This window comes from Brucella sp. NBRC 113783 (genome assembly GCF_040372265.1).
Lineage (GTDB): Bacteria > Pseudomonadota > Alphaproteobacteria > Rhizobiales > Rhizobiaceae > Brucella > Brucella teleogrylli.
The window spans coordinates 57,672-115,342 of the sequence record NZ_BAABRX010000007.1 but is presented as its reverse complement, the minus strand read 5'-3'; the positions used below and the strand labels follow the sequence as shown (position 1 = coordinate 115,342).

Below are 57,671 nucleotides of genomic sequence, written 5' to 3'. Positions count from 1 at the left end.
GTGCAGGAGCAGGAATTCGGCGTGGCACAGGATATCGACGCCTGTGCGGACGATTTGCGAACCTGGTGGTCTTACCGGGAAAACGTGGCCGACATGCCGGGCTATGCGATAGCCTTCCTCGACAAGTTTCTGGGTGGCGAGCCGAACTGGGTCATGCCCGATCTCGCGTCGGCCCGCGTGGCGGTGCAGCGCGCGCTTGGCGCGCAAAATCCGTCAGGCGCGATAAAGGGTTAGCGCCTTTACCGGAAGTCGCCCGTCAGCTTGACGGGCGCGGCGGCAGACCGGCGCGTGCGCGCATTTTGTCGAGCAGGGCGGCTGCAATCGGCTCGTAGTTTTCGTCGAAGTGGTGGCCACCCGCCAGTTTCATGACGTCCATGCCCTTCAACTCGCTTGCCGTGCAGGCGGTGTCGTCTTCCTCCTCGCCATAGACGCAGACGACACGGTCGAGCGGAATGCTGGAAATCGCCGGAACGACATCCTTGTCGCCATCCATACCAAGCCAGCCTTCAATGGAGACCTGAAAGGTTGTCGTGGTTTCGACACCAAGCAGCCCGATCATTTTTGTGCGGTCCTGAATGGCTGGATCGAGATATTTCCACGCGAAGGGGAAAGTATCGGCCCCGAAGGAATAGCCAAGCACCGCAACAGGCAATTTCCCTGTCGGATCGGCCTTCCTGATCATTGCCGTGGTGTCTTTGGCGATTTCTTCCGGTGTGCGCTCCGACCAGAAATAGCGCAGAGAATCGACGCCGATGACATGTACGCCATGCGCTTGCAGCCATTCGCCGATGGATTTGTCGAGATCGCGCCAGCCGCCGTCACCGGAATAGAAGACCGCGACCATCTCCGCATTGCCGCCCTTGGCGGGAAGATTGACAATCGGCAGGGCTTCATTCTTGGCGTCCTGATCAGCCATGGCGACAATGTTATCAACCGCCATTTTCATGCGCGCCGGGAAATCCTTGGCGCTCTGGAGAATGGCGATATTTTGTTGCCGTGCTTCGACCGGGTTGTTGGTCTCCGTTCCGGGAGGGGCGACCACCAGAGCAGGTGCTGGTATCTGGGCGCCAAAAGCATAGGTAAATGCACCATCCGGTGTTTTCGTCGCAGCCGCCTTTTCTGTACAGGAGGGCAGGCGGGTTTTCGCCGGGGCAGGGTCGAGCGAGACAGCGCCCGCAATGGTCGCATCGGGCGAATCCGACGCCGCGGCATAGGCAATCGTCGCACCCTGGCCGATGCCGGTCAGCACCGGATGGAAATAGACATCGAGATCAAGCCCGCGCAGCGCTTCCTTGGCGATGGCCTCAAAATCGGAGTCGAGGTAGTTGCATTCGCCATCTTCCTTATCGAGCGAAGCCCGCCATGGGCCGAGTTCCACCGGCAGGACGATCATGTTTTTCGCAAGCAGCGCGTCCATATAGGCGCGCTCCTTCTCGCCGATGCCCGCCTCGTCGCTGAGAAGGATCGTAAGTCCGACCGGGTCACCGTTCGGCATATAGACCGGGATGCTCGACAGCCGTTCGGCGCTTGCATGAATGACCGGCTCTTCAGAGCCTGTAAGTTTGGTCCACATGCGGGCGATCTTGCCAGTATGCAGCGACGCGTAAACGCCCGCCGCTCCAAGCAGCACAAGCCCGACCACGGTAAAGAGGACGCGTTCTTTCTTCATTTACGGATGAACTCCAGTGGGCTGCCGTTGATCAGGGTTGTGGCGTCGAGAAGGGCGCGCGGTGTTTCCAGTCCGCCGGGGCAGACCATGTAATGCGGGGTCCAGACAGGATCGAATTTTTCCTTGAAGGCTTTCAATCCGTCGAAATGATAGAGGTCCGCACCGCGCTTGTAGATGAAGGAGCCGAGCCGGTTCCAGCGCGAGGCGAGCCTGCTGCCGCTCAGTCCGGCAAGCGGGGCCGCGCCGAGATTGAACCACTGGTAGCCTTCGTTTTTGCTATACATGAGCAGCTTGGCGAAAAGCGCATCCATCAGCAGCTTGTGCACATTGGGCATATAGCGCATCAGGTCCACGGTGATCTCGTATTTGTTTGCGCCGCGCCACAGATTGGCAAAGGCCACGATCTCGCCTTCGCTTTTCAGCACGGCGACATCGAAGCGCTGCATATAGTCGTCATCGAAATAGCCGAGCGAGAATCCCTTTTCGCTGCCGGATTTGAAATCGAGCCAGGCGTTGGAAATTTCACGCAGGCGCGGGAGGATCGGTGGAATGTCAGCCGCCCGAATAATTTCGAAGGTGAGGCCGTCCTTGTCGATCTTGCGGTCGGCATAGCGGAATGGCTGGCGACGCGGCCCTTCCAGTGAAAAGTCCGTCAGGTTCACGCGGGCCACTTCGCCTAGTTTCAGTGCGACAAGCCCCATGTCGAGAAACAGCGGCAGGCTTTGCGGGCCAACGCCGTAGAAAACCGTGCGCAGCGCTAATCTGTCCGCAAGCGCGTGAAACGACCATGCCGTTTCCTTGCCGGTTTCGGGGTTGCCGATCGGCTCGCCGAGCGCGATCAGGCTGCCACCGGATTGGGCATACATGATGAAGGCGCTGTTATCCGGTGCGAGCAGAAACTGCTTGTCCCCCAACATGGCCAGCGCCGCGTCCGTATGCGGACATTCCGCCACCAGAGTAGGCACTACTTCGGGGATCGAATAATCGACCTTTCGCCTGCGATGGCTGTTGCGGTTGATGATCGAATGCAGGCCGACAGCGGCGACCACTGCAAAAACCAGCACGGTCGCCCGCAGGAAGCGTGGCGCATTCCCGCTCCATGCGAAATCCCACCAAAGATCGCTCGAATATTCGACGTGCCGGTAAACGAAGAAGCCAAGCCATGTGGAAACAAGCACCGTGGTGCCGACTGTGGTGATCCAGTTCCAGCTCAGTTCGAAAGGTCCGGATATCGGGCGGCGATAGAAGGAATCGCGAAAATTCCAGAGCGTTGAAGCGAAGATGCAGAGAATGACGGCTTCTTCCCAGTCGAGGCCCTTGGCGAGTGAAAACACCGCTCCGCTGAGAAGCAGCGTCATCGCCGCAACCCAAGCCCGTTCCAGACGCTTGGAAAGGCCACGCGCAACGATGAGCAGCGCGACGCCCACGAGGCTTGCCGCCAGATGCGACATTTCCATCAGGAATTCAGGCACGATGTCGGACAAAAGCTCAACGCGATAGCGCAAATTGGGTGTCGCGCCCGAAATGAGCAGGATGATGCCGCCCAGAAAGATGATGCCAGCGGAAAGGCTTGGCACCAGAGGCTCGAAAAGGCGTTTGGCGAAGGCGGCCTGTTTGCCCAGCATCTGACGCCGCCGCATCGCTTCCCAGACGAGAATGCCAGCCGTTGCCACGACGAGCGGCATGACCGTGTAGATGATGCGATAGGCGAGAAGTGCTGCGATCGCGTCCGGTTTTCCGCCGAGGCCCAACCCGGCGATGATCGTTGCTTCGAAGGCGCCGAGGCCGCCGGGCGCGTGGCTGGCGATGCCGAGAACAATGGCGATCACATAGACGAGTGCGAAGACGGCGAAACTTGGCACTGCATCAGCGGGCATCAGGACGTAGAGTGTGGCCGCGGCAGCGCCGACATCGACCAATCCGGCGCAAATCTGGATCAGTGCGCCTTTGGAATTGGGAAGGCGCAGGCTGAACGAACCGATCCTGACGCTGCGCTCGCCATGCGACAGCCAGTAGATAAGCCAGCCGATGCCGCCGAGGATAACCACGCCCGCCACGATATCGATGCGCGAATCGATGGCGGATAGCCAAGGCACATCCTGGGGATCGATGAGGAGTGCAGCCCCGACCATGATGATCAGCGCAAACCAGATTGCGAACCACGATGTGCCGACGATCTTGCCGATATCGGCGAGGCTGACGCCTTCGGCGGCATAGATGCGATAGCGCAGCGCGCCGCCGGTCAAAAGCGAAAAGCCGAGCGCATTGGAAATCGCATAGCCCGCAGCGCCTGCAACCGCCGCGATACGGCGCGGAATCTGGTTTGGCGCGATGGTGTCTACGGCCACGACATCGTAAAGAGCGACAGCGGCATAGCTCAACACCGTAAAGAAGACGGCGAGCGCCAGCGTCGTCCAGGAAATGCTATGCAGTGCTGCAAGCGTTTCCGAACGCGACGTGTGCTGGAGCATTGTTTCCAGAACATAGATCGCCAGCAGCGCGATGGCGATGCCCGCAACCGGAAACAGAAAATGCTGATATCGCCTCAGCCAGCCTAAAGGCCCGGAAGACGCAGCGTTATGTTGAGAAGGCACTTCATCATCAATCAAGCTCATCGGAGCGTCGTCCAGTTGGAGCAATCAACAAATTATAGTAAAGGCGGGGAGTGATCCCGATTTTGGGCAAACTTGTGTTCTAATGTCCTATTGTATCAAAAATATTCAGAGTTGCACAAAACTTGGTCTATATAAGCCTGCGGTTCGCCCGGGCAGCAAGCAATTTCATGAACGAATGAGGTAATCGTGCTCGATGTTTCCTACATGACGGCGGCTGGTGCGGGAGCGCTGTCCTTTTTATCGCCCTGCGTTCTTCCGCTGGTGCCCCCTTATCTTTGCTATATGGCTGGCGTGAGCGTTGAAGATTTCCGCGCTGATAAAGCCGCCCGCGTTGCGGCTGAACCGTCCGCGCGTCGCTCGCTTGCCTTTGCCGCTATCTGCTTCGTCCTCGGCTTCACCACAGTTTTCGTGGCGCTGGGTGCTGGCGCATCGTCTATCGGTGCATTTTTGCGCGCATGGCAGCAGGAGATCGCCATTGTCGCCGGTGTGGTCATCATACTTATGGGCCTCAATTTTCTGGGCCTGCTGCGCTTGTCCTTCCTGTCGCGCGAGGCGCGCTTTCAGGCACGCAATGCACCTGCTTCGCCGCTCGGCGCTTATGTCATGGGGCTGGCCTTCGCATTCGGCTGGACGCCCTGCATCGGCCCTGTGTTGGGGCCGATCCTGACACTGGCCGGTGGCAGCAGCACCGTCGGCGAGGGGGCGCTTCTGCTCGCAATCTATTCGCTGGGGCTTGGTATTCCTTTTCTGGTCGCTGCGCTTTTCTCCGGCGCCTTCATGCGCTTCCTGTCCCGCTTCCGTGTGCATCTCGGCAAGGTGGAAAAGGCAATGGGCGCACTGCTCGTCGTGGCCGGGGTCCTGTTCCTGACCGGCGGCATGCAATCCTTCTCGTTCTGGCTACTGGAGACTTTTCCAGCGTTGGGGCGTCTGGGCTAGGCAACAACCGTAAGCTTCCATATACGCTTTGATGTTAAAGCGGATGAACATCACGATTTTCTGGATAATGTCATGACAGACCGTACTTGCCTTTCCATCGTGCTTGCTGCCGGCGAAGGCACACGCATGAAATCAAGCCTGCCGAAAGTGCTGCATGCAGTCGCGGGCCTGCCGCTGGTCTGCCATGTGGTCAAGGCCGTGCAGGGGACAGGCAAAAGCGATGTCGCGCTGGTCGTCGGACGCGGAGCGGAAGACGTGCGCGGCGCGGTTGAGAAAATCGCGGGTCCAGTGTCCTCTTTCGAACAGACGGAACGCCTCGGTACGGCCCATGCCGTGCTTGCCGCGCGTGAGGCGATTGCAAATGGCTATGATGATCTGCTGATCGTCTTCGGTGATACGCCACTGATCGAAGCGCAGTCTCTGCAGGCCGCGCGTTCGCGTCTGGCCGATGGCGCCGATATCGTTGTAATCGGTTTCCGTCCGACCAGCCCGCACGGCTATGGCCGCCTGATCGAAGACGGTGACCGACTGGTCGCCATTGTCGAAGAAAAGGAAGCGACGGACGCCCAGAAGAAGATCGGCTTCTGTAATGGCGGCTTGATGGCCGTGCGCGGCAGTCATGCTCTTGCACTGCTGGATGCAGTCGGCAACGACAATGCCAAGGGCGAATATTATCTTACCGACATTGTGGCCATCGCGCATGACAAGGGCCTCAACGTAACCGCCATCGAAGTGCCGGTTGATAATGTCATCGGCATCAACAACCGTGCAGAACTCGCGGAAGCCGAGGCCATCTGGCAGAACCGCAAGCGCCGCGAGATGATGCTGGCCGGTGTGACGCTGATCGCGCCGGAAACGGTGTTCTTCAGCCATGACACGCTGGTTGAAGCTGACGTCATCATCGAGCCGAACGTATTCTTCGGTCCGGGCGTACATGTTGCAACGGGTGCGCTCATTCATTCCTTCTCGCATATGGAAGGCGCGAATGTCGGTCCGAGCGCGGAAATCGGGCCTTTTGCACGACTGCGTCCCGGTGCAAAGCTCGGCGAGAAAACCAAGGTCGGCAATTTCTGCGAAGTGAAGAACGCCGATGTGCGCAAGGGTGCCAAGATCAATCACCTGACCTATATCGGCGATGCGACCGTCGGCGCATCCAGCAATATCGGGGCAGGGACGATCACCTGCAATTACGACGGTTACAACAAGTATAAGACGATTATCGGCGAAAATGCCTTTATCGGCTCCAATTCCTCTTTGGTGGCGCCGGTGGAAATCGGCGACAACGCCTATGTCGCATCCGGCAGCACGATCACCGACAATGTGCCTGCCGACGCGCTGGCTTTCGGTCGTGCCCGACAGGAAACCAAAGAAGGCCGGGGCAAGATCCTGCGGGAGAAGTATGCCGCCATCAAAGCGGCTAAAACCTCATCGAAATAAATCGACTATCAGACGACCCCAGGGCGGATGGCTTGGCTTGCCGTTCCGCTTTAGAGTCTTTAAACCGGCTGGCAAAAGCAAGCGACCCAGATCTGGAGCAGATGCATGTGTGGAATTATCGGTATTATCGGCAAGGATGAAGTCGCGCCGCTTCTGGTCGATGCTCTGAAACGACTGGAATATCGCGGTTATGACTCCGCCGGTATCGCCACCTTGCAGGGCGGCAAGCTTGACCGCCGTCGTGCGGAAGGCAAGCTCGTCAATCTGGAAAAGCGCCTTGCCGGTGAGCCGCTTCCGGGCGTGATAGGCATCGGTCATACGCGATGGGCTACCCATGGCAAGCCGGTGGAGCGTAATGCGCATCCGCACATCACCGAGCGCCTTGCGGTGGTTCATAACGGCATTATCGAGAACTTTGCCGAACTGCGCACCATGCTGGAAGCCGAAGGCCGCAAGTTCCAGACCGAAACCGACACCGAAGCCGTTGCGCATCTGGTGACGCGTGAGCTGGAAAAGGGCAAGTCGCCGGTTGAGGCCGTGCGCGATTGCCTGCCGCAGCTTCATGGCGCATTCGCGCTCGCATTCCTGTTTGAAGGCGACGAAGAACTGCTCATCGGCGCCCGTCAGGGACCGCCGCTGGCTGTCGGCTATGGCGACGGCGAAATGTTCCTGGGCTCCGACGCGATTGCGCTGTCGCCCTTCACCGACACCATTGCCTATCTGGAAGATGGTGACTGGGCTGTGCTGACCCGCAAGGGCGTCACCATTTATGACGAGAACAACAATCAGGTCGAGCGCACGATCCAGAAGACGCAGACGGCCAATATGCTCATTTCCAAGGGCAATCATCGTCACTTCATGCAGAAGGAGATGTTTGAGCAGCCGGAAGTGATTTCGCATACGCTTGCCAATTATCTCGATTTCACCACCGGCAAGGTGCGTCAGGAAGCGATCGGCGTCGATTTCAGCAAGATTGATCGTCTGACGATTTCAGCCTGCGGCACGGCTTACTATGCCGCATCGGTGGGTAAATACTGGTTCGAACAGATTGCCCGTCTGCCGGTCGATAGCGATATCGCATCGGAATTCCGCTATCGCGAAATGCCGTTGTCGAAAGATTCGCTGGCGATGTTCGTTTCCCAGTCCGGCGAAACGGCGGATACGCTGGCATCGCTGCGTTATTGCAAGTCGCAAGGCTTGAAGATTGCCGCCGTCGTTAACGTCACAGGCTCGACCATCGCGCGTGAATCCGATGCCGTGTTCCCGACGCTTGCCGGTCCGGAAATTGGCGTTGCCTCCACCAAGGCCTTCACCTGCCAGCTTTCGGCCATGGCGTCGCTCGCCATCGCCGCCGCCAAGGCGCGCGGCGCGATTGACGATGCGCGCGAACAGGAACTGGTGCGCCAGCTTTCCGAAGCCCCGCGTTTCCTCAATCAAGTGCTGAAGCTGGAAGATCAAATCGCGGCAGTTTGTACCGATCTCGCCAAGGTCAATCACGTTCTTTATCTCGGTCGTGGCACGTCCTTTCCGCTTGCCATGGAAGGCGCGCTGAAGCTCAAGGAAATCTCGTATATCCACGCCGAAGGCTATGCCGCCGGCGAGTTGAAGCACGGCCCAATCGCGCTGATCGATGAAACCATGCCGGTCATCGTCATTGCACCGTCTGACCGTCTTTATGAAAAGACCGTTTCCAACATGCAGGAAGTGGCGGCCCGTGGCGGTCGCATCATCCTGATCACCGACAGACGAGGTGCGGAAAGCGCCAGCGTCGATACGATGGCAACGATCGTCCTGCCGGACGTGCCGGAATTCATCACGCCGCTCGTCTATGCGCTGCCGATCCAGATGCTGGCCTATCACACCGCTGTCCTGATGGGCACGGACGTCGATCAGCCGCGCAATCTGGCAAAATCGGTTACGGTTGAATAAAATTAGCTCGTTATAGAGTTATCTTAATGAAGTGATAGAAGACGTCGATCTATGCCTCGACGTCTCATAACGCCTCATCCTGAGGAAGTGCGAAGCACTGTCTCGAAGGACAAGGCGTTACTGCCCACCCTTCGACAAGCTCAGGGTGAGGGGAGCGGTAGTGCGTCCTTTATTCGTTCTGTTATCCGGCCCTAAGCAGCCTTATCGCTTCATCGCGTCCGAAGAGATAGAGCAGCACACGCAGTGCCTGCCCGCGTTCGGATTCCAGATCGGGATCGCTGGTCAGGATATAACGTGCATCCTTGCGGGCGATTTCCAGAAGATCGCCATGCGCCTCGATGGAAGCCAGACGAAAACCCGGCGTGCCAGACTGGCGGGTGCCGAGCAGCTCGCCTTCGCCGCGCAGTTTCAGGTCTTCCTCGGCAATGCGGAAACCGTCTTCCGTCTCGCGCATCACCTTCAGCCGCGCCTGTCCGATTTCACCCAGTGGTCCCTTGTAGAGCAGAAGGCAGGTCGATGGCTTGTCGCCACGCCCCACACGCCCGCGCAACTGATGCAATTGCGACAGGCCGAACCGTTCGGCGTGCTCAATGACGATGATGGTTGCGTCGGGCACGTCCACGCCGACTTCAATAACGGTGGTGGCAACCAGAAGCCGCGTCTCGCCTTGCTTGAAGGCGCGCATCGCTTCGTCTTTTTCGGCCCCATTCATACGGCCATGGATAAGGCCGATCCGGTCACCAAACACGGATTTGAGGCTTTCGAAACGCTCTTCCGCTGAGGTCAGTTCAACGACTTCGGATTCCTCCACCAACGGGCAGATCCAGTAGATTTTTTGCCCTTCCTGAACCGCTTTGCGGATGCGCTCCACCAGTTCACCCATACGTTCCATCGGCAGGATCGCGGTTGTGATGGGCTGTCGTCCGGCGGGTTTTTCGGTGAGCTTAGAAACGTCCATATCGCCGAATGCGGTCAGGACCAGCGTGCGCGGGATCGGTGTTGCTGTCATCACCAGCATATCGGGGGCGGTGCCCTTTGCCGTCAGCATCAGGCGCTGATGCACGCCAAAGCGGTGCTGCTCGTCGATGATGACCAGAACGAGGTCGTGATACTCGACCTTTTCCTGAAACAGCGCATGGGTGCCGATGACGATATCGATTTCGCCACTTTTCAAGCCTTCCAGCACGGCGTTGCGGTCTCGGCCTTTTTCGCGGCCCGTCAGCAGGGCAGCTTTCAGCCCGGCTTTTTCGGCAAGCGGCGCGATGGTTGCGAAATGCTGGCGGGCGAGCACTTCGGTTGGAGCCATCAGCGCCGATTGACCGCCGGATTCGGCGGCATGCGCCATGGAAAGCAGGCCCACCACGGTTTTGCCGGAACCGACATCGCCTTGCAGAAGCCGCAACATGCGCTCCGGCGACTTGAGGTCTGTGATGATCTCACGCACGGCCTGATCCTGCCCCTTGGTCAGGCGATAGGGCAGGTGCCGCATGATTTCGGTCACAATGCGTCCGGTGCCTTCCAGCGGTCGACCGGAAAGCCTGCGTGTCTTGGCACGGACGAGGGCCAGCGCCAATTGCCCGGCTAAAAACTCGTCATAAGCCAGCCTGCGCCGCGTGATGCCTTCAAGCGCAATGTCGGACGGGTCTTCCGGCTGGTGCAGGGTATTAAGCGCGTCCTGAAAGCTTGGAAAACGCTCGCGCGCCAGCAAGGGGCCGTCGATCCATTCCGGCAGTGGCGGAACACGCGTCAGCGCTTCCTTGACGGCACGTCCGAGGGTTTTGGGCGACAGGCCTGCTGTCAGCGGATAGACCGGCTCTACCATTGGCAGATTGGCGGCGTCTTCGAGGCTCGCAATGTAATCCGGGTGTACCATGGAAGCACGCCCGTTGAACCATTCCACCTTGCCGGACACGATGACGGTTTCGCCTTCGGGCAGCATTTTTTGCAGCCATGGCAGTTGCGCATGGAAGAAAGTCAGCGCAATTTCGCCGGTTTCGTCATGGGCAAAGACGCGATGCGGAACATTGCCCCTTCCAGGCGGTGCAGGCTGGTGCTGATCAACGACCACTTCCAACGTGACGATGGCGCCTTCCTGCGCCAGCGCAATGCCGGGGCGGTTGCGCCGGTCGATCACGCTGTTCGGCGGCAGAAACAGAAGCTGGCCGACTTTCGGTTCCGCACCGGGCACATCGGTGCCGAGAAGTTTGCCAAGTAAAACCGCTACCTTCGGGCCAATGCCGGAAAGCGAGCGGACGGAAGCGAAAAACGGATCGAGCATGGATGGGCGCATGGCTCAGACCATTAACTGCTTCGCGGTCAGGTGCAAGTGTGCGCCATCATCTTTTCGTGCTCTTTTTGTTCTTGTCTGATAAACAGGTTCCCTGTTCGGTCGCAGATGCTATATACCGGCAGCGATTTTGATAAATGGAGCAGTTCCGACATGACTGGCAGCACACTTGCGGCGGAAAATCTGGATGTACGGCGTCGCAAGCTTTTGTTTCGCGCCTGGCATCGCGGCATGCGTGAGATGGATTTGATTCTTGGCCAATATGCTGATGCGTATATTGTCAGTTTCACCGATGCCCAGCTGGATGAATTCGAGCAGATTCTGGAAGTGCTGGATCGTGATCTTCTCAAATGGGTGACGGGCGAAAGCCCTATCCCCGCAGAACATGATACGCCGCTGTTCCGCGATATTGTCGCCTTCCGTGACCGCATAGAGTTTTAAGAAATCCATGCCCGTTTTCAGCAAATTTGGTCTCAAGCCCAATACGGATACGCAAGCCGGACGCCACATCGTCATTGACGGTGTTGCCGATGGCTTCGAGGCGTTCTGCCTCGCGCGTCTGGTGGACGAGATCGGCGAACGCGGGCCAATTATGTATATCGTGCGCGACGGGCAGCGCATTGCCGATCTGGAGCAGGTGTTGGGCTTCGTCGCGCCGGATCTACCGGTGCTGCATCTGCCCGCCTGGGACTGCCTGCCTTATGACCGCGTATCGCCCGGTGCCGATGCATCGGCGCGCAGGCTGACCGCACTGGGTGCTCTGGCAGCGCTCAAGAAGACGCCGCATCCGGCAATTATTCTCACCACGGCCAATGCGGTACTGCAAAAACTGCCGCCGCAGGCGGCCATTGCCGAACAGGTGATTTCGGCGCGTCCCGGCAATCAGCTCGACATGAACGATCTGGCTTCGCGGCTGGAACGCAACGGTTTCGAGCGTGTGTCGACCGTGCGCGATATTGGCGAATTTGCCGTGCGTGGCGGCATCCTTGATCTTTACGCGCCGGGCGCGGAAGAACCTTTGCGGCTGGATTTTTTCGGCGATACGCTGGAAACGATCCGCGCTTTCGATCCCGCATCGCAGCGCACGACGGGAACGCGCAAGGAATTCGTGCTGCAGCCGATGAGCGAAATCACGCTCTCGCCCGATATGATCAGCCGGTTCCGCAAGAATTACGTGGCGATGTTTGGCGCGCCGCAACGTGACGATGCGCTTTATCAGGCAGTCAGCGAGGGACGTCGCTTTGCCGGTATGGAACACTGGCTGCCGCTGTTCTACGATCATCTGGAAACGGTTTTCGACCATGCGGGCGGCATGCCTGTAGTGTTCGACCATCTGGTGCATGAAGCGCTGACCGAGCGTCACACCATGGTGGTGGACCATTATGAAGCGCGGCTGCGTCAGGCTGAAGGCAATGAAGCAGGCAGCGACGCCGTACCCTATAAACCGGTCAAGCCGGAAACCCTCTATCTCACGCCGCAAGCGGTCGAAGATGCGGTGCAGGCGAGCGGACTTCGCATCGACCTTACGCCCTTCGGCACACCGGACGTATCGAACCGCACCATTGTACACGCCGACGCCCATAAGGGCCGCAACTTCGCCGAGGAACGGGCCGCCACCGACGTGAACCTGTTCGAGGCCGCGGTGAAGTACATTGCCGAACTGCGCGCCTCCGGCAAGAAAGTTCTGGTTGCCGCCTGGACGGAAGGTTCGCTTGACCGTCTGTTGCAGGTTCTCGATGAGCACGGGCTGGAAAAGATCGAGACGGTTGATCGGCTTTCAACCGTCAAGGCGCTGTCTCGCGATAAGGTGACGGCGGCAGTTCTTGCCGTGGAAAGCGGCTTTGATGCCGGTGACCTAGTCGTCGTTGCCGAACAGGATATTCTCGGCGACCGTCTTATCCGCCGTTCCAAGCGCCGCAAGCGTGATCAGGATTTCATCTCGGAAGTGGCGTCGCTGACGGCAGGCGATATTGTCGTCCATGTCGATCACGGCATCGGACGTTTCATCGGCCTCAAGACGATTACCGCAGCGGGCGCACCGCATGATTGTCTTGAACTTCACTATGCAGGCGATGACCGGCTGTTCCTGCCGGTCGAAAATATCGAGCTTCTCTCGCGCTACGGCTCGGAAGGCTCCGACGCGGTTCTCGACAAGCTTGGCGGCGGCGCATGGCAGATGCGCAAGGCCAAGCTCAAGAAGCGACTGCTTGAGATTGCGGGCCATCTGATCCAGATCGCCGCCGAACGCCAGATGCGCGGTGCGCCGGTGATGACGCCGCCCGATGGGCTTTATGCGGAATTCTCCGCTCGCTTCCCTTATGATGAGACCGAAGACCAGATGACGGCCATCGAAGCGGTGGCGGATGATCTGGCCGCAGGCAAGCCGATGGATCGCCTGATCTGCGGCGATGTCGGTTTCGGCAAGACGGAAGTGGCGTTGCGCGCCGCCTTTATCGCAGCGCTGAACGGAGTTCAGGTGGCTGTCGTGGTGCCGACCACGCTTTTGTCGCGCCAGCATTTCAAGACTTTCTCCAAGCGTTTCCACGGCCTGCCGATCACCGTTGCCCATGCCTCGCGGCTGGTTGGCACCAAGGAACTGGCCGCCACCAAGAAAGGTCTGGAAGAAGGCACGGTCGATATTGTCGTCGGCACGCATGCGCTGCTCGGCAACTCGATCAAGTTCAAGAATCTCGGCCTGCTCATCATCGATGAGGAGCAGCATTTTGGCGTCAAGCATAAGGAACGGCTCAAGGAGCTGAAATCCGATGTGCATGTGCTGACGCTTTCGGCAACGCCGATCCCGCGCACCTTGCAGCTTGCGCTGACCGGTGTGCGCGAACTCTCGCTCATCACCACACCGCCGGTGGATCGCATGGCGGTCCGCACCTTTGTTTCGCCATTCGATCCACTCGTTATTCGCGAAACGTTGCTGCGCGAGCGTTATCGCGGCGGTCAGAGTTTCTATGTCTGTCCGCGTATTTCCGACCTGGGCGATATCGAAGAATTCCTGAAAGAGCATGTGCCGGAACTAAAAGTCGCCGTGGCGCATGGCCAGATGGCGCCGGGCGTGCTCGACGATATCATGAACGCCTTTTATGACGGTCAGTACGACGTGCTTCTTTCGACGACCATCGTGGAATCCGGCCTCGATATCCCGACCGCGAACACGATGATCGTGCATCGCGCCGATATGTTTGGCCTGGCGCAGCTTTATCAGCTACGCGGGCGCGTGGGTCGTTCCAAGCATCGCGCCTTCGCGCTCTTCACGCTTCCGGCGGGCAAGATGCTGACGCAGATGGCGGAACGTCGCCTGAAAGTGTTGCAATCGCTGGATACGCTTGGCGCGGGCTTCCAGCTTGCCAGCCACGACATGGATATTCGCGGTGCCGGCAATCTCTTGGGCGAGGAACAGTCGGGCCATATCAAGGAAGTCGGTTTCGAGTTGTACCAGCAGATGCTGGAAGAGGCCGTCGCGACCCTCAAGGGTTCGGGCGAAGTGGAAGACAGCCAGTGGTCGCCGCAGATTGCCATCGGCACGGCGGTCATGATCCCCGAAAACTACGTGCCGGATCTGCAATTGCGCCTCGGCCTTTATCGCCGCCTTGCCGATCTGGAAGAGCCACAGGATATCGACGCCTTCGGTGCGGAACTTATCGACCGTTTCGGTCCGATGCCGGAAGAAGTGCAGCATCTGCTCAAGATCGTCTATATCAAGGCGCTCTGCCGTCGCGCTAATGTTGAAAAGCTGGATGCCGGTCCGAAGGGCGTCGTCATCCAGTTCCGTCATGCAACGTTTAACAATCCGGTCGGTCTGGTGAAGATGATCGGCGAGCAGGGCTCCATGGCAAAGATCAGGCCGGATCAGAGCATTGTGTTCATCCGCGACTGGCCGACGCCGGAAAAACGTCTCAACGGCTCGGCTGTCATCATGACGCAGCTGGCGAAAATCGCGGCGGGTTAACCCGCCGCCATAATTGGTCTACCGATCTTCCGAAATCCCCGGCTCAAAGCCTTCCGCCGTCTGGCGAATGGCATCGGCCAGAACATCGGCGTTTTGTGCGCCCATGACGGCATATTTCTGATCGATGATGAAGCAGGGCACGCCGCGCACGCCGATACGGTTGGCGGTGTCGATTTCCTCGCGGATCGTGGCCTTGTCGGCGTCGCTTTCCAGAAGACGGGCGACAACGGCTGCATCCATGCCGACGCTAGCTGCCGCATCGACCAGCACTTCATGGTCGCCAATATCCTGTCCCTGCTCAAAATAGAGCGAGAACAGAGTGCCGACGAGCTTGTTCTGCGTGTCGGGTGCGGCCTGTGCCGCCCAGTGGATCAAACGATGCGCATCGAGCGTGTTGGGCGCGCGAGTGATGGCTTCAAAATCGAAGACAATGCCGTTTTCTTCGCCAAGCTCCGTCAGTTGCTTATGAATGTCATCGATCTTAGAGCTGTTGCCGAATTTCTCGCGCATATAGGCCTGCCGGTCCTTGCCTTGCGGCGGCAGTGTCGGATCGAGCTGAAACGGACGCCAGCGAATTTCAGCTTCCACATCGGGTAGCATGGCGAGCGCATTTTCAAGCCGCTTGCGTCCGAGGAAACACCACGGACAGACGACATCCGATACAACATCGATGGTGATTTTCTTTTCGCTCATGCGGGATGCTCCGTGTGGTTGCGGGAGGCACGCCTCCCGCATCGATATGCATATTATAGGAAATGGATTTAGGGCGAATTACGACCTTATCAAACAGAACTCAAGGCTGAGCGCGCCACCATGTCGGTAGCTGAAAGCCATAGAGCGCTGTTTTTGCGGGATGTTCGATCCGGTCCCAGCGTGCCACCCACTGATAAGGGAGGTGATACAGAGGAATATAATAATCGCCCGATAGCAATATCCGGTCGAGCGCACGCACCGCACTGACGAAATCAGCACGCGTGCGCGCGGCGAGCAGCGCATCAATCATCGCATCGACGGCGGGATCGGCCACGCCTGGATAATTGAAGCTGCCTTGCGCATCACGCGACGCCGCGCCCCAGCGCATCCACTGCTCATTGCCGGGCGACAGCGAACTGGACAGAGCGCCGAGGATCATGTCGTAATCGAAGGTCTGGAGCCGTTGCTGATATTGTGCGTCATCAGCAGTGCGGATATCCACCGTAATGCCGAGCCGGGCCAGATTGCGCTTATAGGCAAGCCCGATCTTCTCTTCTTCCGCCGAGCGCGTCATGATTTCAAATTGCAGCGGCTTGCCGGTGGAATCGACGGCCAGCCCATTGTGGAACTGGAAACCGGCTTCCATCAGAAGATCATAGGCCTGTTTGGCGGGCGTCCGGTCATGGCCGGTGCCGTCGGTGACGGGCACATGCCATGTACCATTCATCACATCTTCACGCACCGCATCGGGATAGGGTGCCAGAAGTTCCCTTTCACGGGCATCGGCGGGTTTGCCGACGGAAGAAAGCTCGGAGCCTTCCCAAAAACTCTGGGTGCGCTTGTACTGGCCTGCAAACAAATTGCGGTTCGCCCATTCAAAGTCGAACAGCAATCCAAGCGCCTGCCGCACGCGACGGTCTGCGAAGATCGGACGACGCGTGTTGAACACGAAGCCCAGCATGTTCGCGGGCGTACCCTTTTCGAAGCTCTCCTTGATGACTTTGCCTTGCTGCACAGCCGGAAAATCATAGGATTTTTCCCACCGCGTCGGATTGCCCTCGATGAAAACATCGAGCAGTCCTTTTTTGAAGGATTCAAACAGGGAGGTTTCGTTGCGATAATATTCGATCGTCAGCGTGTCGAAATTGTCCGTGCCACGCTTGGACGGAATGTCCTTGGCCCAATAATCCGGGTTGCGCTTATAGATGATGCGCTGGCCGGGCTGCACGCCGGACACCAGATAGGGACCGCTGCCGAGCGGCGGCTTCAGTGTGGAATTACCGAAGGTCGCCGGATCGGTTGCGTGTTTCGGAAGAACCGGCATCACCGACGCGATCAGCATCGGAAACTCGCGGTCCGACTTGTCGTTGAAGTTGAAACGCACCGAGCGCTCGCCAGTCTTCTCGATCTTGTCGATCCGGCTCATTCGGTTGTTGAAAGGGGGACGGCCCTTTTCGGTGAGAATTTGATAGGTGAAGATAATATCATCCACCGTCACTGGCTGCCCGTCCGACCATTTGGCCTTCGGGTTCAGCGTGAATTCCACCCATTTCCGTTCGGGGTCTATGGCGACTTTTTCCGCAAGCAGCGGGTAGAGCGTGAAAGGTTCATCGCGTGAGCGCTGCATCAATGTCTCAAAGACGAGATTGCCGAACTCACCATCGCTGAACAGGCCGCGCGCAGTCGTGCGCATGCTTTTGAGCACGAACGGATTGAGGCTGTCGAACGTGCCGACAACACCGACGGTCAGTTTGCCGCCCTTGGGTGCATCAGGATTGGCATAGCGAAAATGCGTAAAGTCGGCAGGAAGCGCCACGTCTCCATGCATGGAGAGAGCATAATCGGGCGCAGCTGCTGTTTCGGCCTGCGCCATACGCGCACCGATTCCCGTCATCGAGACGACCATAGCCGCCGGAAGCCCTAATCTGAGCCCCCGCGTGATTGCCAGCAGGAATTTTCTGCGCAAATGAGCGATCGATCCGTTCAACTTCATTCGTCCATTGTAAGTAAGCGTGAGGCGCTTGTTTTTCAGGAAATACGAAATAGCATTGATTCGTTAGGCGAAATTATCATGATCCTATAATATATAGGTATTTTGGGCGTGTTCCGCGCGTTACAGTACAAATGAAAATGGTGATTTTACGGGATTCCGAGCCTTCCAGATGGAAACTGGTCTGGATTCGCGCCCGCAGTCGTTGTAACACCGCCCCGGAATAGGATTGAAGAGTCCTAAAGGTCACGCTGTTGCCGCATTTTCAAACCAGTGACGGTCTATCGCTGACTAACCAGAATACGGGAACTACAGATCAGAGCGTTGAAAGGAACCTGTTGATCATGTCCAGCACGAAGACAATCGCTGCCACATCGGCCATCGCTGGCGCGTTCGCCTTGCTTGCCTCCGCAACGATGCCTGCATCGGCGCAGCAGCCGCCGCAGGGTTGGTTCAAGGTCTGCTCGAAGCAGGAAGATAACGACATCTGCAACACGCAGAACATCATCACTGCCGATTCCGGCCAGTTGCTGACCGCCGTTAACCTCATCGAGATCAAGGGCAAGATCAATCGCAAGATTTTCCAGGTCACCGTGCCGATTGGCCGCCTGATTCCGGCTGGCGTTGGCATGCAGATCGACAACAACAAAGCGGTAAAGCTTGAATACGGCATCTGCTTCCCTGATCGCTGCATCGCAGAGGCACCGCTGAACGACGATCTGATCAAGGCTCTCCAGAAGGGCGGCAAGCTGACGCTGACCTCGGTCAATTATCAGAACAAGCCGAACCCGATCCCGGTTGCCCTGACCGGCTTCTCGCAGGCTCTCACCGGCCCGGCTCTGAAGCAGTCGGAACTGGAAGACCGCCAGAAGGAACTTCAGGACGCCGTCCAGAAGAAGCAGAAAGATTTCGAAGCCAAGATGAAGGCTGAACAGGAAAAAGCCAAGGGCGCTGCCAACTAATCGGCAAAACCATGGTCATAATAAAAGGGCGCTTTTCAGCGCCCTTTTTCTTTGAACTATCGCTTTTAAAGGTGAGGACAACTTAGTTCGCGTGCTGCGATTTCACCCGATAGGTGCCGTTGTCGAGTCGGTCGAAAATCTCGTCGATCTGCGGATGGCGCAAAGGCTCGTTGCTGACGTCGGGCAGCAGATTTTGCTCGGACACATAGGCCACATATTCGGATTCCGCATTTTCCGCGAAGAGATGATAGAAGGGTTGGTCACGCTGAGGACGTGCGTCCTCCGGTATGGACTCATACCATTCTTCCGTATTTGCGAATTCGGGGTCCACGTCGAAGATAACGCCTCTGAACGGGAACAGCCGGTGTTTCACCACCTGGCCGATTTGGAATTTCGCGTGTTTTATCTGTGTCATACCCATGAGATGTTATGTAGTTCACCGTCCGCCAAATTAAAGCGGGCGTGAAACATGAAGTTTTTGAGGGAAGCCTTTATTTGCTGGCGTTGTCGCGTCGACGGTCTGCCAGCTTGGGAAGTTTGGGGAGAAAATGCGTAAAGCCGCTGCCGGGGCGCAGGCCTTCCCGCATGAAGAATGACCGCAACGGCGCGAAGGATCGCAGCATTTCCAACCCGACGCCGCGCGCGATCTGCGCAGGTAGCATGGGCGACAGAAGCGAGCGGTTGAGCGCATCGACCGAGCCGGTTCGGGCCAGAATATCTGGACGGCGTGCGCGGTCATAAGCGCGGATCACACGATCAGAACCTGGATCGACAGAATCGCTTTCGATGGCCTTTACCAGCGTTTCCACGTCGCGTGTGCCGAGATTAAGCCCTTGTGCACCGATGGGTGGGAAAACATGGGCTGCTTCGCCAATCAGGATGGTTCGCTTGGCTGCAAATGCGTTTGGCACCAGCCCGGACAGAGGCCAGCCCTGCGGGCGCACGTCGATTTCGATCCGGCCGAGCATCGACTGCATCATCTCCTCGACCTGTGCGGCCAGAGCCTGATCGTCCAGCGTGAGCAAGGTTTCTGCGCGTTCCGGGTTCACCACCCACACAAGGCTCGAACGCTTGCCTTTCAGTGGAACCTGCGTGAACGGGCCGTGTTCGGTATGAAATTCTGTCGAGATGTTTTCGTGGCTGATGCTGTGGGCGAAGGACAAGACAACAGCGGTTTGTGGATAGTTCCAGCGGCGCGCGCGGATGCCTGCGGCTTCGCGTGCGCCGGAATTGCGCCCATCAGCGGCGACTAAAAGGCGGGCATGGAGCGTATCGCCACCCGCCAATGTCACCGTTACATGGTCGCCATTGGGGCGATATTCGATAGCCGACGCCGTGTTGCGCTCGATATTGGCGCTCTCGGCCACAGCTTCGGCAAGCTTCGCGTTGAGAACGGCATTGGGGATATTATAGCCAAATGCCTCTTCGCCGATTTCACCGGCGCGGAAGGTGACTGTCGGGCTGCGGACAAGGCGCTGCGTCGCATCGACAATGCGCATGGAGGCGAGCGGTGCGGCTTCCGGCTGGATGGACGACCAGACGCCGATCTGTTCGAGAAAACGGATGGCGGGCATCATCAGCGCCGTCGTGCGGCGGTCGCCCTTGTCCGTTTCGGGTCCCAGAAGGATGGTGCGATAGCCCTTCGCGCCAAGCGCAAGCGCGGCCATCATGCCAGCAGGGCCGCCACCGCTGATCACGATGTCAGTCATTGGCTTGTTCGCAACCAGATCGTTCATTCGCTTCATCCTTCGTCGGGACGTGTCGGCCAGAAGTGCAGCTATGAAGATGATTCTTCCGTGCCGTTCTCAAGCAGCACTTAGACCGAAATGCCGGCAAAGGCCATTCTTCCGTGGAATTAAGGCTGATTTGCCTCATGCCTTACTTGCTCTTTTGAGCTTATTCGGGGAAAGCTTCCACTAAGAACACGGCTTTTCTGGGATAGATCACGTCAGGATCCAACAGAACAGTTGGGGCGTCAGTTTGTTTGGTGTAAACGCCCACGATGAGCCTAAGGTAAGCCCAAGGTGAGCCAAGGCGAGATTTGAAATAAAATCGCTGTATCTTCTGCGGAAACTGCGCGGCGACAAAACGGAATGGCGAACAGCGTGAAAACCAAACTGACCGGAAAACTCAAAGCCAAGAAAGTCACCGCGCCGCAAGCCAAGGCGTTTTCTGTCCATTTGCTGACGGCATCGGGGTCGTTTCTGGCTTTTCTGTCCATCGTCGCGGCCAGCGACGGGCGATATACGGCGATGTGGTGGTGGCTTGGCCTCGCGCTGTTCGTAGATGGCATCGACGGGCCAATCGCGCGCAAGCTCGAAGTCAAATATGTGTTGCCCAACTGGTCGGGTGAACTGCTCGACAACATCATCGACTATGTCACCTACGTCCTGATCCCTGCTTTTGCCTTGTATCAGAGCGGCTTTATGGGGACGAACCTCTCCTTCATATCCGGCGCGATCATCGTCGTGTCGAGCGCGATCTATTATGCCGATACCGGCATGAAGACGAAGGAGAACTTCTTCAAGGGCTTCCCGGTGGTGTGGAACATGGTGGTCTTCACCCTGTTCATCGTCAGGCCGGGAGAATGGGTGGCGTTCGGCACCGTGGTTGCATCGGCGATCCTGTCCTTCCTGCCGATCAACTTCCTGCATCCGGTGCGCGTTGTGCGCCTGCGCCCGATCAATCTCACGGTGTTTCTGCTCTGGTGCGCCTTTGGTGCGATCGCGCTTTATTATACGCTGGATGCGCCGCTCTGGGTGCGCGTGGGCATTTCCGTGACCGGGCTCTATATCTATTTCATTGGCGCAGTGATGCAGTTCTTCCCCGGCCTTGGGCGCACCGCCGCCGTTATTGAGGCCGAGAAAGTTGCAGCTGCAAAAAAGAGCGGAGACGTATGATGATCAATGCCATTCGCGTTCATCAGACCGGCGGGCCTGAAGTTCTGAACTATGAGCAGATCGAAATCGGTGAGCCGGGGCCGGGTGAAGCGAAGGTTCGCCATGAAGCCGTCGGCCTCAATTTCATCGACGTTTATTTCCGCACGGGTCTCTACAAGGCAGCGCAAATGCCGTTCACGCCCGGCAATGAAGGTGCTGGCACGGTTATTGCCGTTGGTGCCGGTGTTGACAATGTGAAGGTGGGTGACCGCGTCGCTTATGTGGCAACGCCGGGTTCCTATGCCGACGAGCGCATTTTGCCTGCCGACCGTCTGGTGATCGTGCCGGAAAGCATTGATCTCAAAACTGCCGCTTCCATGATGCTGAAGGGCATGACGGCGCAATATCTGTTGCGGCGCACCTTCCGGGTTGAAGCCGGACAGACGATCCTTTTTCATGCGGCGGCTGGCGGTGTCGGCCTGATCGCAGGGCAGTGGGCCAAGCATCTTGGAGCAACGGTTATCGGCACAGCCGGATCGCCAGACAAGATCGCGCTTGCCAAGCAGCATGGCTATGACCATGTCATTAATTACCGCACGGAAAATTTCGCCGAAAGAGTGCGTGAACTGACCAATGGCGCAGGCGTGGACGTGGTTTACGACTCTGTCGGTCGCGATACCTATATGGGATCGCTGGACGTCCTGAAGCCGCTCGGCATGTTCGCCTGTTTCGGCCAGTCATCGGGTGTCATTCCGCCGTTTGATCTTGGGCTTCTGGCGCAGAAAGGGTCGCTCTTCGCAACCCGTCCGACATTGTTCAACTATGTCGCCAAGCGTTCCGACCTCGAAAAGACCGCAGCCGAGCTTTTCGACGTGGTGGGCAGCGGTGCGGTGAAGATAGAAATCAACCAGACCTATGCGCTCAAAGACGCCCGCAAGGCGCATGAGGAACTGGAAGCGCGCAAGACCACCGGAACCAGTATTTTACTCCCGTAATGTCGTCTGATTGACCTTGTTTTCGTGGCGCGGGTGAGGGGCGACCTATCGCCGATGTGCATATGTTAGGCAGAGCCTGCTTTTGCTCTTTTCAAGTGCAAAATTGCTGCTAAGGTCTTTCAAAAATACATTTGGGGAATAATGTCAGCCAATTTATCCGACCGGCCTCTTCTGGATGTCCGCCGGCTCACGAAACTATTTGGGCAGCTCAGAGCTTGCGATGGGGTTGATCTCACCATTGCCAAGGGCGAAATTCACGCGCTTCTGGGCGAGAACGGCGCTGGAAAATCCACTTTCGTTAAGATGCTGTTCGGTGCGCTGCAACCGCTTGAAGGCGAAATCGTCTGGAAGGGCCAGAGCGTCGTCATTGGCGAACCTGCCGCTGCAAGAACGCTCGGCATCGGCATGGTTTTTCAGCATTTTTCGCTTTTCGACTCGCTGACTGCCGCTGAAAATATCGCTCTCTCGCTGGATAGCGCTCTGTCGCTGTCCGATGTGGCAAAACGGGCCAGCGAAGTGGGCAAGACCTATGGCTTGCCGGTCGATCCGCAGGCCCATGTCGGCGACCTTTCGGTCGGCGAGCGCCAGCGCATCGAAATCGTGCGTTGTCTGTTGCAGGAACCGGACCTGATCATTCTGGACGAACCGACCTCGGTTCTGACGCCGCAGGAAGCCGACCGCCTGTTTGAAACACTGGAACGGCTGAAGGCTGAAGGCAAATCCATTCTCTATATCAGTCATCGTCTGGAAGAGGTGAAGCGGCTTTGCGACCGCGCAACGGTGTTGCGCCACGGTAAGGTGGTTGGGCATTGCGATCCACGCAAGGAAACGGCGGCGTCGCTCGCCCGCATGATGGTTGGCAACGACATCAAGGTGGTGGCGCGCAGCCCGATGGATGCTCCGGCGACGCGCGCCGAAGCGCTGTTTGAAATCAAGTCTTTGTCACAACCGCCACGGGGGCCGTTTTCCACAGCGCTTAAAGATATCTCGCTTTCGGTGGCCGCTGGCGAAGTCGTGGGGCTTGCGGGCGTTGCTGGCAATGGGCAGGGCGAATTCTTTGAAGCCATTTCCGGCGAGGTGCTGCAATCGGCTGCATCGACTGTACGTATTCGAGGCAAGGATGCAGGCAGGCTCGGCATCAGCGAACGGCGCATGATGGGGGCGGCCTTTGTGCCGGAAGAGCGGCTTGGCCACGGTGCGGTGCCGTCATTGTCACTGACCGACAATCTGTTTCTGTCGCGCTACAAGACCGATGCGAAAGCGTTCCTGCGCGGCGGCGCGTTAAAGTTGATCGCCGAAAGCGCACTGCATTCCGCTGCGCGACGCATTATTGAGCGGATGGATGTGCGCAAAAGCGCAGAAAACCCGCCAGCTTCGGCACTGTCCGGCGGCAATCTGCAAAAGTTCATCATTGGTCGTGAACTTGATCGTTCGCCATCGGTCATGGTCATCAACCAGCCGACATGGGGCGTCGATGCGGGTGCTGCGGCTCATATCCGGCAGGCCCTTGTGGACCTTGCGCGATCGGGCTCTGCCGTTCTTGTCATTAGCCAGGATCTCGATGAACTCTTCGAAATCAGTGACCGGATAGCGGTCATGAATCACGGTCAGCTTTCCGAGCCTATGCCTGTTGCCGAATTGACTCTTGAAAAGATCGGCCTGCTGATGGGCGGCATTTCCGGTGAAGCAGAGATGGGTGCGGCCTGATGCGGATCGAACTCGTCAAACGCCCCCAGCCGTCGAAGCTTTTCAGCGCCTTGTCGCCCTTGCTGGCTCTGGCGCTGACCTTCATTTTCGGCGGTCTCGCCTTCGCATTGATGGGCAAAGACCCGCTCAATGCGCTTTATGTGTTCTTTGTCGAACCTTTGTTCGATATCTGGTCGTGGCATGAATTGCTGGTCAAGGCCGCGCCGCTGATCCTGATCGCGGTGGGTCTGTGCGTCTGCTTCCTGTCGAACAACTGGAATATCGGTGCTGAAGGGCAATTCATCATGGGGGCCGTCACCGGTTCTATTCTGCCGGTGATGTTTCCCGACTTTCAGTCGTGGCTCGTGCTGCCGCTGATGATGCTGATGGGCATGGCGGGCGGTGCTGCCTATGCGTCGGTTCCGGCCTTTCTCAAGGTCCGCTTCAATACGAACGAGATTCTCACCAGCCTGATGCTGGTCTATGTGGCGCAACTCTTCCTCGACTGGCTGGTGCGCGGACCGTGGCGTAACCCGGAAGGCTATAACTTCCCGGAAACGCGCCAGTTTAATGACAGCGCTATTCTGCCGGAAATATGGAGTGAATCGGGACGCGCCCATTGGGGCTTCATTCTGGCGCTGATTGCCGCGCTATTGGTCTGGTTCCTGCTCAAGCACACGCTGAAGGGCTTCGAGGTCAAGGTCATCGGCCAAAGCCCGAGGGCAGGGCGCTTCGCGGGCTTCAGTTCCGGCAAACTAGTGTTTTTCGTCTTTGCCGTTTCAGGCGCGCTGGCCGGCCTTGCCGGTATTGCGGAAACATCTGGCGCTATCGGGCAGCTTCGTCCGGTCATTTCACCCGGCTACGGATTCACCGCAATCATCGTCGCGTTTCTCGGGCGTCTGAACCCGCTCGGCGCTATCGCTGCAGGCCTTGTGTTGGCGCTGTCCTATCTCGGCGGCGAGGCGGCGCAGGTTGCCATCGGCATTTCAGAAAAATCGGCGCGCGTGTTTCAGGGCATGATCCTGTTCTTTGTGCTGGCCTGTGATACGCTCATTCTCTACCGCATTCGTTTTGTCAGCGCACACAAAACGGGAAAGGCCTGATCCGATGGAACTGACACAGGCCATTCTTCTCACTATCGCCACCGCCGCAACACCGCTGCTGATCGCAGCCATTGGAGAATTGGTGGTTGAACGTTCGGGCGTTCTCAATCTGGGCGTCGAAGGCATGATGCTGATGGGCGCTGTTTCCGGCTTCGCAGCAGCGCAGCTCACCGGCTCGGCATGGCTCGGCCTATTGGCGGGCATAGCCGTTGGAACCCTGTTCTCGGCCATTTTCGGCTTCCTGACGCTTACTCTGGTCACCAATCAGGTGGCAACTGGTCTTGCTCTCACCATTCTGGGTATCGGCGCTTCAGCACTCTTGGGCGAAAGCTTTGTTGGTGTTCCGGGTGTCCGGCTCGATGCTATCTATATTCCCTATTTCACGGATATTCCTCTGGTTGGGCGGTTCCTGTTCGGGCAAGACCCGATCTTTTACTTCTCGCTCATGCTGGTTGCAGCAGTGACGTGGTTCCTGTTTCGCACGCGCGCGGGGCTCACCTTGCGCGCCATTGGCGACAGCCACGGTTCCGCCCATGCGCTTGGCGTGCATGTGGTGCGCACACGCTATCTGGCGGTGCTGTTCGGCGGTGCCTGCGCAGGCCTTGCGGGCGCGCAACTCTCGCTCGTCTATGTGCCGCAATGGGTGGAAAACATGACCGCCGGTCGCGGCTGGATCGCTTTGGCGCTCGTCGTTTTTGCGTCGTGGCGACCATGGCGGGTGCTGATCGGGGCTTATCTTTTTGGCGCTGTGACCATCGGCCAGCTGCATGCGCAGGCGCTTGGTTTCGGCCTGCCGTCGCAATTGCTTTCGGCGTTGCCCTATATCGCGACCATCGTGGTGCTGGTCATCATCTCGCGCAACAAGCGCCTGACGATGATGAACACGCCTGCGTCGCTCGGTAAGCCGTTCGTTCCGGACAGATAGGGGTTAAACGCGAACCGGTTCCCACGACAGGACGGTTTCGTTTTTATAGGGTGCAAACAAGGAGTGCAGGGACCATGAAAAAGACGCTTATGGCCATCGCCACCGCTGCCAGCTTTATGCTCGGCGGCGCGGCGCATGCAGAAGACAAACTCAAAGTGGGCTTCATCTATATCGGACCTCCGGGCGACTTCGGCTGGACCTATCAGCATGATCAGGCGCGCAAGGAACTGGTCGAAGCGCTGGGCGACAAGATCGAGACCACCTTTCTTGAAAACGTGCCGGAAGGTGCTGACGCCGAGCGTTCCATCGAACGTCTGGCGCGCGCTGGCAATCAGCTGATTTTCACGACCTCGTTCGGCTATATGGACCCGACCGTCAAGGTCGCCAAGAAGTTCCCGAAGGTGAAGTTCGAGCATGCGACCGGCTATAAGACCGCCGACAACATGTCAGCCTATAATGCGCGCTTCTATGAAGGCCGTTATGTGCAGGGCGTGATCGCCGCCAAGATGTCGACCAAGGGCGTTGCCGGTTACATCGCCTCAGTGCCGGTTCCGGAAGTCGTGCAGGGCATCAATGCCTTTATGCTCGGCGCACAGTCGATCAATCCTGAATTCAAGGTCAAGGTAATCTGGGTCAATTCCTGGTTCGATCCGGGCAAGGAAGCTGATGCCGCCAAGGCTCTGATCGATCAGGGCGTGGACATCATCACCCAGCACACCGATTCCACCGCTGCCATTCAGGTGGCGCATGATCGCGGCATCAAGGCTTTTGGTCAGGCTTCGGACATGATCAAGTTCGCCCCCGACACGCAGCTTACGGCAGTCGTGGACGAATGGGGTCCATACTATATCGACCGCACCAAGGCTGTTCTCGACGGCAGCTGGAAGAGCCAGAATGTCTGGTGGGGCATGAAGGAAGGCCTCGTCAAGATGGCGCCTTACACCAACATGCCGGATGACGTGAAGAAACTGGCCGAGGAAACCGAAGCCAAGATCAAGTCTGGCGAACTGAAGCCTTTCACCGGCCCGATCAAGAAGCAGGACGGTTCGGAATGGCTGAAGGCTGGCGAACAGGCCGACGACAAGACCCTGCTTGGCCTGAATTTCTATGTCGCTGGCGTGGACGACAAGCTCCCGCAGTAAGCATAGTTCACAGGCAAAAAAAGAAGGGCGCCTCAAGCGCCCTTTTTCTTTTTTATAAGCTTTTTTACAGAGCTTTCTTAAAGCGACAGTTTAAGGCCTTCATGACTGTCGGTGAAACCAAGCGACTGATAAAAACGCAGCGCATCGGAACGGGATTTGTCCGTGGTGAGCTGCACCAGCCCGCAGCCCCGTTCGCGGCATTTCTCGATAGCCCATTCGATCATCTGACGACCAATGCCGCCGCCGCGAATATCGCTCGCTATGCGCACACTTTCGATCTGGCCGCGCCATTGGCCCAGGCGGGACAGGCCCGGAATGAAGCTCAGCTGCATGCAGCCAATGATCCGCCCGTCATGCTCGACCACGGCCAGAAACTGGTTCGGATCGGCGTCGATGGCTGCGAAGGCATTCAGATATTCGTCGCGCAATGGCAGACTGGCGTCTTCGCGCTTTGCGCCAAGCCCGTCATCGGCAAGCATGGCGACGATAGCCGCCACATCTGCCGATGTTGCTTTTCTGATGGCAATGGCAGCCGGAGCCACCATCAGACCGCGATGCCATGCAGATCGTAGGCGTCGCTCGCTTCGATCTTTACAGTCACAATGTCGCCGACGCGCAGCGGTCGGCGCGACTGGATATGCACGCTGCCGTCGATTTCGGGTGCGTCATAGCGGGTGCGGCCCTTGGCAACGGTGCCGTTTGCCTCGTCAATAATGACCGGCAGACGCTTGCCGACTTTCTTCTTGAGAAGATTGGTGGATATCTGCTGTTGCTTAGCCATGAAACGATGCCAGCGGGCTTCCTTGATTTCTTCCGGCACCTGCTCAAGACCAAGATCATTGGCCTTTGCACCCTTGACCGGCTCATATTTGAAGCAGCCCGCGCGTTCGATCTTGGCTTCGTCGAGCCAGTCGAGCAGCAGCTGGAAATCCTCTTCCGTTTCACCCGGATAGCCGACGATAAAGGTCGAGCGTACCGCCAGATCAGGGCAGGTTTCACGCCATGCCTGAATGCGGCGCGAGGTCTTTTCCTGATGGGCTGGGCGGCGCATGTTTTTCAGAACCGCAGGCGAAGCATGCTGGAACGGAATATCGAGGTAAGGCAGAATTTTGCCCTCCGCCATCAGCGGAATGACTTCGTCGACATGCGGGTAGGGGTAGACATAGTGCATGCGCACCCAGACGCCCATGTCGCCCAGTTCGCGCGAAAGGTCGAGGAATTTTGTGCGGACCGTACGGTCCTGCCACATGGCTTCCTGATACTTGATGTCGAGGCCGTAGGCGCTCGTATCCTGAGAGATAACAAGGATTTCCTTGACCCCGGCGCTCACCAGCTTCTCGGCCTCGCGCAGCACCTGATCGATCGGGCGCGAGACGAGATCGCCGCGCAGCGCCGGAATGATGCAGAAAGAGCAGCGGTTCGAGCAGCCCTCGGAAATCTTCAGATAGGCATAATGGCGCGGCGTGAGCTTCACACCCTGCGGCGGCACCAGATCGACGAACGGATCATGCGCGGGCGGGGCAGCTTCGTGCACGGCACTCATGACGCTTTCATAGGCCTGTGGGCCGGTGATGGCGAGAACATTCGGGTGACGTTCGCGGATGACCTCCGGTTCGGCACCGAGGCAGCCGGTGACGATCACCTTGCCGTTTTCGTTGAGAGCGAGGCCGATGGCATCAAGCGACTCATCGCGGGCAGAATCGAGAAAGCCGCAGGTGTTGACGATCACCAGATCGGCGCCGTCATGCTTGCGGGAGATTTCATAGCCTTCCGAGCGGAGGCTGGTGATGATGCGTTCGGAATCAACCAGCGCCTTCGGGCAGCCAAGTGAAACGAAACTGACGCGCGGTGCGCTCATTGGGGGAAACCTTGCAAATTTCGGAAATTGCGCGCGCAATACCACGACCAAGGGGCCAAGGTAAAGCTTGGATGCCGGGTAGTGTTGCCGCAGCCAGGGCCGCAGCATCGAAAAGCGGCGGGTTGTTATAGGCAATAAAAAAACCGGGACTCGAGGTCCCGGTTTCATAACATCCTGTGAAACAGGCTTATTCGGCAGCGTCGGCGGGAGCAGCGTTCAGCAGGCCGTAGCGTTCTTCACCGATCTTGGACAGCAGGTCGAGCTGGGTTTCGAGGAAGTCGATATGACCTTCTTCATCCGCCAGAAGCTCGTCGAAAAGCTGCTTGGAAACGTAGTCGCCGAGTTCGTCGCAGATTTCGCGCGACTTCTTGTAGGAAGCACGAGCGTCATATTCACCGGCAAGATCGGCTTCCAGAACTTCCTTGACGTTCTGGCCGATGCGCAGCGGTGCGAGAGTCTGCAGGTTTGGGTGACCTTCGAGGAAGATGATGCGGTCGATGATCTTGTCAGCGTGATGCATCTCTTCGATGGATTCTTCACGCTCTTTCTTGGCAAGACGCGTGAAACCCCAGTCGTTCAGCAGGCGGTAGTGCAGCCAATACTGGTTGACGGCGCCGAGCTCGAGAAACAGAGCCTCGTTAAGCCGCTCGATGACCTTTGGTTCGCCTTTCATTCCATGAACTCCCGAATTTGTCGCGTAGAGAACGTACACGATCCATGAACTGGATAACGTTTTCGTCCATTTGGTTGTGACGAAGATGATACTCTTCAGTCACCCTTATGATCGTTTCTACGACGTTTGGGAAGCAGCCGCAGCAGCGGCCGCGCTTGGACATGGCATTATAGACGGTGCCGGGGACGATAAGCTGCCAGCAGTCCTGATCGAGAAGTTCGATCACAACTGCTTCGATATCTTTATCTGTGATGACGTTACAGCTGCAAACTAGCATGAGATGGATACTCCCATGCCGTTTTGGCAGTAAAAACCCGACGCGGAATGCGAAAAACGGAGGAAGTTTACCTGATTGCCCGGTACTTCTACTTCAAGATCGCTGCTGGAAACGCGCAGCGTTATTTTACTGGTGGCGCAAGGCCAAGATGAACCGGACAATGGTTCCTCCAATTGCAAGGGTTAAAGGCCCGAACATTAAAGGTCTATTTCGACGGTCTGTTAAACTCGCCAAACTAGGTCAGGTTATGGCTGGCGAGCGGGGTATCTGTCAAATTCTATGTTTTTGAAATGTTCTAAAAAACAATAACTTAGAATCATTCTAAATATGAGTTAACTACCCATGTTTAAACACTAATTGTCTGTTAAAATGCTCTATCGGGAAGGGCGTTGAAGCGATGCCGATAGAGGCTGTGCCATTTCGCCGCACCCATGTGGAAAAGGTGGGCGTGGCAATGGCTTGAAGCGTAATCCGATGGCTTTTTCGAATTTGACGTTTGAAACAGCTTATGTGTCAGCCGGGATTAAAACGCCAAATTCAATCCACTAGGCGCCTTCGACGGCACTGAAGCCTTCAAACTGCGGTGGTCCGAGATAGAGAGGCTTGTTGGTTCCGGCATTGCGATGCGCTTCGCGGAACTGTTCCGACTTGGTCCAGAAGACAAAGTCTTCGCGGCTGCGCCAGACCGTATGGGAAGCATAGAGCGTATAGCCTTCTTCCTCATTGGTTGCGCCGCGCAGCAGGTGGAACGTTTCAAAGCCCGGCAAATCGGAAAGCGTGGAATCGCGGTTTTTCCAGACGGCTTCGAAATCGGCTTCGCTGCCGACGCGCACCTTGAAGCGATTCATGGCTATGAACATGGCTCATCCTTTTCCATTAGGTTTGGACTGGCTTTAGATCGACTATATGGGTTTTCGGGCCGGCATGGCCAGAAAACTGAATTCGAATTTCAGGCGCGTGCGGGGTCAAGGCCGCACGCGCCGCGTCGCATCTCGGGATCAGAAGGCCACAGCCGCGGTCAGAAGGTGGGCCAGTCTTCACAGATGCGACGGTTAAAACGGGCGATCAGGCGCCCGCCATGGTCAGAACTGGAACTGTGTCGCCACGAGGAACGTACGACCCTGACCGGAGCCTGATGTGCTCAGGAATGGCGTATAGCTCTTGTCGAACAGGTTATTGACCTTCAAAGTCAGATCGACGTTCTCGGTGAACTTGTAATTGGCGAACACATCCACGAGGCCATAGCTGTCGGACTGGGTAACGCCGGTGTAACCGACGGTATCGCCGCCCGAAACATAGGAGTAGCGACCGCCAACCGTCAGCTTGCGCTCGAGGAAGCGTGCGCCGCCGCTGACGGAGAAGACATCATCCGGCATGTACTGACCTGCACCGAGACCTGGGGTCTGCGCCGGAAGTTCCGACTTCGAGTGGGTATATGTAATGCCGCCGAAGGCCATGCCTGCGTCATACATCGCTTCGAGTTCGAAGCCGCGCACCTGCGAAGTGCCGTCGACATTGACGAACTGGTACTTGCGATAGGTCGGGTTGAACGTGGACGTGATGTAGTCCTCGACATCCATGTCGTAATAATCGGCCTTCAGACGCAGCAAGTCTCCAGCAAGAAACAGATCGTCTTTCTTGAGGTTTACGCCGATTTCCCAACCCTTCTGGGTTTCAGGCGATAGGGTCGGATTCGGCAGGAAGCTGACGCTTGTCGAGCCGGGATGGTTGCCGCCCAACATGGTTTCCTGCAGCGTTGGCGAACGCATGCTCTGGGAATAGGTCACGTATGGCTGCAACCAGTCGGTCGCGTTGATCGCCAGCGTGATTTTCGGATCGAGGCGCTGCTTGGAAATATCGACGTCGTAGAGGCCGCCGTCACCGAAATTGGCAAGGCCGGTATCGGCGCTGCCAGAAGTGTTGAAGAAGTCGTAGCGCAGGCCGGCGATCAGGTCGACAATGCCGTAGCTGAAGGTGGTTTCGGAGAAGACTGCGCCGTTGCTGCTGCGTCCGTCGACTGGATTGACGCCGGAATTGTCGCCCGAAATGTTGTCGCGGAAATATTCGACGCCGTAGTTCCACTTGACGCCCACTTCGCCGACATTGAAGCGCGATGTGTTCGAAATATCGAAGCCATAGCCCTTGTCGGTGATGCCACGGCCTGTCGCGCTGCCCGGAAGGCCCGTGGACAGGCTGTTGTAATAGGTCATGTCGAGGCGATTGTAGTAAGCGTTGACATGCAGGTCGATCAGGTCGTTATCCGACGGATTGTAGGTGTAATTCGCCGTGAACGTCTTGTTCTTGACGTTCTGATCGTAGGAATTGGCACCAAAATCGTTGTTGTAAAAAACACCGCCAAGCGCCAGCTTGTGATCTTCGCCGAAGCCGAACTCGGTTTTGACGAGCCCGGAGGTCAGTTCCTGACCGGTATCCGGCTGTTCAACGCCATCGCCATTCTTGTAATTGTTGGAATCGCGGCGGCTGATGGCTGCGGCAACGCCCATCGAATTGACGCGCGCACCGGCGGCCAGCATTTCAGAGAAACCGACGCCGTTGCTGCCCCACGAGGCGCGTCCGAGAACACCATATTGCTGGCCCTGACGGACGATGTCATCCACGCCGAGCGTGCGGAAATTGACGCTGCCTGCGAGCCCGCCGCCGCCGGTGCCGGTCACTGCGCCGCGCGAAATGTCGATATCGGCGAGAAGGTTCGGATCGACATAGGTGAAGCCCTGCGCCTCATGGCCGGTGAAGCGGAAGTTCTGACGAACGCCATCGACCATCATGTTGACGCGTCCAGAACCTTCGAAGCCGCGAATATTGACGGCCACGCCCGGCTGGGAGCCGTTCATGCGGGTGAAGACGCCCGGCTTGTCGCGTAGCACATCGTCCAGCTTCACATCGCCGTTGCGGCGAAGCTCTTCGCTGGAAACAGTGCTGACGGCGGCGGGCGTGTTGTAGGTCGCATCACCCCTGGCGCCATCGCCCCGGATGGTGATCGTCTTTAGCGTGACGTCGTTTTCGCCTTCGGCTGCTTTTTGCTCCTGCGCCCATGACTGCGATGCCATCGCGACAAGAATGACTGCGAGCCCGCTGCTCGCCAGGAATGAACGCTTGTGTACCCCACCAGTCGCCCGCATTGCTGTATTTCCTCTGCGCAAATGTGCTCCCCCGCCGACCTGAGACACGGCAGGAAGCCCTGAGAATTCAATTGTTTAGAATGCTTCCAATATGGAGGCAGCTCTGCTGGCTGGCGAAGACGAATTCTTCGTGGCTTGCGCTGGAAGGGCGAGATTTAAACTTGACTCGATTAATCCAGTAATGCAGTGATTAGTAAACATGACTAGTGATGTCAACAAATCAATTTCGCGATGAACAGGCGGATATGGTTTTGTGAAAACGGGGCTTCCGAGCGGAGCTTTCAAGTCAACGTCAGGGCGATAAAATGAACAGGCGTATTCATATCGACATGCAAGTGCGTTTGCCCCGCGGGCACGCCGCCGACCGTTCTGCCAATCGCATGATCGACGGTCCGGCAGGCGACAATACTGGCGACCGAACGGGGCGTTCGGTTGAGCGCACCGCGCCGCCGATTCGCGCGACCCTGAAAGAAGCGCAGATCAAAATTTATGGCAGCCGCGAACTTTTCGACGGCTCCCGCGAGGTAGGGATAGAGCATGGCGGATCGCTCTATCGCCTCAAGATTACCCGCCAAGGCAAGCTCATTTTGAACAAGTAGGCACGACACACATGACGCAACATTCCAAGCCCTCCCCAGAGCAGATTCTTCAGGCACGGGCGGACAACCCGAAGGCGCGTGAACGCGATTTCGCGCAGAGCCTCGGTATTTCAGAAGCTGATTTCGTTGCTGCCCATTGTGGCCTCGGCGACGATGCCGCCATTTCGGCCCGCCGCATTCGCGTGGATGTCGAGACATTGCTTAAGCGCGCATCGACCCTTGGCGAAGTGATGGCGCTGACGCGCAACGAAAGTGTCGTGCACGAAAAGATCGGACCGTTCGAAAAGGCCGTTTGGGGCCCGCATGCGTCGATCGTGCTGGGCAAGCAGATTGATCTGCGTATTTTCCCGAAGCATTGGGTGCATGGTTTTGCGGTTCGCAAAAAGGACGGCGAGGAACTGCGCCGCAGCCTGCAATTCTTCGATGCCTCCGGTGAGGCCGTTCACAAGATTCACCTGCGCCCGGCATCCGATGTTGAAGCCTATGAGGCGCTTGTCACCGAACTTCTGCTTGATGATCAGTCGGGTTCTATCGAAACGACCGCGATTGCGCCGAAAGGTGCAAATGCCAATGTCGCGCTTGTCGATACCGATGCCTTCCGCGAGCGCTGGAGCGCTTTGACCGATGTGCATCAGTTCATGGGGCTGCTGAAGGATTTTGGCGTTGACCGCCATCAGGCCATGCATCTTGCCGGACAGGATTTCGCTTGGCGTGTTGATCTTTCATCCGTGGAAGCGATGATGAACCACGCTGTGCAGCAACAGCTGCCGATCATGTGCTTTGTCGGCAATCGCGGCTGCATCCAGATCCATACCGGCCCGATCCATGAGATCAAGATGATGGGCCCATGGCTCAATGTGCTTGATCCGACCTTCCACATGCATCTGCGTCTCGATCACATTGCCGATGCCTGGGTCGTGCGCAAGCCGACCAAGGACGGTCATGTGACTTCGCTGGAAGCTTACGACGCCAATGGCGAACTGATCGTGCAGTTCTTCGGTGAGCGTCACGAGGGTGAGGCGGAATTGGCCGACTGGCGCATGATTGCTGAAAACCTGCCGCGTCTTCCCCGGTCGACCGCTGCATAGGACGCGCATCATGTCTGTCATTTCAGCACGTTTCATGCGCGTTGGGGCTGTCGCCGCTTTGGCTTGGTCATTGGCAACCGGCATTGCCGGTGCCGATACCGTCGAGCGTTTTGCCGATACGTCCCGCATTGTTTCCGTCGGCGGGCCGCTGACGGAGATCATCTACGCGCTTGGCGCGGAAAAGATGCTTGTCGCACGCGACCAGACCAGCACCTATCCAGCGGAATCGAAGGCTCTGCCAGATGTCGGCTACATGCGCCAGCTGGCGCCCGAAGGGGTGCTGTCGGTCAACCCGACCGGCATCTTGCTCATTCAGGGCAGCGGGCCGCAGGACACGCTGGAGGTCTTGAAGAAGGCCTCGGTGCCGATGGTCATCGTGCCGGAAGATTATACCGGCAAAAGCGTCATTGCGAAGATCGAAGCTGTCGGCAAGGCGCTTGGCCTCGAAGACAAAGCCAGGGCGCTGGCGGATAGCGTTGCGAGCGATCTTCAGGCTGCTGAAAAGGCCGCCGCTGCGCATGAGCAACGCAAGCGCGTGCTGTTCGTTTTGAACGGCGCTAGTGGGCGTCTGATGGCGTCTGGAACGGGTACGGCGGCTGACGGCATGATCAAGCTTGCAGGGGGTGTGAACGTCATCACTGGATATCCCGGTTACAAGCAGCTGACCGATGAAGCCATCGGCAAGGCCGCACCGGATATGGTTTTGATGATGAACAACGGTGGTGACGGTGTCGGTCCGGATGAACTTTTGAAGAACCCGGCCATTGCAAGCACACCTGCGGGCCGCAACAAAAATGTCGTCGCCATGGACGCGCTTTATCTGCTGGGCTTTGGCCCGCGCACCGGTGCTGCCATTCGTGAATTGTCGGCAAAACTCTATGGTGCGCCAGCAGCGCAATAATCGGATCACGCATCCGACATGAGGAATAAGCAAATGACCAGCCAAGGCCGTGTGGCAGGCGGAGAGCCCTTCACCATGCGTCATCGAGCCGGAGACAGTCGGAAGAACGCCGGCTCAAACAGCGCAAAGGTCGGGGATCGCACGCAACGCGCGCGCATGGTGCTGGTCGTGCTGGCGGTTGTCCTCTGCCTGACAGCTTTGTTCAGCCTCACGGCAGGGGCTTCGGATGCTTCGCTTCTCACGCTGCTGCGCGGGTTTGCTGGCGGCGAGGGCGCGGAAACCTTCCAGCGTGATCATCTGATTATTATGGAAATCCGCCTGCCGCGCATTATCCTCGGCATGTTGATCGGTGCGGGGCTTGCCGTGTCTGGTGCCGTCATGCAGGGCCTGTTCCGCAATCCGCTTGCCGATCCGGGTCTGGTGGGCGTGGCCTCGGGCGCCAGTCTTGGTGCGGTGTCGATGATCGTATTGGGCGGCACCGTTCTGGCGCCTGTTATCGCCGTTCTCGGCATCTACGCGCTGCCATTGGCTGCCTTCTTCGGCGGCCTTGCCACAACCTTGTTGCTCTACCGGGTTGCGACCCGACGCGGGCGCACCTCTGTTGCCACCATGCTTTTGGCGGGCATCGCGCTTGGCGCGCTGGCGGGGGCTGCGACCGGCGTTCTGGTCTACATGGCCGACGACCGGCAGTTGCGCGATCTGACCTTCTGGGGTCTTGGTTCGCTTGCGGGTGCGACCTGGAGCAAGATCGTCGCTGCCGGACCCATTATCGCCGTGGTGCTGATTGCAGCGCCAATGCTGGCGCGCGGTCTCAACGCTCTGGCATTGGGCGAAGCCGCCGCCGGACATCTCGGCATTCAGGTGCAGCGCATCAAGAATGTCGCCATCGTTACCGTGGCTGCGGCCACTGGCGCGACCGTGGCGGTAGCGGGCGGCATTGGCTTTATCGGTATCGTGGTGCCGCATATGCTGCGTCTCAGCATCGGCCCGGATCACCGCTATCTTCTGCCTGCGTCGGCTCTGCTGGGTGCCATACTGCTGTTGCTGGCCGATGCGGTCAGCCGCACCATCGTTGCACCGGCGGAATTGCCCATCGGCATCATCACCGCCATGTGCGGCGCGCCGTTCTTCCTCTGGATATTGCTGCGCCAGCGCGGCCTTCTTGATCTGTGAAACTGTCATGATTGAAACCAAGGCACTCAGTGTTCGTCTCTCGGGCAAGTCGATTATCGAGAACATCGATTTTACGGCGCGCGCTGGAGAGGTGACGGCAATCGTCGGTCCCAACGGATCGGGCAAGACGACGCTTTTGCGCGCTCTTTCCGGCGATGTGCCCTTTACAGGCGGTGCCTTTCTGGACGGGCGGTCATTTAAGGATATCAAGCCATGGGAAATGGCGGCGCGTCGCGCGGTGCTGCCGCAGGCGAGCGCCTTGTCCTTTCCGTTCACGGTACGCGAGATCGTCGGCCTTGGTTTGACAGGCGGCTATAGCGGCCTGTCGCGCGATCTGGAAACTGGCTTGCCCGACCTCGCCTTGCAGCGGGTGGACCTTGGCGGCTTCGGCGGCAGGCTCTATCAGGAACTTTCCGGCGGCGAGCAACAAAGGGTGCAACTCGCCCGCGTGCTTTGCCAGGTCTGGAGGCCCGTGGTCGATGGCTCCGCGCGTTATCTTTTTCTGGATGAGCCGATTTCGAGCCTCGATATCCGGCACCAGATCGTTGTGATGGAGATCGCGCGGGATTTTGCCGCTGAAGGCGGCGGCGTGATCGCCATTCTGCACGATCTCAATCTGACGGCCATGTTCGCCGACCGGATCGCGGTGATGTGTCAGGGCAGGCTCGACACAATCGGCTCCCCGCAGGAGGCGCTGACCGATGAACGGCTGGAACGGGTTTATGAATGCGCGCTGCGGGTAGGGGTGCCGCCTGCGCGTGGTGTGCCCTTCGTGCTGCCGCAATCGGCCTATCGCGCCGCCGCTGAGTAACCTCAACGCATTAAAAAAGGTCCGGTTTTCACCGGACCTTTTGCTTCTCACGCTGTCGCAGGATTAGCTCGCGACGCGCTGTTCTTCCATTTCATCGAGACCGAGCAGGGCGCGTACATTCGGGCGGGCTTTTACGAGGTCTGAAATGCTGTATTTCATCAAGACGCCGAAGAAGGCGTTCAGCGCTTCACGCAGCGCTGAGTTAAGGGCGCAGCTATCGACCAGTGGGCACTCGGTCGCATCGTTTTCAAAACATTCCGCCATGGCGAAATTTTCTTCGGTGACGCGCACGACATCGAACAGGCTGATATCGTTGGCCGCACGGCCAAGGCGCACGCCGCCATTGCGACCGCGCACGGTTTCTACCAGCCCGTTTTCCACGAGCGGCTGCAAAATCTTGAAAAGAAAAAGCTCCGAAACGCTGTAAGCGCGAGCAATTTCCGGAATGCGGCTCAGCTTGCCTTCATTCGCGGCACAGTACATGAGTATCCGAACGGCATAATTCGTCTGGCGAGTAAGGCGCATGACAGTTCCTTTCAGCACGTCCAGAGCATTTTCAAACCCGACCAAGTCAGGTCGGAAAATGCCCTCGCTCTTTGTATCCTGGTTCCAAAATCTGGACCGAAATTTCGGTTGAACTCCACAAAGCCGCGCCGAGAACACTCTCAGCTCATGGCATTTTCATGGAAACCGGATTTCCTTGATGGCCCAGTTTAGAATCATTCTTAATATATACGAGGTCTTTCACCACATTTAAAGTGGAAAAAACGAGTCGTATTTTTCTGATTGCGAGCCCTCCTGTGCCCGGCTTGCATTTCACTGGCAAACGTCGATCCACTCGGCGGTTACCAATGCGGCCATCCTGTCAGGCGCAATACGAACCGCGCTGTTGGTTGCCCCCGCTGCCGGAACCACTTCCTCGAATGCTTTCAGCGAGACATCGCAATAGACGGGAAGCGCGCTCGGCAAGCCGAAGGGGCACACGCCGCCGACTGGATGGCTGGTTTCGGCCAGTACGGTGTCGGCGTCCAGCATACGCGGCTTGGTGCCGAAGCGATCCTTGAACTTGCGATTGTCGATACGCGCATCGCCGCGTGTGACAACAAGAATTGTCTGGTCCTTGGTCGAGAAGGAAAGCGTCTTTGCGATCTGGCCAGGTTCCACGCCGTGCGCTTCTGCAGCCAGAGCTACGGTCGCGGTGCTGGTCGGCAATTCGATGACTTCGACTTCGGGCGCCTTGTCAGCAAAAAATGCCTTTACGGATTCCAGACTCATGGCTTCCCTTTATGATGATAATTAAACTCAAGTTTATGTCTCATCAACGATGAGAGCAACCCTAGAACTGTTATAATTTTGGTGGAATTGGTCAATTGAATAATAATTGCCGATAAACGACGAAATGCAGACCGGATGGACAGCATGATGTGGCGCAGATGCTATTTTTTCCCGCACGGACTTGTTTTGAACACATTGGCCACCTATATCGCTCCCATCGGCAAAGCTTAAGAGCGCTGGACGCGTCTGTTGCTCGCTATTGCCGCCATCGTTTAATGCTTTTGACCACGGATGTACTGGCACTGGTAGGAAAGCGATGGATCAGGAAGGTCGGTGCGTTTTCGCCCCGGCCTTTTTTGTTTTCCGGCGAAGTTGCGGTTCCCCTGAGAGATCGTACAGAACGGTCGCGATCAAGTTGACGCGGCGATAAAAGCTGCTAAGAAGTCACCCGTTGAGTGATTGGTTCGCAAATCGGTGATTTGCTGCTTTTCCCGCTGAGGGAAAAGAAGACATTACAATCACTTGGAGGGGTGGCCGAGCGGTTTAAGGCACCGGTCTTGAAAACCGGCGTGCAGGAGACTGTACCGTGGGTTCGAATCCCACCCCCTCCGCCATTATTTCCCTTTTTGTTTTCGATGGTGCCGTCAAAACCGGCGACGGTTTTGGCTTTCCAAGCCTGCGCTTGGCGTGATCGATCGTTCTCAATATATAGAATATTATACTTTATTAAATATACAATAATAAGAAAATCATTTAAATAGTTTGAATTTATAATTTAACTTATCAAGTTTATACCTATTAAATTACAAATAATAAGAAATAATATGGAATTGAAAAATCAATAATAACATTGATTTTATTTAATGATTATTCTCGTTTTAATTCATTTATTGTTCATAGCGGGTTGGGTAGCGTGAGTTCATCACGAAAGGAGAATAACATGTTCAAGAAAATTCTACTCGCGGCGATTGCTCTTTCGTTCATTGGCGCGCCGTTGGCGCAAGCTCGTGACAACCAGCCGCAGCGCAAACCAGCAGTGCACCAGGTGCAGAACAAGAAACAGTCCGCAAAGGGCTGGTCTAAAGGGCAGCGCTTCAATGGTTCGCGTCAAAGCGAAGTCAAGGATTACAAGCGTTATGGGCTTCGTGCACCGGGCAAGGGGCAGCGTTGGGTGAAGGTCGATAATCAGTATCTTCTGATTACCGCGGCAACCGGTCTTATCGCTGGTGTGATGGCCGCTCGGTAATTCGCGGATGCGTCAAACAGGACGGTTAGCGCCGTCCTCACTCGGTGAGCAGTGTTGGTTCTCCCTCGAATCCGGCGCTTCTCATCGAGGTTTTATTGTGAGATTGGCAATCAGCGCGATTGTCTGCGCATCAGCAGAATGAAGAGTGGCGTACCAATGAAGGCCGTCACGATGCCCGCCGGGATTTCCTGCGGAGCGAAGATCGCGCGGCCCAGCGTATCAGCCAGAACGGTCAATATTGCGCCGATCAACGCTGTCACTGGCAACTGATGTCGGTAGCGCGCCCCGCAACAAAGGCGCGCTGCATGCGGCGCGATCAATCCCACGAAGCCAATTGCGCCCACGGCGGACACCGCGCCTGCCACAGAAAGGGCTGACAGTAGTAGTAGCCATAAGCGGGTCATGGCCGTATCCACGCCAAGAGATTCCGCCGCATCGCGACCGAGCGCCAGAATGTCGAGGCGTTTCGCGAATGCAAGTGCGATAGCGATCAGCAGAAGCCAGGGGGCAAGCGCCGCCACATCCTGCCAGTTGCGCCCATGGGTGGAGCCTGCGAGCCAGGCAAGTGCTTCGGCAATCTGAAGCTTTGCCTCAATCACCACAATCGTGCTCAACGCTGAAAGGCTGGCTGCCACTGCAAGTCCGGTCAGCGCCGTGCGGGTCGGTGACAGGTTTTTGCCGAGCAGGCTTAGAAGCAAGACCACAAGACAGGCGCCGCCTGCCGAGCAGAGCGCAAAAAGCGCGCTTCCCGGAATGATGCCGCCGAGCAGTGCGACGAGGCTTGCGAGTACTGCGCCTTGTGCGAGGCCCAGAGTTTCCGGGCCGGAAAGCGGGTTGCGCGTCACGGCTTGCAACAACAATCCAGCCATTGCGAGCAAAGCGCCCGCGCCCATGGCCACCAACACGCGTGGCGCGCGCAGTGCCTGTATCGCCTGCCAGTCAATGTCGCGTCCTGCGATGCCGTCGCCGAACAGAAGCCCGGCCAGAAGAGCTGCTAACAGAACCATGCCAAGGCTCTCATAAAGTGCGACCGGTCGCTTGAATATGGTTTTCCCGAGGATCTGCGCGTTGTGGGCGGGTGCCTCCGCTTTCATACGACGCAAGACGAAGATCAGCGCCGGTGCTGCGAAACAGGCAGCGAGGATTCCGGTCGGGATGATGGTGCCGGCGCTGCTCAGCCATTGTGCGGCAATGTCGGCTGAAAGCAGCGCAACCGCTCCCCACAGGCAGGCTGCGGGCAAAAGCGCTTTGTGCCGAACCATGCCAGTGGCGCGGAGCAGATTGGGCACTGCGAGACCAATGAAACCGATAGGCCCAGCAATGGTAACGGCAGCACCTGATAGCACGATTGTGGCCAGAAGGCCGATCAGCGCAGTCGCTTTGCCAAGCCCAAGGCTTGCCGCCATGTCGCTGCCGAGCGCCATGACGTCGAACTGGCGGGCAAGGGCGACCAGCAGCAGGATGGCTCCGACAATAAAGGGGGCGAGCGGTGCAACTTTAGCCCAGCCTGTTTGTTCCAGCATGCCGGAAGACCACAGGATGATGCCGGACGCGCGATCATCTGCAATCAATATGATGGCGGAAGAAAGCGCCGAGAAGGCGAGGGATACCGCCACGCCCGCCAGTGCCAGCCGAACCGCTTGGGCGCGCAAACCGCCGCCGACCAGCAGGCATAATGTTCCGCCCAGTGCGCCGCCGATGATCGTGGCGAGGAAGCCCGGAAAGGCAAATGGAAGCAGCAGACTGGAAACAACCAGGGCCAGTTGCGCGCCGCTGGTGACAGCCAGAATGTCTGGCGCGGCAAGCGGGTTGCGCAAAATGGTCTGCATCACCGTGCCAGCGGCGGCAAGCGCTGCGCCGACCAATATGGCAGCGATTGCGCGGGGCAGGCGAATGGTTTCGATGATAATCTGCGCCAGCGTTTGCGGCCGCGACGGCGACTGCAAAACGTCCTGTAGCGCGACATTTCCACTGCCGATGACGAGTTCGGCGGCCGTCAGCGCGATCAGCAGCAGGATTGCCAGAACGACAATTCCAATTGTGAAACCTGCCGGTTGAGTTTGGCTTGTGATCAGAGGCTGCGCGGTCATTCCGCGCTCCGCTCGTTCTGCTGATTTCCGGCAGATGGCTTGTTGTATACATGGTTGACCCAGCGTGGCATGCAGAAAGGGATCGGCAGAACCGGGTGCGCGGTCACTTCGATATCGAAATCGAAAGCTTCTCGGAGGCGTTCCGTTGTGAATACCTCTTCAGGAGAGCCAGAAGCCATCAAGCGGCCTTTACGCATCAGGATAACGTCGTCGGCCAGTTCCAGCACCTGATTGAGGTCGTGCAGAACAGCAACGATGGTCAGCCCATGATCGCGGTTCAATTGCTTGAGCAATGTCAGCAACTCGGCCTGATGGCGGATATCGAGAAAATTCGTCGGCTCATCGAGAAACAGGGCGGATGGTTCCTGCGCCAGCGCCAGCGCAACCCATGCGCGCTGACGTTCGCCGCCAGATAGCGAAGCCACCTGACGATGACGCAGGGCTTGCAGGCCGGTTTGCGTGATGGCGCGTTCGATTGCCTTTCGGTCATGATTGCCCAGTCGGGAAAACAGACCTCGATGCGGGTGACGTCCGTTTTCGACCAGTTCTTCGACGGTCAGGCCAGCGGGAATTTCCGGCATCTGCCCCAGCACGGCGATCTTGCGGGCCAGATCAATCCGTTTCATGCGGTTGATGTCTTCACTGTCAAACAGAACCTGTCCGCTCGTTGGCGTCTGAAGCCGCGCCATGCTGCGCAACAGTGTGCTTTTGCCCGAACCATTGGCCCCGCAAATGACCGTTATCCGCCCGGATTGAACCGAGGCATCGACCGAATTCAGAGCCATCGCGCCGTCAAAACTGACGGAAACGCCAACCGTTCTGATGATTGCTTCGTCCTGCGTGGCCATCGGCTTCCAAACAACATGTTCTTCGATGCCGTGTGATAGACAAGAGGATGGGCCTCCGCAAGTTTTCTAGAGCGTTCCGGTTAAGATTGAATCGTGGGAAGCGCTACCAGAGTTTCTGCCGAAAGATGTTCGATCAGCGCGCGGGCTGATGATGTCAGTTCGTCCGGCGCGCGTATGCAAAGCGACAAATGCCGTGTGGCCCAAGTGTCCGTCAGCGCAATCGGCACGATGCTCGTCGTTGTCATCATGCGATGAGCGACCAGTTCCGGGATGATCGCCAGGCCGACGCCAGCGGCGACCATGGGGCAAATGCTCTCGAATGTGCGCAGTCGCGTGCGCATCTTCAGCTTGACGCCAAGGCGTGCCGCATGCGCTTCGATGTGATCGTAGAGCGCGCCGGAATAGAGGCCAATGAACGGTTCATGCAGGACATCGGCAAGACACGTCGATTTTCTGGCGGCAAGGGAGTGCTGCTGCCCGGTGATGAGAACCAGCCGGTCGATGGTGAAGGGGATGAGAACCAGACCACCGGTATCGACCGCGTTGGACAATATGCCGATCTCGACAAAGCCGCTCGCAACGGACCTTGCGATTTCCGCGCTCTGCCGTTCTTTCAGTTCGACGTCGATCTGTGGATTGTCTGCCATGAACTGCGCGAGCCGCATGGGAAGATATTCGGTCACAGCGGCTGTGTTGGCTGCCACGCGCACGGTTGAGCGCATGCCTTTGGCATGGGTGATGAGGTCCGCATGCATGTCGGTCATCTGGCGCAGCACGAGGCGCGCATGATGGGCAAGCGCTTCACCCGCCGCAGTGAGGGTGACGCCGCGTCTGCCGCGTTCGAGAAGCTTGACCTCGCCAATGGCTTCCATGTCACGCAGGCGTTCGCTGGCCGAGGGCAGGGCGAGCCCCACTTCCGTTGCGCCATGCGTAATACTTCCGGCGTCGGCAACGGCGATGAAAAGGCGAAGGTCTGTGAGGTCAAAACGCATGCATATTTATCGCTTATATTCTGCCTTCGGTAAAGCCGAAGGCAGAATATGGAACTTCCGCATTTCGCAAAATGGGGAATTCTCTATAGCGGAAGCATGACCCAATCCGTCGCACTTCTCGTCACGATTACGCTTACTTTCCTCGGCGCAGGCTTCGTCAAAGGCCTGACCGGCATGGGGTTGCCGACTGTCGCCATGGGTGTATTGGGGGCGTTGATCTCGCCGCTCACTGCCGCGAGCCTGCTGATTGTTCCGTCATTCATTACCAATGTTTGGCAGCTGCTGGCCGGGCCAAGTTTTCGTGCGCTGGCTCTGCGCCTGTGGGCGATGATGGTCGCAATCATCGCTGGAACGTGGATCGGCTCCTTCCTGCTGGTGGGCGGTGAAACGATCCTGACGGCGTCGCTGCTCGGCGCAAGTCTGGTCATTTATGCCGGATACACCCTTTTCGCCCGACAGTGGCAGGTATCGCGGCGGCATGAAGTCTGGCTGTCTCCGCTGATCGGTTTATTGACCGGCCTGATTGCCGGTGCGACCGGTGTGTTTGTGATTCCAGCCGTTCCCTATCTTCAGGCACTGGGCTTGAAGAAAGACGATCTCGTGCAGGCGCTGGGATTGTCCTTCACGGTATCGACGATTGCGCTGGCGATCGGGCTCTCCTCACATCAGGCCTATAGCGGCGATATCCTTCTGATTTCGCTCGCAGCTGTCCTGCCTGCGCTGGCTGGCATGGGGCTTGGGCAGCTTTTCCGCCATAAAATAAGTCCAGAACGGTTTCGCCTCTGGTTTCTTGTCGGGCTTATGCTATTGGGAGCGGAAATGCTGGTGAGGCCGATTTTCTTATTAAGCTTTCAATAGCGGAAGAATTTTCTTTTCTCATCCGAGACATGCGGATTTGCTTTCTTGTTCGCATATACCGGAGACAGGATACTCACGCTCCATGAATTGCGGGATCTGTTGCAGTTCCCGGGAAAGCTCGGAATAGACAGGCCGCCTCTGGCTGTAGTGTGACATGACACGACATAATCCTCCTGACCATAACGGAGCGCCTTGGTGGCGATTCCGGATGTTTAATCCGATGCTTGCTGGCGCAACGCTGCGCGAACGCGCCATTGCCTGTGTCGGTGCGCTGGTGGGCATTGCTCTCACCGGTTTCGTCTCGGGGCTTTTGTTGGGTAAGGGGCCATATCTGCCGCTGATCGTTGCACCCATCGGCGCTTCGGCGGTGCTGCTGTTCGCCGTGCCGAACAGTCCGCTTGCGCAGCCATGGTCGATCATCGGCGGCAATACGATTTCGGCGCTAGTGGGTGTGATTGTGGCCCAGTATGTCAGCGATCCGGCGCTCGCCATCGGTCTTGGCGTTTCGCTGGCAATCGCAGCCATGTCGGTCACCCGCAGCCTGCATCCGCCCGGCGGCGCTGCTGCGCTGACGGCTGTGCTGGGTGGTCAGGCGGTCGCCAGCTGGGGACTGTGGTTCCCGCTTGTGCCGGTCGGCTTCAATTCATGTCTGCTGGTGGGGCTGGGCATCCTGTTTCACAAGCTTTCCCGGCGCAAATATCCGCATAATGTGGCGGCTGCCCCGGTGAGCATGCACGCGACCAAGGACTTGCCCCCTTCCGTGCGGGCAGGCATCCGCGAAGAGGATATCGATGAAGCGCTGAACACACTGGACGAAAGTTTCGACATTGATCGCAACGATCTTGGCCGGTTGCTGCGGCAGGTTGAGTTGCAGGCATCGATCCGCGCGCATGGCGATCTGACCTGCGCCGATATCATGTCTCGTGACGTCATCAGCATTGGGGAAAACGATACCGCCGATCAGGCCCGTCATCTTCTTCTGCGCCATCGCATCCTGACCTTGCCGGTGACGGGCGCGGATGGGCGACTGACTGGCATGGTGGGCCTGCGTGAGCTGGTTCAGCCCGGTGAAAGCCTCAAGGATCATGTGGTCCCGGCGATCACGGCTGCCCCGGACGATGCGGCAATGGGCCTGCTTCCGGTCCTGACCGATGGTCTGACGCATGTGGCGGTGATCGTGGACGAGAACAGGTTTGTGGTCGGCGTCGTGTCGAAAAGCGACCTTCTCAGTGCCATTGCGCGCGTTCTGCCCCAAACTGCCCCGGTTTCCATCCGGGCCGCAGCTTGACATTTCGGCTGGCGTCTCCGAGTCCCCGCCGGAAATACCCTATTGAATAAAAAGCGGATTTTGGGCAGGGTTTACTCCCAAGACAATGTCGGTGAGTGAATATGTCCGTCCAGCGCGTAAGCTTCTATATTCTACTGGCGCTCGTCACGATCGCCTTCGCCTGGCTGCTCATCCCTTATTACACCGCAGTCCTGTGGGCGGTCATTCTCGCCGTTATCTTCTATCCGGTTCAGCAATATCTCGTGCGGGTTCTGCGCGGACGGCGCAATCTAGCGGCTTTCATGTCGGTGCTGATGTGTATCTGTCTGGTCATCATTCCAATGCTGATCATTTTCAGCTCGCTGGTGCAGGAAGGAAACTCGCTTTACCAACGACTGAGCAGCCGGGAATTTGACCTGAACAGCTATATCACCAGCATTCTTTCCGTACTGCCGGATTCGCTGGAAGACTGGCTCAAGCGCTTTGAGCTTGGCAGTTTCGCCGAATGGCGCTCGCGAATTTCATCGACGATCCTACAAGGCAGCCAGCTATTCGCTGGGCGTCTGGTCAGCTTTGGCCAGAACACGCTGCAATTTTTTATCGGCTTCGGCATCATGCTCTATCTGCTGTTCTTCCTGTTTCGCGACGGTGCGGATCTTGGACGCAGAATCCGGCAGGCAATCCCGCTGAGCGATGACTACACGCGCCAGTTTTTGGAGAAATTCACCGCTGTTATCCGTGCGACGGTCAAAGGCAATATCATCATCGCGATCATTCAGGGTTTGATCGGCGGCGTCGCTTTCTGGCTGCTGGGCATCGAAGCCGCCCTGCTGTGGGGCGTGATGATGACCTTCTTTTCCATGCTACCAGCGGTTGGCGCAGCTCTCGTCTGGGTGCCTGCCGCCGTATGGTTCTTCGTCAGCGGCGACTGGGGCAAAGGCGTCATTCTGGTCCTGATCGGAACGCTGGTTATCGGTCTCGTGGATAATCTGCTGCGCCCACCGCTGGTCGGCAAGGGCACGCGCATGCCGGACTATGTGGTGCTGATCTCGACGGTTGGCGGCATTTCACTGGTCGGCATTAACGGCTTTGTCATCGGGCCGTTGATCGCCGCCATGTTTATTGCCGCATGGTCGCTGCTGGCCGAAGAACAGAAGGACAAGCCCATTGCCGCCGACAGTCCCAAACCAGCAGCGGCGAAGGCAAGACGCTCGAAATAAGGTCGCAGAAAGATCAGGCGACTTTGAGCGTTTCCACCGGCAAGCCGGTATCGGTCATCTTGTTGTCGATGCCGTTTTCATCGAGAAACTGCTTCATCTCCGCATAGGTCTCAAACCATGCGCGGTTGTATTTGTCGAATAGCGACTGATCCCAATAGTCTTCCAGACGGAACGGCTTGTCGCTGAACACGTCATAGCTCGGAATCTTGTAGGTCTCGGCAAATTCGGCGGTACGGCTGTCATAGGTGAAATAGACAGACGGCACGCCATTGGCGAGCGCCATCAGGTTTCCGTGCAGGCGATAACCAAGCACAAGCTGCTGCTGACGCACGAGGTTCTCATAGTCGGCCACAACATCGGAATAGAACATCTTGTTCCGGTAGAGGTTTTCGATTTCATCATCGAAATACCAGTCGGCGGTCCAGCGATGGCCTTTCAGTGCGGCGATGGCCTCTTCCTTCTGCTCGGGCGTGCCGAATACCATCTTTTTCTCGTCAATCTCGCCTTGCGCCATGAGGGTAACGTCGAAGCGCCGCGCCATTGTCTTGATGAGATCACGGTGGCGGGTGAGATATTGCTCAATGTCCTGTGCATAGGCAGGTGAAACCTCGCGGCGTACAGTGACGCCAACCTTTTGCACGCTGTCGAGCGGCGGCAGCTTGATGCGCAAATGCTGGTTGTTGCGGCGGAAGGCCGTGGGGCAACCGATGATGCGCACATTGCGAATGCCGATATCGTTCAGGACCTGCGCCGTATAAGCGCCGCGAACGCCGATGGAAACGGTCGAATCCGCGATGATGCGTAGCACGGCCTTGGTTTCTTCGGAAAGTTCCAGCGCACCCTTGGAGGGGGCCTGCGCGCCAATGCCAAAAGCGATGACGGGCAGTTTCAACCGTTGCAGGACGGCGATACTCTCGCGCCAGTTCATGTCCTTGTTGACATAGTTCGACCCGCGCAGGATGACATAGTCATATTCCTCGCGCAGTTGGTCGATCTTTTCCGGCGAATAAGCGGTTATGGGAAGCTCGGACGCCTTTTCATAATTCATCAGCTTGAGCGATGACTCGAACACGAAAGCATCGCCGATATTGTGATAGTGGTTGATGCTGCCCTGCACGTCGGTGTGACGATACCAGCGCACATTGTCGTGGTCATACACTTCTCCAGCGGGAATCATCACGAGGGCGCGGGGGGCACGGGCCATTCGGTTTTCCTTTAGTTGAGTTTAAGTTCAGACGAGCCAGGCTCAGCTTGCCTGAGAGAGGACAGTTTCACTCACTGTCGGCTTCGGTTTGCGAGGCTTCGCCTCGCGCAATCGGTTATAAAGGTCGAGATGTTCCTTGGCGCAATCCACATAGTGTACAGGACGACGGATGGAATTGTGAAGTCGATCCCATATGCTCGGCTCGCTTAGAACTTCCGTGAAACGGTCAGCCAGATCTTCAGCGCTGCGGACGCGGAAATGCAGACCGTCTTCACCGTCGCGGATTTTCTCGGCCATGCCGCCAATGTCGGAGCAGATCACCGGGCGACGATGATGCAAGGCTTCCTGAATAACGATGGGTGAATTTTCCCACCAGATCGACGGCATCACCACCCAATCGACCGATTGCATGAGACGCGGCATTTCCGAATTCTGGTAAGCACCATAAAAGCGCACGCGGGGACCAGCCTCTTCGATCAGTTTCTGCATGCGCTCCTGAAAGGCGGGCGGCTGCTTTTCCAGATTGCCGCCGAAAATCATCAGGCGGGAATCTTCGCCCCACACCTGTTCCGGCACACGCGATACCGCATCAACCAGCACATCTATGCCTTTGAACGGATTGATCTGGCCGAAAAAGGCGAAGCTGCTGCGGCGCGGGTTCGGGCCGGTCAGTTCGCGTGGCGGCGTAACTTCGCGGATGGCGATCCCATTTTCGATGACGGCCATCTTGTCGGGGCTCAGCCCCCATTCATGATAGCGGTTTGCCAGAAACTGGCTTGGCGAAATGAAGGCATCGGCCAGTTCCAGCATCCCGCGCACAAAGCGCTCGCGCTTGAGAAACCGCGCTGGCGGAACCTGCGGAAAGCAGGCGTGGCAATCGATGGGCGAGGCCTCGTTGCAAAGCTTCGAGGTTCCGGCTTTGACCATCTGGCCGTCATTGTTGCAGATCGACAGGAATTCATGGAACGTGACCAGAATAATGCGATCCGGCAAGGCCTCGCGGATTGCGTAAAGCGTTTCCAGTCCGAGTCCCATCACATGATGGAAATGCACGATATCCGGATCGAAATCGCGCACGAAACGCAGCAGATCGCGACGGATTTCGTCCGTGTTCTTGTTCGACAGGTAGAAGTGATCGTATTCGTCGGCATGAAACAGGATTTCGTCGCTGGCGCGGCGCATGCTCATCAATGCCGTCGTGCCATGACGCGGAATCGGGTGCCCGGCGCGGGCTAAATAGACCGACTGCACGCCGGGAATGGCGTTCAGGCCCTTGTGCAAATTATAAGATGCGATTTCACCGCCGCCGAGGGAAATCGACGGGTGGGCGTGCGATATAACCAGAACGCGGAGTTTGTCGCTCATGCGGGTTCCTCAATCGGTGCGCTGCGCCTGCCAGCAAGAATAGTCGACCAGCGCGCATCAAAGACCTGACGGTCGATCCGCTCGATCAATGCGATGGTTGATGCCCGGTCGGTGACAGACACATCGTCGGAGCCAAGCATTTGCGCTGATGGCAGCCAATAGGAGCGCAGGCCGGATTGTTTGAGTTTCAAGCCAAGGTCGAGGCCTTTTTCATGCGTGCCGAGATAGCCGCGCGTGAATCCGCCGACCGAAAACAACGCATCACGGGGCAGGATGCAGCATTCGAAGGTCGCGGTGGCGACTTCGGTAAGAGACATGCCGGAAACGGAATCCATCGGATAACCGGCATAACGGCTGATGAGGGCGCGATCCGATTGCGGGCCGGCAACCCAGGTTCCGGCCCAGCGGATGGAATCGTCTTCGTAAACGAGTGTCGGCGACAGTACGCAGTCGTGATGCGCGTCATAGGCCGTGACGAGCTTGTTCAACCAGCCTGCGCGTCGCGGCAACAGCGAACCTGCCAAAAAGACCACCTTGTCGGTTGTAACGGCGCGCGCGCCCACTTCCAGCGCATCGTAGAGGTCTTCCGAGCCGCTGGCAGAAACAAGGCGGATGCACAGACGATAGAAGTCGGCGAGCCTTCGAACCTGCACGCCGATGCGGTCGATGATTTCCGTCGCCGCCGAAATGACAATCGGCGCGATGCGGGTTTCGGGATCGAGTGCGAGCAGGGCCAGCAAAGGCTCGATCTCTTCTACTCGTTCATCGACGCCGATGATGATCGCCAGATTGGCGGCGTGATTGACCGCGTCTTCGAACGGGCCGAGATCGACCACGCCAAACACTTCTGGCGCCGGGCGGCTGACGCCGCTGAGCAGCGGAACAAGCTGCTGATCGACAATGTGGCGCAGCGCCCAGGCATTCGGGTCCGTCGCGCGTATCTGCCGGACAATCGCATCGCGTGATGTGACACGGGTCGGCGTCAGCGGATGAAAGGCGCGGCGTCCATCGCTGATGGCAAGCTCGATATAGAAGGGTGATGTGCTATCGCCCGCGAGTTCAGGTGCAAAGGCCACGAAACCATGCGCATGGCGGTTCGGGTCGAGACCGGCATTGAAGGGCGGCTGGTTGTCGAATTCGCGGGTGACGTCAGGCCGGTCATAACGGGTCCATGTGCCGTCGATCTGTATCTCGCCGCGATGGCGGCGCAGCTTGACGCTTTCCACATGGCTGTCGGGGTCGAGTAGCCAGCCGGAAACCAGTATGCCGCTGCCCTCAACACGGAACACATTGTCGATGCCAAGCCGCACCGGGAAAGGCAGGCCGGAAACGGTCTCGCCGCCGTCAAAGCGGTTGGCGGCGGAGCGCAGCCGGAGCAAAATATCCGTCGAACTGCGCACACGCGGCAGGATGGCGCGAATATGGCTTGGCGTCTCGCGCGATCCCGCCAGCAGCCTGCGATCATAGACTTCCGTGAAGCGCCAGCCGCGCCGCCCGCGAAACAACAGCCGTTCAATGTCGTTGGGCTCTACCGGCTCATTGGCAAGCAGCAATCCGGCAAAGCCCGACGCCTGATCGTTGAGATCGGGGCGCGCGAAAACGCTGATCGAACATTCCGCCAGTGAAGAGTTTTTGCCGCTGATGAGCAGTCGTGTGACGGCGGGCGTCAAATCCTGCGCCCAGCCCTGAACGAAAATCTCGCCTTCATCGCTGCCGCCAATCAGCTCGATACAGCCATCGGAGCGCGCACCCACCTGCAAAAGAACGGTGATGGCGGCAAGTTTCTTGCGTCCGATAGGACCGGAGATCAGCCCTTCCACCAGTTCATCGATGACCGTTGGCAGGCTCGGCCCGGCCAGATCGCCGATCATGGCGACGAAATCGGCCACAGGTGCTGCGCGCGAGGCGAAATTGTAACGCGCGACCTTCGCCTTGTGCTGGAACATGATCGTCTTCAAGATGCCCCGGCGCAAAATGCCGGTCGGCACAATCGCGACGAATCCATGGGTTCCGGCGGGCGACGGCTCCTTCAGCGGCCAGATGACGATGTTCACCTTGACGCTCAATGCCGGATCGCCATTCAGAAAGGCAGTGACCTGATCGCCGGTCGCATTGCCGATCCCAAGCACGAGCAGAAGCGTATCCTCGATCACACAGCCGACAACCATCTCGCCTTCCATCATCATGGGCGGGCGTTCCGATGGTCGGGCAGGTTTTACTGCCGGTTGCTGCGTGGCGGGTCGTTCGTCTTGCGTCATGGGTTTCCCCTCAGCGCATCACGAAAAGCGTCAGGATAGCACCCGCGACGAAGCCCGCCATCACATACATCAGCATGAATAGCAGCTTCACGTCGCCACCGGCGCGTTTGCGCACGTCGTCAATGCGCTTTTCGAGCCCAGCGACCACACCATCCATGCGCATGATGTGCACGTCGAGCTCGGTCATGCGTTGATGCAGATCGGTGCGCAATCCGTCGACGGATGTGGCTATGTCCGCCATTTCGGCAGGCGCAGCGTTGCCCGAACTATCGAGCACCGGGGCTACGCGTTGCAGTGAACGCTGGTTGACCTGCAATTGGCGTTGCGCGGCCATCAGCATGTCGAGCTTGTCGAGAATGCGCGTCATCGGCGCTGCAATTAGCGCTTCGGCGGCCTGTTCGTCGGGCTTCGGCACACGCAGTTTCTGCTCATTGCCTGCCGCATTGGCTGCGACGACAACAAGTTCACCGGCGCGGGCAGCCGCGAATTGCGGCAGCATCACTTCGAAAGCATGCAGGCCGTCGCCGATGCCGTTGCGCTTCAGGTCGGGACGTTCCTTGTCCGCCGGTGCTTCCGCGATGGGTTTGTCATCAAGAAGAACGCGGATCAAAAGCCGTTCCGTGGGCGCTCCGGGATCAAACGCCCAGCCGTAAAGGCGGCCTTCCTCGATGGCGTCAACGCGTCCTTTCATGGCTTCTGTCCTCTGAGGTGCGGCAGATGCAGTCTGTGCTGCTGCCGGATTTGCTGCCCCTTCGGCTGGAACTTTGGTCGCGATGTTCATAGTGTACCTCTTATGCTGCCTCGACACGGGTCGTTCGCAGTGTTCCGATCAGATCGAGATAGCGCGATGCCGTCGTGTCGATAGTGTCCGGATGGCGTGCATTGCGGCTCAGCGACTGACGCAGCTCCGGGTTTTCCGCCATACGACGCATGGCTTCCGCCAGCGCCTGCGGATCATTGGGCGGAACGGTCAGTCCGTTCACGCCGTCCGTAATCATTTCAGCCATGCCGCCGATATTGGAGCAGATGACCGGGCAATCCTGTCCCTGCGCTTCCTGAATGACGAGGGGCGCATTTTCCCACCAGATCGACGGCATGATGGCGCAATCGACGGTGCGGATAAGCTGCGCGATATCTTCACGCCGATAGGCGCCACGCCGTTGCACGAAGGGGGCCGTGTCAGAGAAAAGCTGGTCGATCTCGCTGACAAAGCTCTCGCTTTGAAAGGGTGCCGCACCATGCACGCGCAATTCGAAATCGAAACCTTCATTGATGAGTTGCTGCGCTGCCCGGAGCAGAACCGTCGCGCCCTTCCATGGGTTCAGATTGCCGAAATAGCCGAAGACAGGCTTGGTTCTTGCGCGGCGCGGGGTGTCGATAGCAGGGCGCTCCGGCTGGCCGTTGGGAATGACGCTGATCAGCTCTTCCGACAGGCCCCAGTCAACATAACGCTGTTTCAGGAATTCGCTGGGAGACACGAAGGCGTCGACAGCGCTCAACAATGATTTGATATGGCGCTCGCGCAGTACGAATTTGTCGAGCGCTATGTCCTTGAAACAGGCATGACAGCGATCCGGGCTGGCGCCGTAGCAGAGTTCCTTGCCGGTCGTACGCACCATCAGCCCGTCATGGTGACAGATCGGGTAATAGTCGTGCAATGTCAGGACGATACGGCAATCCGGCAATGTGCGGCGGACGATATGCGGAAATTCTGCGCCCAGCAGCAACAGATGGTGAAGATGCACCACATCCGGGCGAAAATCCTTCAGCAGTTCCACAATGTCCGGCACGATGCCGTAGAGATCGACCTGGCTCAGGTTGAAACGGTCAAAATGACCCGACCAGAGCAGGATTTCATCGCCGCCGTTACCTATGCTCTGAAAGCTGGTTCCCGGGCGTTCCTGACGGTGAATCTTGTTGGTGGCTCCCAGAAACAATGCTTCGCAACCGGCGCGCTGATAGGCGCGGAACAGGTCATGCGCGAAGATTTCCGTCCCGCCGGGATGCAGCGAGGGGTGATTATGGGCAGCAACGAGCATGCGTTCGGCCATCAGGCAGCGCCTCCGCGTGTTGCGATGAAGAGGTCCTGATAATGGTCGGATGCGATCCCGCGCCAGTGACCGAAGGATTTCAGTTCCAGCGACAGGCCGACACCTGCAAGGGCGCGATCCATAAAGCCGTTCTCAAAGCCGACGGCGGCAAGCGGCGGAAGTTCCGGCACATACCAGCAGGGCCCCGCACCGCTGCGTTCGAAACTGAGGCGCGGATCGCGTTTGCCATGGCGATCGCGCGCGGCAATATCATCCACGACAAACGCCGTCATGAACAATTTGCCGCCGGGCGCCAGCACGCGCGCGATCTCCCGCAGATAGACTTTGACTTCGTCAGCGTCGAGATGTGTCACCACCGATGTCATGATGACGAAATCGACGCTCTTGTCGGGAAACGGCAGAACGAGGTGAAGGCCATCGACAGCGCCACGCGGATTATAGAGCGCATGGGCAATGTCGATATGTTGGAACTGAAAGTTCGGATAAAGCGCGCTGATATGCTGGCGACACCAGCTTGTCCCGCCCGCAACCGGGTCGATGCCCGCATAACGACCTTTGGCTGGGTCGAGATATTGCGTCAGTGGCACCGCCATGCGCCCGATGCCCGAACCGATATCGAGAACGCGCGCGTCGGGCCTGAGGCCACCTTTGCGGATGAAATGTCCGAGAAACTCGGCACCGACAGCCCGGAAATCGCCGTCGCCGACAAACACGCTGTTGGGGTCGGGAGAGGGCAGGAAGCGGTTCTTCAAGACGGCGCGTGTCAGCCAGCCGATCTGTTCTTCGGGGATTGGAAGTTTGGTTTCAGGCTGTTTCAGCGCTACCACGTCGGTCAAGCGACGCTCCTTTCATATTTGGCATCGATCACATTGGCCGACGGCGCGGTCTGCGCTTCGTCTTCAGGCGGAGCCATCAGGTCGGTGATGTCTTCATCCCAGCGCTGGGTATGCAGCCAGGAATTATATTGGCTGGCGAGACCACGCATATAATCGGCGCTGCGGCGGATCGAGCGCCGCTCGAAATGGTAGAGCGCCACGGCAGGGTCGTAGTAGACCTGAAAGCCGAGCTGGCGGATTTTCAGGCAAAGATCGCTGTCTTCATAGTCGCCGATCACATAGTCTTCAGTATATCCGCCGACGAGATCCAAGATATCCTTGCGGGTTATAAGGCAGGCACCAGTAACGCCGGGCACATCGCGTCCCACAAGGGCAGGAGCATAGCTGCCGGGCATGCCCTTGTAATAATGATGGTTGAGCCAGACGCCGTGGCGGTCACGAGCGAAATAGAGGCCCGCATGCTGGAGCGAGCCGTCTTCGAACAGCAGGCGAGGGCCGATAGCTCCAAGCCGCTTGTTATCGAAGAGCGGTTGCAGAAGCTGTTGCAGCCAGCCGTGCTTTTCCGGCACGACATCAGAATTCAGCATCACAATGGCGGTGCCCGTTGCTACGCTTGCACCGGCATTGCAGGCGCGGGCATAACCGCCATTGCGGTTCATGATGACAAGGCGAAACGGCAGATCGTGCAATATATGCAGGCCGCCCAGCATATGCTCGGTGTCGTCGTGTATTTCCGGCGAATCGAGAACGAAAATCAGTTCGGCATTGCGGACGATCCATGGATCGGTCGCCATGGCCGAAAACTGGAAGCGCAGAAAATCGAGATTGCGATAAAGCGGAATGACGATTGAGGCGACCGGATTGGCGGGTATCGTGCCGAAATCCTTGACCTCCGAAATGCGCACGGTTGCGCCGAGCTTCTTTTCCACTTCGGTCAAGGCCGGGGCGAGAATGGTCTCGAACACCTTCGGGCGGGCATGTTGCGGCGGCACGGCGCGCAAGATGCGCTTGCGCTGCTCCGCCGGTTCGAATGGCTGCGGGGCAGGAACAAGCGGCGCGGTTGCACCGGATGTAAGCCGCATCTGGAAACGCGGTTGCAGAAGTGGGCCAAGGTGCTTGGCCGCAGGCAGCCACGCGACGAAACCCGTCACATCGGCCTGCGGGGCATCTTCACGCTTGGCGATCTTGCCGGGGAATTTGTGGAAATGGGCTTTCAGCGAAATCGCACTGCCATTGGCCGGCAGATATTCGATATCGCCCAGCATGGCGGAGGGATCGTGATACCACCCGCCAACGATCAGCCCGTTATCCAGTGCAAGCGCGAGATCGATTTCCGCTGCCGGGTTATGGCTTGCGGATTGCGTGATCTGGCGCACCGGAAGAGGCGAACGGCTTTGCAGATCGATGGCGACCGCAGGGCCGCTTGTGCCGAGTTTGGCGAGTTCGCCAACCAGAAATTCGCGCAGATCGGCATTGCCTTGCCATTTGGACCACCATTTGCCGAAATCCATCGGCTCTGACGGGCCATCGGCGAGTTTGCGGATCGCAACACCTTTTTGTCCTGTTAGGACGAACAGAAAGGATGATGGCAGATCCTGTGGCGATTCGACCAGAAGATGGCAGGGTTGCCACGCCTTGCGTGATTGCTGTCCGACCGTGAAGCGCGGCGGGATGACGATGACGCTTCCATTACTGACGCCATAGATGGCAGAAATTTCGCCCAGCATCGGGTCAACGGCGGTTTCCAGTAGATGATGCCCCGCAACCGGCTGGCCACAGTTCTGGATATCGCGCGGTTCCGGGGTCAGCGCCAGCGTGATGTCACGGACGAGGGCTGCAAAAGTCTGATTGCGCGACAGGCGAAACGCGCTGCGCCACGTGGAGAGAATGGTCGAGAGCAGCTTGATATGCCCGGGCAGCGTCAGGTCCGACAGGATGCGCTCGCTATCAAAGGATGCAAGTTCGTTGGCGGGGTAGAGAACGGTCTGAACAGTGGGGCCGAGGGAACCCGCAGAAAGCGCAAACTCGACCGGCTCGCTGCCGGTGCGCATGGCCCAGAACATACGCGTGCCGCCGCTTTCCAGCGGAATGCCGACGCTCAGCAGAGGCACCGGCTGAACAGGCATTTCGAGCGCGCATTTGGTCGACTGGCGTGCCGGGCTTGGAATATCCCAGGCAATCACTGCAATATCGGCGCAAAGACGGCAAATCGAAAGGTTTTCGGGTTTGCTTTCCCGGAGGTCGCGCGAGCCGATATCGCTTGCCCCGATGCCGCTTGCAAATTCCGCCGAATGGTCGAGGTTCAATGCGAATACCCTTTCATTCTTGTCGGATGCAGGAATTCAACAACAAGCCCGCATTCTGATCCGAAAACTGGCAGTCACTTTTCGGAATTCGCTTCAAAAGAAAACGTGCCCGGCGGGAGGCTGCCG

The 57,671-nt window shown here is 57.9% G+C and carries 47 protein-coding genes and 1 tRNA gene (1 of these 48 only partly in view); 23 read left to right on the top strand and 25 right to left on the bottom strand.

Annotated elements, in window-relative coordinates; all coding sequences use genetic code 11:
- Window positions 1-234, top strand: the 3' portion of a protein-coding gene (locus ABWW11_RS19385) for a hypothetical protein (protein WP_109367538.1). 399 nt of this gene lie to the left of the window's left edge; 234 of the gene's 633 nt are visible here — the last part of the coding sequence; the start codon falls outside the window, past its left edge; it ends in the stop codon at window positions 232-234.
- Window positions 235-256: 22 nt separating this feature from the next.
- Here ABWW11_RS19385 and ABWW11_RS19380 read toward each other — a convergent pair whose 3' ends face one another.
- Together ABWW11_RS19380 and mprF are read right to left on the bottom strand one after the other, a co-directional pair.
- Entirely contained in the window at window positions 257-1,669 is a 1,413-nt protein-coding gene (locus ABWW11_RS19380) for an AcvB/VirJ family lysyl-phosphatidylglycerol hydrolase (protein WP_181376044.1), read from the bottom strand.
- Window positions 1,666-4,284 carry a bifunctional lysylphosphatidylglycerol flippase/synthetase MprF gene (mprF, locus tag ABWW11_RS19375; protein WP_167836101.1) on the bottom strand — a complete coding sequence of 873 codons (2,619 nt, stop codon included), beginning with the start codon at window positions 4,282-4,284 and terminating at the stop codon, window positions 1,666-1,668. Before mprF ends, ABWW11_RS19380 begins: the two co-directional genes overlap by 4 nt.
- 186 nt (window positions 4,285-4,470) lie before the next feature.
- On the opposite strand from mprF, the gene ABWW11_RS19370 reads away from it, so the two are divergent.
- The 3 genes from ABWW11_RS19370 to glmS all read left to right on the top strand — a co-directional run bounded on the left by ABWW11_RS19370 (window position 4,471) and on the right by glmS (window position 8,586).
- A complete protein-coding gene (locus ABWW11_RS19370; RefSeq protein WP_109367536.1) occupies window positions 4,471-5,220 on the top strand; it encodes a cytochrome c biogenesis CcdA family protein in 750 nt (249 codons plus the stop codon).
- Window positions 5,221-5,292: 72 nt separating this feature from the next.
- The gene (gene glmU / locus ABWW11_RS19365) at window positions 5,293-6,657 is read left to right on the top strand and encodes a bifunctional UDP-N-acetylglucosamine diphosphorylase/glucosamine-1-phosphate N-acetyltransferase GlmU (protein WP_109367535.1); all 1,365 of its coding nucleotides are present in this window, start codon (window positions 5,293-5,295) and stop codon (window positions 6,655-6,657) included.
- Between the two features lie 105 nt (window positions 6,658-6,762).
- Window positions 6,763-8,586 (top strand): glutamine--fructose-6-phosphate transaminase (isomerizing), encoded by a 1,824-nt coding sequence (glmS, locus tag ABWW11_RS19360; RefSeq protein WP_109367534.1) that lies wholly within the window; start codon window positions 6,763-6,765, stop codon window positions 8,584-8,586.
- Between the two features lie 181 nt (window positions 8,587-8,767).
- Here glmS and recG read toward each other — a convergent pair whose 3' ends face one another.
- Complete coding sequence (gene recG, locus ABWW11_RS19355; protein ID WP_109367533.1) at window positions 8,768-10,876, bottom strand: ATP-dependent DNA helicase RecG; 2,109 nt, start codon at window positions 10,874-10,876, stop codon at window positions 8,768-8,770.
- A gap of 150 nt (window positions 10,877-11,026) precedes the next feature.
- On the opposite strand from recG, the gene ABWW11_RS19350 reads away from it, so the two are divergent.
- Both ABWW11_RS19350 and mfd read left to right on the top strand, forming a co-directional pair.
- Window positions 11,027-11,314: an FAD assembly factor SdhE gene (locus ABWW11_RS19350; RefSeq protein WP_109367532.1), complete on the top strand. Its 288-nt coding sequence runs from the start codon at window positions 11,027-11,029 to the stop codon at window positions 11,312-11,314.
- Between the two features lie 7 nt (window positions 11,315-11,321).
- Window positions 11,322-14,834, top strand: coding sequence for a transcription-repair coupling factor (gene mfd / locus ABWW11_RS19345; protein ID WP_109367531.1), 3,513 nt, complete (start codon window positions 11,322-11,324; stop codon window positions 14,832-14,834).
- A gap of 18 nt (window positions 14,835-14,852) precedes the next feature.
- On the opposite strand, the gene ABWW11_RS19340 is transcribed toward mfd, so the two are convergent.
- Window positions 14,853-15,527 carry a DsbA family oxidoreductase gene (locus ABWW11_RS19340; protein WP_109367530.1) on the bottom strand — a complete coding sequence of 225 codons (675 nt, stop codon included), beginning with the start codon at window positions 15,525-15,527 and terminating at the stop codon, window positions 14,853-14,855.
- 100 nt (window positions 15,528-15,627) lie between these two features.
- On the bottom strand, window positions 15,628-17,520 hold the full coding sequence (locus tag ABWW11_RS19335) for an extracellular solute-binding protein (RefSeq protein WP_371831101.1): 1,893 nt from the start codon (window positions 17,518-17,520) through the stop codon (window positions 15,628-15,630).
- A gap of 341 nt (window positions 17,521-17,861) precedes the next feature.
- Between ABWW11_RS19335 and ABWW11_RS19330 the strand changes: the two genes are divergently transcribed.
- Window positions 17,862-18,479, top strand: a complete 618-nt coding sequence (locus tag ABWW11_RS19330) for an invasion associated locus B family protein (RefSeq protein WP_109367528.1) — start codon at window positions 17,862-17,864, stop codon at window positions 18,477-18,479.
- 82 nt (window positions 18,480-18,561) lie between these two features.
- Here ABWW11_RS19330 and hspQ read toward each other — a convergent pair whose 3' ends face one another.
- Window positions 18,562-18,900 (bottom strand): heat shock protein HspQ, encoded by a 339-nt coding sequence (gene hspQ / locus ABWW11_RS19325; RefSeq protein WP_109367527.1) that lies wholly within the window; start codon window positions 18,898-18,900, stop codon window positions 18,562-18,564.
- Between the two features lie 70 nt (window positions 18,901-18,970).
- Entirely contained in the window at window positions 18,971-20,215 is a 1,245-nt protein-coding gene (locus ABWW11_RS19320) for a UbiH/UbiF family hydroxylase (RefSeq protein WP_109367526.1), read from the bottom strand.
- A gap of 357 nt (window positions 20,216-20,572) precedes the next feature.
- On the opposite strand from ABWW11_RS19320, the gene pcsA reads away from it, so the two are divergent.
- From pcsA to ABWW11_RS19290, 6 genes are all read left to right on the top strand, one after another.
- Window positions 20,573-21,379, top strand: a complete 807-nt coding sequence (gene pcsA / locus ABWW11_RS19315) for a phosphatidylcholine synthase (protein ID WP_109367525.1) — start codon at window positions 20,573-20,575, stop codon at window positions 21,377-21,379.
- Window positions 21,379-22,353: a quinone oxidoreductase family protein gene (locus tag ABWW11_RS19310; RefSeq protein ID WP_109367524.1), complete on the top strand. Its 975-nt coding sequence runs from the start codon at window positions 21,379-21,381 to the stop codon at window positions 22,351-22,353. The genes pcsA and ABWW11_RS19310 overlap by 1 nt, the downstream gene beginning before the upstream one ends.
- A gap of 141 nt (window positions 22,354-22,494) precedes the next feature.
- Complete coding sequence (locus ABWW11_RS19305; protein ID WP_109367523.1) at window positions 22,495-24,060, top strand: ABC transporter ATP-binding protein; 1,566 nt, start codon at window positions 22,495-22,497, stop codon at window positions 24,058-24,060.
- Window positions 24,060-25,142 (top strand): ABC transporter permease, encoded by a 1,083-nt coding sequence (locus tag ABWW11_RS19300; RefSeq protein ID WP_109367522.1) that lies wholly within the window; start codon window positions 24,060-24,062, stop codon window positions 25,140-25,142. Before ABWW11_RS19305 ends, ABWW11_RS19300 begins: the two co-directional genes overlap by 1 nt.
- A gap of 4 nt (window positions 25,143-25,146) precedes the next feature.
- Window positions 25,147-26,067: an ABC transporter permease gene (locus ABWW11_RS19295; RefSeq protein WP_109367521.1), complete on the top strand. Its 921-nt coding sequence runs from the start codon at window positions 25,147-25,149 to the stop codon at window positions 26,065-26,067.
- Between the two features lie 74 nt (window positions 26,068-26,141).
- Window positions 26,142-27,209 carry a BMP family ABC transporter substrate-binding protein gene (locus tag ABWW11_RS19290; RefSeq protein WP_121539622.1) on the top strand — a complete coding sequence of 356 codons (1,068 nt, stop codon included), beginning with the start codon at window positions 26,142-26,144 and terminating at the stop codon, window positions 27,207-27,209.
- A gap of 77 nt (window positions 27,210-27,286) precedes the next feature.
- Here the strand turns inward: ABWW11_RS19290 and ABWW11_RS19285 are convergent, their stop codons facing one another.
- The 6 genes from ABWW11_RS19285 to ABWW11_RS19260 form a co-directional block, all read right to left on the bottom strand.
- Complete coding sequence (locus ABWW11_RS19285) at window positions 27,287-27,754, bottom strand: GNAT family N-acetyltransferase (protein WP_109367519.1); 468 nt, start codon at window positions 27,752-27,754, stop codon at window positions 27,287-27,289.
- On the bottom strand, window positions 27,754-29,067 hold the full coding sequence (gene rimO / locus ABWW11_RS19280) for a 30S ribosomal protein S12 methylthiotransferase RimO (protein WP_121538809.1): 1,314 nt from the start codon (window positions 29,065-29,067) through the stop codon (window positions 27,754-27,756). Before rimO ends, ABWW11_RS19285 begins: the two co-directional genes overlap by 1 nt.
- Window positions 29,068-29,254: 187 nt before the next feature.
- Window positions 29,255-29,740, bottom strand: a complete 486-nt coding sequence (bfr, locus tag ABWW11_RS19275) for a bacterioferritin (protein ID WP_109367517.1) — start codon at window positions 29,738-29,740, stop codon at window positions 29,255-29,257.
- A complete protein-coding gene (locus ABWW11_RS19270; protein ID WP_109367516.1) occupies window positions 29,706-30,017 on the bottom strand; it encodes a (2Fe-2S)-binding protein in 312 nt (103 codons plus the stop codon). Before ABWW11_RS19270 ends, bfr begins: the two co-directional genes overlap by 35 nt.
- A 545-nt stretch (window positions 30,018-30,562) precedes the next feature.
- Window positions 30,563-30,877 (bottom strand): heme-degrading protein HmuQ, encoded by a 315-nt coding sequence (hmuQ, locus tag ABWW11_RS19265; RefSeq protein WP_109367515.1) that lies wholly within the window; start codon window positions 30,875-30,877, stop codon window positions 30,563-30,565.
- A 222-nt stretch (window positions 30,878-31,099) separates the two neighbouring features.
- Window positions 31,100-33,157, bottom strand: coding sequence for a TonB-dependent receptor domain-containing protein (locus ABWW11_RS19260; protein ID WP_109367514.1), 2,058 nt, complete (start codon window positions 33,155-33,157; stop codon window positions 31,100-31,102).
- Between the two features lie 380 nt (window positions 33,158-33,537).
- Here ABWW11_RS19260 and hemP point away from each other — a divergent pair, with 380 nt between their 5' ends.
- The 5 genes from hemP (at window position 33,538) to ABWW11_RS19235 (ending at window position 37,729) form a co-directional block, all read left to right on the top strand.
- Entirely contained in the window at window positions 33,538-33,756 is a 219-nt protein-coding gene (hemP, locus tag ABWW11_RS19255) for a hemin uptake protein HemP (RefSeq protein ID WP_109368004.1), read from the top strand.
- 11 nt (window positions 33,757-33,767) lie between these two features.
- The gene (locus tag ABWW11_RS19250; protein WP_109367513.1) at window positions 33,768-34,844 is read left to right on the top strand and encodes a hemin-degrading factor; all 1,077 of its coding nucleotides are present in this window, start codon (window positions 33,768-33,770) and stop codon (window positions 34,842-34,844) included.
- A gap of 10 nt (window positions 34,845-34,854) precedes the next feature.
- Window positions 34,855-35,745, top strand: coding sequence for a heme/hemin ABC transporter substrate-binding protein (locus ABWW11_RS19245; protein ID WP_109367512.1), 891 nt, complete (start codon window positions 34,855-34,857; stop codon window positions 35,743-35,745).
- 75 nt (window positions 35,746-35,820) lie between these two features.
- A complete protein-coding gene (locus ABWW11_RS19240) occupies window positions 35,821-36,918 on the top strand; it encodes a FecCD family ABC transporter permease (protein ID WP_235858992.1) in 1,098 nt (365 codons plus the stop codon).
- A gap of 7 nt (window positions 36,919-36,925) precedes the next feature.
- Window positions 36,926-37,729 carry a heme ABC transporter ATP-binding protein gene (locus ABWW11_RS19235; protein ID WP_109367510.1) on the top strand — a complete coding sequence of 268 codons (804 nt, stop codon included), beginning with the start codon at window positions 36,926-36,928 and terminating at the stop codon, window positions 37,727-37,729.
- Between the two features lie 63 nt (window positions 37,730-37,792).
- Here ABWW11_RS19235 and rirA read toward each other — a convergent pair whose 3' ends face one another.
- Both rirA and ABWW11_RS19225 read right to left on the bottom strand, forming a co-directional pair.
- On the bottom strand, window positions 37,793-38,254 hold the full coding sequence (rirA, locus tag ABWW11_RS19230; RefSeq protein WP_109367509.1) for an iron-responsive transcriptional regulator RirA: 462 nt from the start codon (window positions 38,252-38,254) through the stop codon (window positions 37,793-37,795).
- A gap of 291 nt (window positions 38,255-38,545) precedes the next feature.
- The gene (locus tag ABWW11_RS19225; protein WP_121538813.1) at window positions 38,546-39,004 is read right to left on the bottom strand and encodes a YbaK/EbsC family protein; all 459 of its coding nucleotides are present in this window, start codon (window positions 39,002-39,004) and stop codon (window positions 38,546-38,548) included.
- A gap of 524 nt (window positions 39,005-39,528) precedes the next feature.
- On the opposite strand from ABWW11_RS19225, the gene ABWW11_RS19220 reads away from it, so the two are divergent.
- Together ABWW11_RS19220 and ABWW11_RS19215 are read left to right on the top strand one after the other, a co-directional pair.
- Window positions 39,529-39,618 (top strand) — tRNA-Ser (locus ABWW11_RS19220).
- Between the two features lie 326 nt (window positions 39,619-39,944).
- Entirely contained in the window at window positions 39,945-40,250 is a 306-nt protein-coding gene (locus ABWW11_RS19215; RefSeq protein ID WP_109367460.1) for an RcnB family protein, read from the top strand.
- 110 nt (window positions 40,251-40,360) lie between these two features.
- Here ABWW11_RS19215 and ABWW11_RS19210 read toward each other — a convergent pair whose 3' ends face one another.
- From ABWW11_RS19210 to ABWW11_RS19200, 3 genes are all read right to left on the bottom strand, one after another.
- Window positions 40,361-42,340, bottom strand: coding sequence for an iron ABC transporter permease (locus ABWW11_RS19210; protein ID WP_109367459.1), 1,980 nt, complete (start codon window positions 42,338-42,340; stop codon window positions 40,361-40,363).
- Window positions 42,337-43,188 (bottom strand): ABC transporter ATP-binding protein, encoded by an 852-nt coding sequence (locus tag ABWW11_RS19205; RefSeq protein WP_109367458.1) that lies wholly within the window; start codon window positions 43,186-43,188, stop codon window positions 42,337-42,339. Before ABWW11_RS19205 ends, ABWW11_RS19210 begins: the two co-directional genes overlap by 4 nt.
- A gap of 80 nt (window positions 43,189-43,268) precedes the next feature.
- Window positions 43,269-44,180, bottom strand: coding sequence for a LysR family transcriptional regulator (locus ABWW11_RS19200; protein WP_109367457.1), 912 nt, complete (start codon window positions 44,178-44,180; stop codon window positions 43,269-43,271).
- A gap of 96 nt (window positions 44,181-44,276) precedes the next feature.
- On the opposite strand from ABWW11_RS19200, the gene ABWW11_RS19195 reads away from it, so the two are divergent.
- The 3 genes from ABWW11_RS19195 (at window position 44,277) to ABWW11_RS19185 (ending at window position 47,525) form a co-directional block, all read left to right on the top strand.
- Complete coding sequence (locus ABWW11_RS19195) at window positions 44,277-45,038, top strand: sulfite exporter TauE/SafE family protein (protein WP_109367997.1); 762 nt, start codon at window positions 44,277-44,279, stop codon at window positions 45,036-45,038.
- Window positions 45,039-45,192: 154 nt separating this feature from the next.
- A complete protein-coding gene (locus ABWW11_RS19190; protein WP_109367456.1) occupies window positions 45,193-46,326 on the top strand; it encodes an HPP family protein in 1,134 nt (377 codons plus the stop codon).
- 101 nt (window positions 46,327-46,427) lie between these two features.
- Window positions 46,428-47,525: an AI-2E family transporter gene (locus tag ABWW11_RS19185; protein WP_109367455.1), complete on the top strand. Its 1,098-nt coding sequence runs from the start codon at window positions 46,428-46,430 to the stop codon at window positions 47,523-47,525.
- 13 nt (window positions 47,526-47,538) lie between these two features.
- Here the strand turns inward: ABWW11_RS19185 and ABWW11_RS19180 are convergent, their stop codons facing one another.
- The 7 genes from ABWW11_RS19180 to ABWW11_RS19150 are packed head-to-tail and all read right to left on the bottom strand — an operon-like array spanning window position 47,539 to window position 57,545.
- A complete protein-coding gene (locus tag ABWW11_RS19180) occupies window positions 47,539-48,729 on the bottom strand; it encodes a polysaccharide pyruvyl transferase family protein (RefSeq protein WP_109367454.1) in 1,191 nt (396 codons plus the stop codon).
- 42 nt (window positions 48,730-48,771) lie between these two features.
- Window positions 48,772-50,094 (bottom strand): glycosyltransferase family 4 protein, encoded by a 1,323-nt coding sequence (locus tag ABWW11_RS19175; RefSeq protein ID WP_109367453.1) that lies wholly within the window; start codon window positions 50,092-50,094, stop codon window positions 48,772-48,774.
- Window positions 50,091-52,352, bottom strand: coding sequence for a glycosyltransferase family 2 protein (locus tag ABWW11_RS19170; RefSeq protein WP_109367452.1), 2,262 nt, complete (start codon window positions 52,350-52,352; stop codon window positions 50,091-50,093). The genes ABWW11_RS19175 and ABWW11_RS19170 overlap by 4 nt, the downstream gene beginning before the upstream one ends.
- 10 nt (window positions 52,353-52,362) lie before the next feature.
- Window positions 52,363-53,133: a hypothetical protein gene (locus tag ABWW11_RS19165; RefSeq protein WP_109367451.1), complete on the bottom strand. Its 771-nt coding sequence runs from the start codon at window positions 53,131-53,133 to the stop codon at window positions 52,363-52,365.
- 10 nt (window positions 53,134-53,143) lie between these two features.
- Complete coding sequence (locus ABWW11_RS19160; protein ID WP_109367450.1) at window positions 53,144-54,403, bottom strand: glycosyltransferase family 4 protein; 1,260 nt, start codon at window positions 54,401-54,403, stop codon at window positions 53,144-53,146.
- Complete coding sequence (locus ABWW11_RS19155) at window positions 54,403-55,239, bottom strand: class I SAM-dependent methyltransferase (protein ID WP_109367449.1); 837 nt, start codon at window positions 55,237-55,239, stop codon at window positions 54,403-54,405. Before ABWW11_RS19155 ends, ABWW11_RS19160 begins: the two co-directional genes overlap by 1 nt.
- Entirely contained in the window at window positions 55,236-57,545 is a 2,310-nt protein-coding gene (locus ABWW11_RS19150) for a glycosyltransferase family 2 protein (RefSeq protein ID WP_235858988.1), read from the bottom strand. The genes ABWW11_RS19155 and ABWW11_RS19150 overlap by 4 nt, the downstream gene beginning before the upstream one ends.
- Window positions 57,546-57,671 lie beyond the last annotated feature (126 nt).

Coding starts and splice junctions, on each gene's coding strand:
- ABWW11_RS19380 (WP_181376044.1), bottom strand. CDS start 1,669: ATGAAGAAAGAACGCGTCCTCTTTACCGTGGTCGGGCTTGTGCTGCTT.
- mprF (WP_167836101.1), bottom strand. CDS start 4,284: ATGAGCTTGATTGATGATGAAGTGCCTTCTCAACATAACGCTGCGTCT.
- glmU (WP_109367535.1), top strand. CDS start 5,293: ATGACAGACCGTACTTGCCTTTCCATCGTGCTTGCTGCCGGCGAAGGC.
- glmS (WP_109367534.1), top strand. CDS start 6,763: ATGTGTGGAATTATCGGTATTATCGGCAAGGATGAAGTCGCGCCGCTT.
- recG (WP_109367533.1), bottom strand. CDS start 10,876: ATGCGCCCATCCATGCTCGATCCGTTTTTCGCTTCCGTCCGCTCGCTT.
- ABWW11_RS19350 (WP_109367532.1), top strand. CDS start 11,027: ATGACTGGCAGCACACTTGCGGCGGAAAATCTGGATGTACGGCGTCGC.
- mfd (WP_109367531.1), top strand. CDS start 11,322: ATGCCCGTTTTCAGCAAATTTGGTCTCAAGCCCAATACGGATACGCAA.
- ABWW11_RS19340 (WP_109367530.1), bottom strand. CDS start 15,527: ATGAGCGAAAAGAAAATCACCATCGATGTTGTATCGGATGTCGTCTGT.
- ABWW11_RS19335 (WP_371831101.1), bottom strand. CDS start 17,520: ATGAAGTTGAACGGATCGATCGCTCATTTGCGCAGAAAATTCCTGCTG.
- ABWW11_RS19330 (WP_109367528.1), top strand. CDS start 17,862: ATGTCCAGCACGAAGACAATCGCTGCCACATCGGCCATCGCTGGCGCG.
- hspQ (WP_109367527.1), bottom strand. CDS start 18,900: ATGGGTATGACACAGATAAAACACGCGAAATTCCAAATCGGCCAGGTG.
- ABWW11_RS19320 (WP_109367526.1), bottom strand. CDS start 20,215: ATGAACGATCTGGTTGCGAACAAGCCAATGACTGACATCGTGATCAGC.
- pcsA (WP_109367525.1), top strand. CDS start 20,573: ATGGCGAACAGCGTGAAAACCAAACTGACCGGAAAACTCAAAGCCAAG.
- ABWW11_RS19310 (WP_109367524.1), top strand. CDS start 21,379: ATGATCAATGCCATTCGCGTTCATCAGACCGGCGGGCCTGAAGTTCTG.
- ABWW11_RS19305 (WP_109367523.1), top strand. CDS start 22,495: ATGTCAGCCAATTTATCCGACCGGCCTCTTCTGGATGTCCGCCGGCTC.
- ABWW11_RS19300 (WP_109367522.1), top strand. CDS start 24,060: ATGCGGATCGAACTCGTCAAACGCCCCCAGCCGTCGAAGCTTTTCAGC.
- ABWW11_RS19295 (WP_109367521.1), top strand. CDS start 25,147: ATGGAACTGACACAGGCCATTCTTCTCACTATCGCCACCGCCGCAACA.
- ABWW11_RS19290 (WP_121539622.1), top strand. CDS start 26,142: ATGAAAAAGACGCTTATGGCCATCGCCACCGCTGCCAGCTTTATGCTC.
- ABWW11_RS19285 (WP_109367519.1), bottom strand. CDS start 27,754: ATGGTGGCTCCGGCTGCCATTGCCATCAGAAAAGCAACATCGGCAGAT.
- rimO (WP_121538809.1), bottom strand. CDS start 29,067: ATGAGCGCACCGCGCGTCAGTTTCGTTTCACTTGGCTGCCCGAAGGCG.
- bfr (WP_109367517.1), bottom strand. CDS start 29,740: ATGAAAGGCGAACCAAAGGTCATCGAGCGGCTTAACGAGGCTCTGTTT.
- ABWW11_RS19270 (WP_109367516.1), bottom strand. CDS start 30,017: ATGCTAGTTTGCAGCTGTAACGTCATCACAGATAAAGATATCGAAGCA.
- hmuQ (WP_109367515.1), bottom strand. CDS start 30,877: ATGTTCATAGCCATGAATCGCTTCAAGGTGCGCGTCGGCAGCGAAGCC.
- ABWW11_RS19260 (WP_109367514.1), bottom strand. CDS start 33,157: ATGCGGGCGACTGGTGGGGTACACAAGCGTTCATTCCTGGCGAGCAGC.
- hemP (WP_109368004.1), top strand. CDS start 33,538: ATGATCGACGGTCCGGCAGGCGACAATACTGGCGACCGAACGGGGCGT.
- ABWW11_RS19250 (WP_109367513.1), top strand. CDS start 33,768: ATGACGCAACATTCCAAGCCCTCCCCAGAGCAGATTCTTCAGGCACGG.
- ABWW11_RS19245 (WP_109367512.1), top strand. CDS start 34,855: ATGTCTGTCATTTCAGCACGTTTCATGCGCGTTGGGGCTGTCGCCGCT.
- ABWW11_RS19240 (WP_235858992.1), top strand. CDS start 35,821: ATGCGTCATCGAGCCGGAGACAGTCGGAAGAACGCCGGCTCAAACAGC.
- ABWW11_RS19235 (WP_109367510.1), top strand. CDS start 36,926: ATGATTGAAACCAAGGCACTCAGTGTTCGTCTCTCGGGCAAGTCGATT.
- rirA (WP_109367509.1), bottom strand. CDS start 38,254: ATGCGCCTTACTCGCCAGACGAATTATGCCGTTCGGATACTCATGTAC.
- ABWW11_RS19225 (WP_121538813.1), bottom strand. CDS start 39,004: ATGAGTCTGGAATCCGTAAAGGCATTTTTTGCTGACAAGGCGCCCGAA.
- ABWW11_RS19215 (WP_109367460.1), top strand. CDS start 39,945: ATGTTCAAGAAAATTCTACTCGCGGCGATTGCTCTTTCGTTCATTGGC.
- ABWW11_RS19210 (WP_109367459.1), bottom strand. CDS start 42,340: ATGACCGCGCAGCCTCTGATCACAAGCCAAACTCAACCGGCAGGTTTC.
- ABWW11_RS19205 (WP_109367458.1), bottom strand. CDS start 43,188: ATGGCCACGCAGGACGAAGCAATCATCAGAACGGTTGGCGTTTCCGTC.
- ABWW11_RS19200 (WP_109367457.1), bottom strand. CDS start 44,180: ATGCGTTTTGACCTCACAGACCTTCGCCTTTTCATCGCCGTTGCCGAC.
- ABWW11_RS19195 (WP_109367997.1), top strand. CDS start 44,277: ATGACCCAATCCGTCGCACTTCTCGTCACGATTACGCTTACTTTCCTC.
- ABWW11_RS19190 (WP_109367456.1), top strand. CDS start 45,193: ATGACACGACATAATCCTCCTGACCATAACGGAGCGCCTTGGTGGCGA.
- ABWW11_RS19185 (WP_109367455.1), top strand. CDS start 46,428: ATGTCCGTCCAGCGCGTAAGCTTCTATATTCTACTGGCGCTCGTCACG.
- ABWW11_RS19180 (WP_109367454.1), bottom strand. CDS start 48,729: ATGGCCCGTGCCCCCCGCGCCCTCGTGATGATTCCCGCTGGAGAAGTG.
- ABWW11_RS19175 (WP_109367453.1), bottom strand. CDS start 50,094: ATGAGCGACAAACTCCGCGTTCTGGTTATATCGCACGCCCACCCGTCG.
- ABWW11_RS19170 (WP_109367452.1), bottom strand. CDS start 52,352: ATGACGCAAGACGAACGACCCGCCACGCAGCAACCGGCAGTAAAACCT.
- ABWW11_RS19165 (WP_109367451.1), bottom strand. CDS start 53,133: ATGAACATCGCGACCAAAGTTCCAGCCGAAGGGGCAGCAAATCCGGCA.
- ABWW11_RS19160 (WP_109367450.1), bottom strand. CDS start 54,403: ATGGCCGAACGCATGCTCGTTGCTGCCCATAATCACCCCTCGCTGCAT.